Here is a 57,671-nt window from a genome sequence, read left to right as displayed (position 1 = left end):
ACTCATTATGACAGCCATGGGCGCGTTCGCGATTTCCAAAAAGGAGTTGCCGCATCACAAGCTGTTCACACTGCTCATTGTGTTTACGATGTTCTTCAGCGGTGGCATGATTCCTACCTTCCTGGTCGTCAAAAGCTACGGATTGGTAGATAGCCTATGGTCCATGGTGCTGCCTACAGCGGTAAGTACGTGGAATCTCATCGTGATGCGAACTTTTTTCTCCGCAATGCCCAAAGAGTTGGAAGAATCGGGTAAAATGGACGGATTAACCGATCTCGGTATTTTCTTTCGGCTCGTGCTGCCGCTTTCCAAAGCTGTGCTTGCCACCATCGGACTTTTCTATGCCGTTGGCATCTGGAATAACTTCTATTCCGCCTTACTCTACCTGCGCAATCAGGATATGTTCCCACTCCAAGTTGTTCTGCGCAATATCGTCTTGCAGGGGCAAATCAACTCAGCTAACGTATCCAGCGTAGGCGGCGATAATTTGGTCGTTGATGATGCCTTGAAATTTACAACGATCCTTGTTTCCACCGTACCGATCCTCCTTGTGTATCCGTTTCTGCAAAAATACTTCGTCAAGGGGGTGATGATCGGTTCGGTGAAAGGATAGTTCAAATTCAGTGATAAAAGGCAGTGGGTCTAAACAAATGAAAAGGGAGATGGGTTCTATGAATAAAACAATAAAAGGGATTTCAATTTGTTTAGCTTTGGGACTATCCATGACGGCAATCGCCGGTTGTTCGACGAGTACGAACGAGACTTCGACGGCAGCGCCTGCTGCCAGCGCGGGGTCAACGGCCGCAGCTCCTGCGCAAGTGGTTAAACAAACCTTTACCGCGCTCAATTATTCAAATCCAAGCTGGCCTTACAATAAAGATAATATTGCCTGGAAATTAATCGAAGAGAGAACTGGTGTTTCCCTGAATGTGCAGCTGCCGTCCGGGAAGCTGGATGACGCGCTTAGCGTTACAATTGCTTCGGGTAATTTGCCGGATTTGATGATGACGCAGGACAAAAAGTTGGCGGATAAGTACGGACAGCAAGGTGCATTGGTTAATATTTTGGATTATGTAAATGAGATGCCGAATTTAAAGAAATGGATGGAAAAGTACCCGGTTGATACGCAAAATACGATTTCGTCGGATGGCAAAATGTATATGTTCCCGAATGCAGGAATCGGGGAAACGAATCGCATGATTTGGATGTATCGCGATGATATATTTAAGAAGCTGGGGCTCTCTGAGCCAAAAACATGGGACGAATTGTATACAGCGCTTAAAAAAATAAAAGAAGCGTATCCGAAGAGCTATCCACTTTCTTTCCGGAACGGCTTGCAGCGTCTCTTGAATTTTGCTCCAGCCTTTGGCACAGGTTCGGATGTGTACTATGATTTTGATAAAAAAGAATGGCGCTATGGTCCGTTAGAAGATAATTACAAGCAGATGATTGTGTATTTAAATAAATTTTATAAAGAAGGACTTATCCCTCCTGATTTCTTATCAGCAGATACGAAGCTTTGGCAGGACCTGATGTCGACAGAGCGAGGATTTGTCACAGTCGATTACATAGGACGGATTGATTTCTTCAATTCAGCTTTGCGCAAGGATAAAGCAGACTTTAATCTGGCTTTCATGGGAGCGCCAACCGGATTTGCAGGTGCCCCTGCCAAAAATGCGTACACGCAATATTTAGACGAAGGCTTCATGATCGCGACATCTTCCAAAAAAATCAAAGAGATTATGAAGTTCATGGATTTCTTCTATAGTGAGGAAGGCAAAACCTTGGCTAGCTGGGGGAAAGAAGGCGTCACATATAAAACGGAAAATGGCAAGAAGCAGTTCATTGAGAAATTCACAGATGTAGCGGATATGAGAAAGAAAACCGGTATTTCTACGGACGGTACTTATGCGTGGATCGATTATGATGCTCATCTGTCTCTCTCATCGCCTGAACTGCAGAAGGCATATCAGGAAGCACCAAAATATGATAGTCAGCAGCAGCCTCGTCCCGCGTTCACAAGCGCTGAGATGGAAACCCTCTCTCTAAGCGGGGATACGATTATGAAGAAGCGCGACGAGAATATTTCCAAATTTATTGTTGGCGAGCGTAGTCTCGATGATTGGTCGAAATATGTGAGTGACATGAAGGCGTTAGGCGTTGATAAAATTGTGGATATTTACAAAAAAGCGTATGATCGGGCTTTGAAAAAATAAAGTCGTTTTTTAAGAAGGCAGGATTAGGGAGTGTCCCTTATCCTGCCTTTTTGTGTGTATATGTTTCCTATTGCACTAATTGTTCCAAATCCGGCTGTAATTTGTTCCGCAGCACATACAGCATAATGGCGCCAACAAGGAACGCGACGGCATCCGCAATGACGAGTGACCAGACAACCCCGTGAAAACCGCCTACACGATTGGCGATATACAACACAGGAATCAGAGTAATGCCTTGAATCACTGACATAACAAGCGCGGCGGTTCCTTGTGCTGTAGCTTGGAAAATCCCCGTAAACAACGCGGTTATTCCTGTAATGAACAAGGATAAGAACGTCACATGAAGAATGTAGCTGCCCATTTCAATTAATTGCGGGTCGTTTGTAAATAAACCAATCAAGTGGTCAGAAATCAGATAAACGATAACGCCAAACACAGCGGCTAACGCCACAATGACTTTAATCGTGAATCCAATGGTTTGCTTCATGCGTAATTTATTCGCTGTAAAAGAGAAGGCAATCAGAGGCACGACGCCCTCGCATAAGCCCATCAGAATAAATTCAGGAAATTGCAATAATCGTGATGAAATGCCAAAAGCCGCTGTAGCTTGATCCCCATATTCGATCAGAAAATGGTTTAAAATGAGTGACATTGCACCCAAGAAGATGCTCATAATAAACACGGGAACCCCGATTTTGAAAACATTGCTCAGAATGTCTTTGGAAACCTTGAACCATTTTAGAGAGATGGATAAGAATTGGCTCTTATATCCCATATGAAGGGCGTAGAATATACTCGCGACCAAGTTAGCTATGACGGTAGCGGACGCAACGCCGATGATGCCCCAATGGAAGACAAAGATGACAAGTGCATCGAGAATAATATTCACGACAACACTGAGAATCATACCGATCATCGACGTAATTGCCGCACCCTCCGAGCGTACAATATTCTCCAGCGTGAAAAATAAGACGACGAATGGTGAACCGATAAGCATAATCGTGACATAGTCCTTGGTGAAGCCGAAGGAGTCAGGCGTTGCCCCTAGACCATGGACGATTGAATCAATGAAGGGGAGGCCGACGGCCATGACGATAAGTCCGAGTACGAGACTGCCGAAAAATGCGAATGAAGACACGTGCTTTACGTCATTATATTTTTTTTCTCCCAATAAACGAGAAATGAATGTACCGCTGCCTATGCCAATTAAGTTACCTAGCGCCATAATGACCGCGAACAACGGCAAGGTTAGTGCGAGTGCGGTAAGCATGGAAGTGTTGTCGAGTGAGCCAAGGAAGTAGGCATTCAAGATTGCATAGATGACGCTCATTGATGTGCCAAGCATCATGGGTACAGCGAAGTGAGCTACGGCTTTGGCGATCGGTGCTTTTTCAAAGTAATGGAGGTTTTCTGCATCCATGTAAGTCACCACTTTCTTCATATATTTTTTGCTCATCTAACAGTGTTAGGTTGAACCTTACAGTGTTAGATGATATCATGAACGTACGAACCTGTAAAGCATAAACTTACACTGTTAGATAAATGATAAAAGGATGGATACGGATGAAAAGGCAGCAACCGCAAATTTCGGAGGATAAGATTTTGGAAGCTTCGTGGGAGCTTCTAGGGGAGGAGGGCATCGAAAAATTCAGCATGAGACGATTAGCTGACCGGTTAGGAATTCAGGCTCCCTCGCTGTATTGGTACTTCAAGAGCAAGCAAGATCTTTACCAGCGTCTGGCGAACCACGTGTCGAAAATTATTCTGCAGGAGTTTCACTCCGAAGGGGACTGGAAGGAGCAGTTGGCAGGGCTCGCGGTAACGATTCGAGGTGTGCTTAGCCGATATCCTTGCTCCACGCAGCTCATGATGATGACGCTGCCCCACGAGCCAGACATCATTCGGTTCACCAACCGTATGCTGCTCTGCGTAGAATCGACGCCGCTTGAGCAAGAGCAGAAAATGCAAGTCGTTATCACGCTTGTTAACTACGTCTACTACTTCGTTCTGGATGCGTATCAGCATGAGCGGAATGTCTCTGCAATCATCAAAGACCAGGGAGCACCTCCGGGTGAGGAGATGATCCGTCTTTTGGATGCCATGAGCGAGAAGGAAGCGGGACTGTTCCGGAGAATGTTCACGAACGGGCTGTTTAACATAATGGGGACGGACGTCGCGTTTGAGTTCGGTTTGAAGCTGATTTTGTTGGGGATTGAACAGGTGATCAAGGAGCAGGAGAAGTAGATGTAGAAGTAGTAATTGCCGCTAACATAGCATGAGCCTTCTCGGGGTCACTCTCCAAAGTCGTCCTGTAATCTAGCATCAGGTTGAGAGTTTCTAGCATCCGATCGAATTCATCCTTCTTACGTTCAATCTCGTTAATTTTTAGTAAAATCCAATCGATCACTTGTTGATTAGTTCGCGTGTTTGTATCGTGATCCTGCAAAATATCCTTCAGTTCAATAAGCGAACAACCGATGCCCTGAAATTTTTTAATGAGCTTTATACGTTCGATAGCTTCGTCAGAGTAGTTGCGATAGTTGTTTTTCTCTCTCTGGACATGACGCTCGTCCAATAATCCTTCTTTTTCATAATAACGAATCGTGTGAACTGATAATCCTATTTTTTCAGCCAATTCCTGTATGTGCATGAGATTGCCTCCTCTATATCGCTTGCCTTAGAGTTCACTCTATAGTTTACATTAGAGTTGTCTTTATTCAAAGGAGGAAAATAATATGCGTATTTTCGTTACAGGAGCAACGGGATACATCGGTTCCGCTGTCGTTCATGAACTTGTGCAAGCTGGTCACCAGGTTGTCGGTTTAACTCGCTCGGGTGAAGGAGCAGCGAACTTAGAAAGAGCAGGGGCGCAAGTGCACATTGGTACTTTGGAAGACCTTGCGAGTCTCCACGAAGGAGCAGCTGCTGTAGATGGCGTCATTCACCTGGCGTTTAAGCATGACTTCGCGGATTTCGCAGGTGCGCTTAGAACCGATCTTCGTGCCATCGAAACGATGGGCGAGGCACTGAAAGGCTCGGGCAAGCCTTTCGTGATAACTGCTCACGTAAATGGTGAAGCGTCAGAGAATGCCGCGATTGCGTTCGCTGAGCAAGGGGTACGAACATCCATTGTTTCGCTTGCGCCAACCGTACATGGTGAGGGGGATAAAGGTTTTGTACCGAGATTGATTCAAATCGCACGCGAAAAGGGAGTGTCTGCCTATATCGGCGACGGGACCAATCGCTGGCCGGCTGTGCATCGTTTAGATGCAGCGTCTTTGTTCCGCTTGGCGCTGGAGGCTGCACCGGCAGCATCTCGTCTGGACGGTGTAGCCGACGAGGGCGTGCCGTTCTTCAGCATCGCAAATGTCATCGGCAAGCATCTCAACTTGCCGGTGATTAGCATTCCACGCGAAGAAGCCAATGATCACTTTGGCTTTCTTGGCACCCTTGCGGCGCTCGACATTCCGAGATCGAGCGCAAAGACGCAAGCTCTTCTCGGATGGCGACCGGCCAAAGCCGCGCTCATCCAAGATCTTGAGCAGGGACACTATTTCACAGTTTAATTAGCGTGGAATCCAAAAGAGCGGCCCCTCGCAGTGAGGGGCCGCATATTTATCCACGAAGCAACCCAACTTCACGGACAAACTTCTTTCGCAGCGACAAGTAGAACAGGATGTTGATAAGCACGAACAGACCATACAAAATGCCTACTTGCCACATGAGGTAACTAGCATGGCCAGTCAGCGTCAGAGGTAAGTACACGAAGTACAACCCTATAATACCGCCAATGACGAGTGGGGCAAAAAACAAAATCGCCAAATGTTTGTGCAAATAAGACTTGCATTCGTTGCTCAGCAGTCCGATTTTCAGCAGCTGGGCGACCTTCTCCTTCTCTTCATCGATACCCGTGACTATTTTGTAATAGAGTACGATAACCGACGACAGCAGGAACAGCAAACCTAGAAACGCAAGTGAGAACATCATAAACCCGCCGATGAGGAATGCCACTTCGTTGCGTTCTTTCTTATAGATTGGGCGCAAATATTCGGCTTGGTCCTTGCTGTCGGCATGCGAGTCCGCTTTTGCCCACAAGCTACTGTTAGCATGGTTCTGAGTACGAAGGGCGTCCAGAATGCCTGCAAATACTTGTTGTCCATTCCCGCTTTGCAGATTAAATAAATACGCGGTGTTATGCTCGGCTTGACGCAAGCCTTCATAGACCGAGTCATCAACGACGTTGGCCATTACGCCATCAAATTCGATGTTGCCGTAAGAGTTCATGAAAGCTGCGTACATGCTGCGCGTGCGGCTCTGCGTATAGGTTAGCCGCGGCGTGTCGCCCAGTGACTGCAAGAACGCTTCAACATTGCGCGCCGTATCGCTGTGGAATGCTTTGGCTCGCTCCATTCCGGCACGCCACGGTTCAATCGTTATAATGGAATCAAAATTAATCGGCTTAGTGACCGCTGCTTTATCGTTGTAGACGAGCAATAGCTCGTCAGGCGCTACCTCCACCGACAACCCCATATGCTTGTTGAAATTTGTTTCGCTAATAATCATGCTGTCTATGCCGAAGTGCACGAACGAATCCGGTGATTTGCGATAGTCTTCATTGCGAATAAATTCAAATGAGCTGAACGTACCCAGGGTGCCGCCATTTGTTTCTACCATCTGTCTGACCTCAGCCGGGCTTACGGCATTAATATTGCCACTCGTCTCGATCATGTAGTCGTAAGGGATAAATTCATCAATCGTCTTTTTCGTAAAGCTGTACATGGATAAGCCGAAGCCTGAGAAAAAGATAGAGAGCGCGATAAGTAGAGATACAATATATAGAGATACTTTATAAGTGAAGAAACGGTGCGCCAGGCTCGATAGAATGAGGATGTTTCTATTGTAGAGAGTTGGGAACCTCGCAAACACTACGCGTACGACATCCATACAAGAAGCAATCGTAAAGTAAAGAGACACTGTTAATGTTAAGATCGCTATCATCCACGAGAGTGAGCTATGCTTCTCAAGCAATCCCTGGAGCAAGTCATTGCCTGTAATACCAGCGTGAAAGAACCACAATGAAAAAGCAAATATGATGACCGAGATGCCTCCGACGACTGGACGTGATTTCGACACGCCTCTCGTCTGGCTTGCTTTGGCCATTTGAATAATGGAGAGCTTACGAACGAACAATGCTGTAAAGAGCAGATTAAATAAAAAGACGACAAGAAATACGCCAAGGCTGAGCAGAAAGGTTTTGTAGTCAATGAAATAAATGGATGCAGTCAGGCCTAATAGTTTACCCAAAATCATATAGAACAGCTTCGATAGCAGCAAGCCTAGAACGATGCCGCATGTGACAGACCCTATGACGATGGCGAGGCTCTCGATCATAATCATTCGAATCAGGTCGCGAGTCGTCATACCGAGTGTCAAATAGACGCTGAACTCCCGCCCCCTTGACGTTACGAAGTAGATACCTGTGTAGGCGACAAAGACTACGCTGAACACAATAATTGCAAAGGCTGCAACCTCAATAAAGGGTTGGATCATTTGCATCGCATCGTCCTTCGCCAGTATTTCATTAAGCAGCAGACTGCCGTACATGAACAAGACGGAGACGACGAAACTGTTGACGAACAGATAGGACAAAAACCGTTTGAAGTTATATCTTAAGTTTTGAAGAACGATATGCCGGAAGGTCACTTTGCATCGCCTCTCATTACACTCAAGATTTCCAATATTTTTCCGAAAAAGGCATTTCTGTCTTCTCCCGCGCGTTGAATTTGCAAATTAATTTGGCCGTCTACGATAAAAATAATTCGTTTGCAGTAAGAAGCAGCAAAAGGATCATGCGTCACCATCAGAATCGTTGCTCCGCGCTGTTCATTCATCTGCGTCAGCATGTCCATAATGTTGGCGGCTGACTTCGAGTCGAGATTGCCGGTGGGTTCGTCGGCGAAGCAGACAGCAGGATCGGAAGCGAGCGCTCGAGCCGCCGCGGCGCGCTGTTTTTGCCCGCCAGACACATGGTACGGATATTTCGCCGCAATGTCGGCAATGCCGAAGAAGCGAAGGAGCTCGTCTACACGAGCATCGATAGCTTGCGGCTGCATTCCGTCCAAAATGAGCGGAAGTGCAATGTTTTCCCGCAGCGTTAGGCTATCCAATAGATGAAAATCTTGAAAAATATAGCCGATATTACGGCGTCGGAACAGTGCCAAATCGTCCTTTTTCAGTTTAGCGATCGGTTTGCCTTCAATGATAACCTCGCCTGAAGTGGCATTGTCTACGCCGGACAGTATGTTAAGCAACGTTGTTTTGCCGCTGCCGCTCGGCCCCATAACGCCGATAAACTCACCTTTCCCTACTGTAAAGCTAAGGCCGTCAAGCGCTTTGACTTCTTTGGCGCCCTTGAATGATCTATAAATTTTCGTTAATTGTTCAACCTCGATAATCTCGTTTACCATTGAGCACATCCTCCATTCTGTTCCATCATAGGAAAAAAACCAAATCATAGAAATGGATTTGGCTTACGTTAATCTTGCATTTTTGTAAGAAAAGTAAAAGTGACCGTTGTGCCTGCGCCGACTTGCGACGTCAAGCTGACTTCATGACCGAGCCTTCGCGCAATATGCTTCACCATGGCGAGACCAATTCCGGTGGCGTTAGGCCTTGTCCTTCCGTTGCGTCCGGTGAAGAATAGTTCAAACACCCTTGGCACATCATCCGCTTCAATTCCTTCGCCTTCATCGCGTATTCGAATTGCTGCTGTGCGATTAGCATCCTTATCAGGCTCAATTTCGAAGTATACACGATTTCCTTGTTTACTATACTTGATGGCATTCGTTATGATCTGCTCCAGCATATAAGCGCACCACTTACGATCTGTATACACATAAGTGGAACTGCCTGTAAGCTTCGGGAATACACCAGCATAAATAAACTCGCGTCGCTTTTCGTTAATGACGAACTGCACAAGCTCCAGCAGATCGACGCGTTCTGGCACATAATCGTTCGAGAACTCGTCGAGTCGAAGCAGGTTCAATAGCTGCTCCATGTTCGTTTGCAGCTTCTCGTTCTCCAGCGCAATGTCCGAAATTGCATCGGGTGATGGTTTGGCGCAAGCAAGCTTAATAACGGCAACGGACGACTTCATATTATGGATGAACCGTGAGAACAAGGCGTTGCGGCCGTCCAGCTTCTCGTTCAACTCGGCAAGCTTGTCATGATAGGCGGCATGGATGTCCACAATGGTATCTAACATCCGCATCTCTTTGCCGCTTTCCGCTTCATATTCAAAATCGGCGCCGACCTTGGCAGAATCAAGGGTTGAGTAAAAGTTGTGAAGGGCGTTCGCTTTGTAGGCCAGGTAAACAACGAGAATTGCGATGCTGACGCAAAGGGGATAGGCAATGCTAACTGCCGAATTGAGCATCAGATTATAAATAAGCATGAGAAAAGCGGTATTGGCTAGGTAGAATAGGATCGTCTTTCGCTCATTATCAATCGTTTGCGTTATAAGCCGCATCAAAGACATAGCCTACGCCTCTTTTCGTATGGATCGCGTTCTCAAACCCGAGCTCGGCCAGCTTCTTCTTCACACGAGTCATATTGACCGTGAGCGTATTATCATCCACGAAACTCGTATCGTCCCAAAGCTCCTCTAGCAGCTGCTCACGGCTTACAATTTGCCCTGCGTTACGCATAATGAGCCGCAGAACACGAAATTCATTTTTGGTTAACTCTGCGGACTGATTGCCAACCTTCACTCTCATCGTATCGTTACAGAGTGTTAATTGTCCTGAGCTGATTTCATTACTCATGGGTGCTTCTGTTCGTCTAAGCACAGCATTGATCTTTGCTAACAAGATGCCGATGGCAAAGGGCTTCGTCACATAATCATCTGCACCAGATTCGATGCCCCGTATTTGCTCACTCTCATCGCTGCGTGCCGAAATGATAATGATCGGAACTGTATATTTTTTGCGAATTAGCTTGAGAAAGTAGAAGCCATCGAACTTGGGCAGTGTAATATCGAGTAAAATCAATCTAGGCTGAGCCTGTTCAATCGTCTCCAGTACAGCATCGTAATTATCCAGCACCTGTACTTCAAATCCGTATGCGCTAACATATTCACTTATATATTTCTGCAGCTGCTCATTATCTTCGATGAGGAGAATTTTGCTCATGGTCAGTGTCCTTCCTGCCTCTCTGTATACGTGCTGCGGTAGTGATTCTGATTATAACATAGAGGCCTGAACGCCAACTAGCGGGCGCGAGACCGCTAAGATGTCTGCGAACCGTGTCATAGCTATGGATCTCACCTGTGATTTTAAATACCAAATCAGAAAATTATGGTAAAATAGCAAAAGAAGTACCATTCCTATTTTAAATAATGGAGGCGCTTACTTATGGACCAACAATTGCAGCAAGAAGGATACTTTGGAGAGTTTGGCGGTAGCTTTGTCCCACCGGAATTGCAGGAAGTGTTGCGTTATTTGAGTGAGCAATTTGACAAGTTTAAAGATGACCCGGAGTTTAAGGAAGAGCTCAGCTATTATTTGCGCGAATATGTCGGTCGCGAGAATCCGCTGACGTATGCCGAGCGTCTAACCAAAGCTTGGGGAGGACCGAAGATATACTTAAAGCGTGAGGATCTGAATCATACTGGAGCGCATAAGATCAACAACGCAATCGGCCAAATTCTGCTCGCTAAGCGAATGGGCGCCAAGCGGATCATCGCGGAGACCGGAGCTGGACAGCATGGTGTTGCTACGGCAACGGCCTGCGCTATGTTTAATATGGACTGCGTCATCTACATGGGAGCTGAAGATACGCGTCGACAGTCGCTGAATGTGTTCCGAATGGAGCTGCTGGGCGCGACGGTTGTGCCGGTTCATAAAGGACAAGGACGATTGAAGGACGCAGTAGATGAGGCACTTGACGATTTAGTTCGCAATTATAAACATACATTTTATTTGCTCGGTTCCGCAGTGGGTCCGCATCCTTTTCCGACCATGGTTAAGCATTTTCAGGCCATTATTAGCGAAGAATCGAAGCGACAGATTGTGGAAAAAGAAGGGCGCTTGCCAGATGCGGTAGTGGCTTGCACAGGTGGCGGCAGTAATGCGATTGGTGCATTCGCTCACTATATCGATGAGCCGACTGTTCGCTTGATTGGCGTCGAACCCGATCAAGCGCCGTCCTTAACGCAGGGGGTTCCAAGCATCATTCACGGTTTTAAGTGCTTAGTTCTGCTGGATGAGGAAGGGCAGCCGAAGAAGACCTATTCCATCGCAGCGGGACTTGATTATCCAGGCATTGGGCCGGAGCATAGCCATTTGAAAGTGACGGGCCGGGCAGAATACGCAACCGTCACCAATGAGGAAGTGCTGGAATCCTTCCAAGAACTATCTCGCACGGAAGGCATTATTCCTGCGTTAGAAAGCGCGCATGCACTTGCATACGCGAAGAAACTGGCGCCAACAATGGGGCAGGATCAAATTATTATTGTTAATTTGTCTGGTCGTGGGGATAAAGATGTCGAACAAGTGTATCAGATGCTCAAATAGCGTAAAGGGCTGCGATTTTCGAATCGCGGCCCTTTTTCTGCGACGACACGCGTCTATATCGTTATTTAAAATAGGGCTCCAAAGCCTCCAGCCTTGGGAGGGATACGCCGAGTTTACGGGCGTCAGTCAGTACATCGACTGGAAAGTGGGCAAAGGATTCCCGCGAAATGTAGGCTGTGCGTTCCATTCTCTCCATGATAGCAGCAGGCACAGAGTTACCCCTCAAAACTTTGAACGCTGCATAGCCTAGCAGTCCAGCTGGTATTCGCATTGCGAGTGAAGTGCCAAAGCTGATCTTGCCTCCCTTGGCGGCGATTAATGGAAGCATTTCGCGCATGAGTACAATCGCTTTGGCTACCTTTTGTGGAGATTGATACAGATTGCGATAACCGCCTTCTTTCAAGGCTTGCGCGGCCATGCCAGCATTCATTATGAAGTGGAACCAGTACCAGACACGAATATCTTTTTGCCAGGAAAAAGAAAATCCCGCTTGTCGAAAAAGCTCAGCGATGCGTTGATGTCTCATTTTAGAACCTGCAGACGTTTCGGTTTGCAAATAGATGGATCGAATAAATCCGCCTTCCAGCTTATTCGTACTACTGTACCCACCACCGCCACCAGGAAAGCCCCAAATGATCTGATCCATAGGCAATCCCCTTGCGAAGAGGTGTAGATCCTGCCAGACATTATTGAATATAAGGATGGTTGCCTTCCCTACATTCGGACCAATGACCCTCACCACATCCTCAAACTGATTATGATTAACGCTCAGGACGATCAGATCATAGTTATGTTCTGGTGTAAGCTCCTCACGCATCTTGATCGGCCATCGCTCCTTCACGGAAACACCTTTCAAACTTGTGCGTCCATCTAAGATATCCAGATCAATATAGGGACCAAACTGCTCCTTGCGTCCTGGTCGCACATAAAATTCCACGTCATGTCCTGCTTTTTCTAACGCCCATCCATATTGTGCAGAAATAACACCTCGACCGAACATTAATATTTTCATAGTGATGCTCCTCTAAAAGTTTTTAAATTACAACTAGTATATTTAAAAATTAATATATCGAAGGCTCCTAGACATGTCAATATGTTTTTAAATAATCCTTATCAAGTTTAAAAACTTATTGAGATATGAGATAATAGCCGTATGAATGTTGAAGGGGTAGGCGAGTGATAGTGAATAAATACGAACTTAGAACGCAAAAGAAGAAAGAAGCGATTATTCAATCGGCACTGGTACTATTTCGGGAAAAGGGTTATACGAATGTCAGTATCAATGAACTGGGCGCCGCTTCAGGTATTTCTACGGTTTCGATTTACAATTATTTTGGAAGCAAGGAAGGGTTAGTTAAGGCATGCATACGAATTATGATGCGTGAAGCGACGCAATCGTTAGAACTCTTACTAATTAGCGAGGGGGGCGGCTTCAAAGATAAACTGATACAGGCTGTGGAGCTTTGCGCACAAATGCCCCATACAGTATTGAGTCACTACTTCTCTAAGGAAGCGATAGACGATAAGGCGTTTGTAGAGTTATTTACCGAAAGCGCGAGCGAAATTCGAATGGATATGCTGGGTGCATTCATCGAGAGCGGCAGAGAAGAAGGAGCTATTGATGCTTCCATTTCTACGGAGACGGTGTTGGCTTTTTTACAGGCTATTGCCAGTATGCAAAATCAATGGAATACGGCATCCGAATATCAGACGAAAGCACATGAGCTGTACAAGCTTATGTTATACGGGCTTATTGGTCGTTAATTTGTTAAAGAAGAAGGAAACGGGTCGAAAAATAGCGAAAGTTAATATTTGGTAGGTTTAGGAATTGCTGAAGTTTACAACGTTATGACAATCACACAGGGGGAACAAGTCAATGGTAATCGGAAAAAGGTTTTTAAAAGTGCTGCTTGGTCTTTTTATAGCAGTTTCAGGGCTCTTGATAGCTCAGCCACAAGCTGAGGCGGCATCCTATTCTTCTTATTGGTATCCACAAGGAAAAGTTGGATTAATGAAACCAACGATTGTGCTTGAAATTATGAAAACCGATATCACACCTGAATTCAAAAGTTTTACAATGAAAATTGATCAAGTAAAAGTGGATGCGCACTGGGACATGGGCAGAATGATGATGTCGTATACGCCATCCACTGACTTAAAAGTGGGAGAGCATACGGTTAATATTGTCATGGAGCTCAAAGATGATAGCTATTTACCACTTGAGAGAAGTTGGACATTTATTGTTGACGAAAAAGCAATTTCAGATCTGCCTTCCACGCCTACGGCTCAGCAATTAGAAGGCATTAAGGCGATAAACGATTATCGAGTTATTCATGGTTTGAATCCACTTACCTTCAATAAGAATTTGACCTATGCGGCAAAGCTACATGCGCAATATTTGGAAACGAACAAGGTCGTCGAAACAAAGGTATCGATGCACGAAGAAAATAGTAAACTCCCCGGCTACATCGGAAGTAAACTATACGAGCGCGGTCTATACACAGGTTACGCGGGTAATTTTTCAGAAGACGTATCGTATAATGGAAGCTCGAAAGTAGCGATCACACAAGCGATAGATGGTCTTTTTGATGCTCCTTATCACCGAACTCCGTTCTTAACGCTGGATGCCGTAGAGATTGGTCTCGACAAACAAGGTGATTATACCGTTATTGAATTTGGACTTACGAATGAATGGAATTCACGATTAGTCGTTTCTCCGGCTCCAGGCGATCCTTATGTTCCCATTAATTTTGATGGTCATGAGACGCCTGACCCGATACGCAACCATTCAGGTTCGAAGTACCCTGTCGGTTATCCAATCATGGCTCAACTATCTGGAAGATTTGTTAGAGATGTCAAATTAGTAGAATCTAAACTGACCGACAGCACAGGCAAGAGCGTGGAGTTATTGCTGAATACGCCGGTTGATGATGATCATTTGCAGACGGAGGTTATGTTGATTCCGACCAAGCCGCTCTCACCGGATACCGTTTATACGGCATACGTTAAATTATCCGTTATTGAAGATAATAAACCCAAAATCTATGAAAAGAAGTGGGAATTTCGTACGGAGCCTATTGCGTATTTAGGGAAAAATAAATTACATAGTGATTCTTTACAGTATTTTAAGAAAATGAGCGAACCTAGTAAGTTACAGCATGTGGTTTCTTTTGGACTAACCGATAATAAATTCATCTTGGATGATGTTAAAGTGCCAATGAAGCAAAAGCCTATCATTAAAGAGGGAAGTTCTTACCTTTGGATTAGAGATTTAGCAGGGGCACTCGGGGCATCGGTAGAATGGGACGATACTCAGAAAGCAGCCATCTACACAAAACAGGGCAGAACCATCACACTTTTTACAGCTAAAAGTGCCTATATGCTAAATGGTGTAGAAGTGACAACGGACTCTCCGGCTATTTTGGACAACGATTCTACGATTATTCCAGTGAGACTGCTATCTGAGGTGCTTGGCGCTAAGGTAGAATTTGATGAAAATACACGGACAGTAAAAATTAGCTACTAACTCAACTTGTGGTATCACAAATAAAGCAAGTCATTTTATGATCGTCATATTTTGGTATACTAGTAGTAGATAAGAAATATGGTGAGAAAACGAGGGATGGAAATGTCGTATATCGTTGATTTTAAAAATGTGTCCACGGTTGGTCTCGAATCTTCGCCTGTAGCGGAAGCACTTGCTGGTTTACGAGCGAATGAAGCCCGTTACTTCATGAACAAGTATAAGCATGAATTTACAGTTGTACCTGCTAGTGAGAGTCAGGAGAGCCTTGACTATGCCAACCAAATTTTGAAAGAACGTGATATTCAGTTTGCAGCCAAACCGTTAGAAACGTCTCGTTTTCAAGTGGAAAATATCCAATTTACCTACGTTTTTTACGAGGATGGTCTTTCAATTAATGTGATGTACACAGTGGATGACCCGAAGAAGCGGGCTGTTGGTTTTAAGCTCTCTGAGGGGATGGAGATACCGAAAGAGTTAGAAACGAAGTTTAAGTTCGCTAGGCAGAAGTCTAAACTCGCTGGCACCATTCGGGGCTCATTTTTCGTCATTAAGGGTCAATATGAGTAAGCTTTCGTAGAATATTAGCGCACAAGATACAAGCCTCTATTCCGAGTTACGGAATGGAGGCTTTATTTCATTTGTGGTGAGCAATAATCTATTTAAGATTCACTAAAGGTTTGGAACCTAAGATAGTGACAGGATCCTTACACAGCTGATTCTGAACCCAAATCATAAATGAGAGGCGATGAGCATGATGTTTAAGAAAACACATTTTGCAATCATACTATTGTTAATTGTAGCGATGACTTCCATGTTGACCGGTTGTACGACGACTTTACCATCTGCGACGCAATCTACACAATCTGAGAATACACCGACTACGCAGAGCGGAGACACACAGGCTACAACGCTTAAATATGTAGGTGAGATGGATAAAACCAAAATCACGACCTTTGATATAAAAGTAGGCGAAGCCGAATGGCAGGCCATGTTGGACAACGCGGCAGCGGAAGAATATATTTCAGCGGACATTACTATCAATGGTACGACAATTACAAATGTGGGCATTCGACCAAAAGGTAATTCCAGTCTTTCTTCCATTGTGCGTGATGAGGATACTGACCGATACAGTTTCAAAGTCAAATTTGATGCGTATGTGGAGGGGCAAACGTGGCTTGGCCTAGACAAAATCGTGCTTAACAGCAATTTTTCCGATGCAACTAGCCTGAAGGAGTATTTATCCTATGACATTATGTCTTATATTGGCGTGGATGCACCGCTATTTACGTTTGCAGACATCTCACTCAACGGGGTGACATGGGGCTTTTATCTAGCCGTCGAGGATATCGATAGTAGTTATCTTGAACGTGTGTATGATGGCGAGGGTGAGCTATATAAACCCGAAACAGACATGGGCGCAGCGGGTAAGGACAGAGGGCAGTTGCCGGATGGTGCGAAAGGAGATCAAGGAGAGCAGGGTTTCCAACCTCCTGAAAAGAATGAAGGCGGTATGAGAGGCATGGCGAATAACGGCGTTTCCCTGCAATATACGGATGAGGAGAGCAGCAGTTATTCGGCGATCTTTGACAACGCGGAAACGAAGACGGATGAAGCGGACGAACAGCGCGTTATTGAAGCTTTGAAAAACCTCAGCGAAGGCAAAGATCTTGAAGCAAATGTAGATGTTGACGCTGTGCTTAAGTATTTCGCCGCGCACACGGTGGTTGTCAATCTGGATAGCTATGTTTCTAATATGGGGCACAACTACTACCTTTATGAAAATGACGGGCAACTGAGCATCCTTCCTTGGGATTACAATCTTGCGTTCGGTGGCTTCCAGTCGGGTGATGCGTCAAATATCGTGAACTTTCCAATCGACACCCCGGTATCCGGTGTTAGCATGGAAGAACGCCCTTTGATTGCCAAACTGCTAGAAGTACCCGAGTATGCTGAGAAATACCATCAATATGTACAAGAGATCGTTAACGGTTACTTTAGTGAGGGTAAGTTCGAACAAACGGTTGATAAGTTAAATTCAATGATTTCTGATTATGTAAAAAATGATACATCTGCTTTTTATAGCTACGAGGAGTATGAAGCGGTGATTGCTGAACTAAAAACACTGGGGGCACTGCGCGCAGAGAGCATCCAAGGTCAGCTGAATGGGACAATACCAGCAACGACAGAAGGTCAGAAAGAGGACTCAAGTGCGCTCATTGATGCAACATCTATAACGCTGAAAGCACTAGGCTCACAGGGTGGTGGAGGTGAAGGCGGCCCAGGCGGTGAGGGTGGTTTCCCTGGTATGGGCGGACTAGATCGCGAAAATGGTCAAGGTCCGAATGGCAGGAAGTGAGTACAAGCAACGATACATGAATATCCTTTATTTGTAAATTCGTGCTATACTAAGAGATATTTCAAATAAGGAGCTCACAATGACCATAAGAACAATCATTCAGGCATTCCTATTCTCTCTATTGTTGCATCTCTGCTATATGGCTTTTCAAATTATCAGCGGTATCCTAATAACGACTCGTTATAAGCCTAACCTTACAGCCCATTTAACTTCTACGTACCCGGAAAGTACGATAGCCTTTGGAGTCAAGAACACGACCAGCCCCTTAACGATCGTAGGAACAATGGTGTTAGGTATGGTTCTATTCGCTGCTGCAAAGTATGTCCTAGTAAAGGTTAGGAAGGCCTAAATTTTAAAATAAACGCATACGAGAGAGACCGTTGATTGTGGACGGTCTCTTTTCTATTAGTAGCTTCATACGACAAAAAAGGCAGATAAAATCAACTCTTTGACCATCGCATGAGGGACCACAGACATAGAAAAAGCTTGGCTAATGGAAGTGGTTAATTAGAAATGGTAGGATAACGGGCTCAACATACGGAGCGCCAATAGATGATATCGGCCTATTTTATAAGAGAGAAAATACCGAAATATACAGTAGTTTTTAATGAAAAAATAGAAAAATATGGGTCAAGCGTCATGTTTTTTAGTAATTATGTCGGTTTTATACGACATGCAGTGGCAGCAAATACCCCATAGGTCTTTTGAAACTGGTTAAATGCTTACGAACTGGCTAAGATTGGAAACTATAATCCTATTACAGAATGCGAGGAAAATCGACATGGTCATTACGCAACAATCCGCATGGGGAAAGCTGGGGTTAAGCTCCCGCTCATTTAAGCTTGCACTTCTACTTGGGTTCATGCTAGTAGCGCTGGCTTGCACATTTGCCTTCTCGAGTAAAGCTTCTGCTCATGGCTACATCGAATCGCCAGCTAGTCGTACGCTGCTATGCCAGCAAGGGACGAATAAGTCTTGTGGTGCTATTCAGTACGAACCGCAAAGTGCGGAAGGCAAAGGAGGATTTCCAGCATCGGGGCCGGCAGACGGTCAGATTGCGGGAGCGGGCAAATATACAGAGTTAGATGCACAGACAGCTGATCGTTGGAAGAAAGTCGAAATGAAAGGTGGCGAAAATTCGTTTACCTGGAAATTCACAGCGAATCACGTGACGAAGGAATGGAAATATTACATAACGAAAATTGGCTGGGACCCGAATAAGCCGCTTACACGCGACCAATTGGAATCAAAGCCTTTCTGCACGGTGGATGGCCATAATATGAAGCCTGACATGACAGTAACGCATAAATGTAATGTGCCGACAGACCGAACTGGTTATTATATCATTCTAGGCGTGTGGGAGATTGGTGATACGGGCAATGCCTTCTATCAAGCCGTTGACGTCAATTTGACACAAGGCGGCAACACGACGCCACCAGATCCAGAGCCGCCATTTGTGCTGCCGAACTTCCCAGCGAGTGCTTGGTGTTCTACACATACGGAGAGCACCATAACGATGGAGTGGACAGCTTCAACGGCTTCAGCAGGGATTAAGCAATATGAAATTAGTCGGAATGGCAGCGTGGTAGGTACAACGACGAAAACCGCATATACCGATACCGGGCTGCCAGCAAATACGACATTTGCTTATACGTTGGTAGCGGTGGATAACGCGGGTAACCGTTCGGCATCTAGCCCAGCTGTAACGGCAAGCACGCTGCCTGCGGTGGTAATCCCGACGCCAGATAAGGAGGCACCATCGCGGCCTACGGGTGTAGCCGCCAGTAACGTGACAGAATCGGCAGCTACACTAAGTTGGTCAGCTGCTGTGGACAATGTCGGCGTAACGAAGTACGAGGTGTATCGTGACGGCAAGTTAATCAGCACAACGGCTTCCAGGTCGTATGCAGACAGCGGCCTAAGCGCATCAACCGCATACGCGTATACGGTAATTGCTTTGGATGCGGCTAACAATCGCTCCACGGCAAGCGCTGCGCTGACCGTTACAACGAAGTCAGCAACAGTTACGCCACCGAATCAGGGAACGACATGGGACAGCGCCAAGATTTATTTGGCGGGTGACAAAGTCACTTTCAACGGCATTGAATATGCAGCTGGATGGTGGACCAAAGGCGAACAACCAGATACATCGGATGTTTGGAAGGCTGTTGCCAAAGACGCCGTTCTGACTTGGAACAATGTGAAAGCCTACAATGGCGGCGATAAAGTCGTGTATGCAGGCCATACGTATCAAGCGAAATGGTGGACCAAAGGTGAGATCCCAGGTAAAGCCGGGGTGTGGACACTGATCACCGAATAGAAGCCAAACCTCTATCCACATGTGGATAGAGGTTTTTTGCTAGTTATACACAGGTTGAGCATAAGTACGCCTTCGACTTTGCCATAACTCACAGAGATGACAGGCATCAGTAGGTTAAAAACGACATATAGCAACTAGTAAAGCTAACGCGAAAAAGACAACATTCACGCCAATGTCTCGATACTCTTTACGAGCAATATGGAAGAGAGCGCCGAGCAGAACGACAGAGGCAAGTGCAGTTGCAGCAATCGGTGTCCAAACGGGTGCGATATTCGTCGCTTGCGGCAGAATGAGTCCAACTGCCCCGATCAACTCGGCTAGCCCGATAAAGACGACGAATGCTTTTGGAACGTCTTTTACCCACCCCCAAGATGCGCTGGCTTTGCCATACTGAAACGCCTTCAACCAACCAGAATAAACAAACCCTAATGCTGCTAGTCCTTGAATGATCCATATGGTGATATTCATGCTAGGTTTCAACCTCCTGACTATGTATGGGCTATCTACTAATGGTATAGTAGACCCTAGGAATCCATTCAAGCAAGTAGGCACTTTATCTAGACTGAGTAACGAAAAAGTTACCTAACCATGCAACAGGAAGTGGGAGGAGTTCAATGAAAGAGTATTGTAAATTTGAATCAGCGCTAAGTATCCTGGTAGGAAAATGGAAGCCTGTCATCTTACTTCAGCTTATTTCAAACGGCACAATGAGATTCAGCGAGCTTCAAAAGTCGATACCAGACATCAACAAGAAGATGCTTACGCAACAACTAAGAGAGCTGGAATATAACGATATCGTGCATCGCGAGGTTTACAACCAAGTTCCTCCCAAAGTAGAGTACTCAATTTCGGAATATGGCAAAGGTTTAAGCGCGGTGTTACAGCCATTGAACGATTGGGGCGCTACCCATATTGCGCATATGAATGCGTTATATGGAGAAGATCGTGCAGGGAATGAATCGAAGTAAATGAAGCGCTAAGGACGGATAATCATGACATTGCAGCAGTTAAAATATATACTAACCATTGTAAATTGTGGTTCCATAAGTGAGGCTGCCAAGCAGCTTTTCATCTCGCAGCCAAGTCTGTCTAGTGCGGTAAAAGAAATCGAGCAGGAAATCGGCGTTGATATTTTTCTGCGTTCATCGAAGGGTATTGCCCTGTCAAATGAAGGGGCAGAATTTCTATCCTATGCTCGGCAGGTCGTAGAGCAAGCGGAGCTCCTTGAGCAAAGGTATATGAATAAAAAACCTTCCAAAAAACTGTGCTCAATCTCTACACAGCATTATGCTTTCTCGGTTCAAGCGTTCGTCAGTCTACTGAAAGACTTGAACACAAATGAATATGAATGTACGTTGCGCGAAACAAGAACGCATGAAATTATTGAAGATGTGCGCAATATGCGCAGCGAGCTTGGCATTCTCTATCTCAATGATTTTAACCAGAAGGTTATTCAGAAGATGTTGAAAGAAAATGGCTTGCAATTCCACCCGCTTTTCGTGGCGGAGCCTCATGTGTTCATAAGCTCGGAGCATCCGCTTGCGGCGAAATCGATACTGGAAATCGAAGATTTGGATGAGTTTCCGTGTTTAGCTTTTGAACAAGGGGAATTTAATTCCTTCTACTTCTCAGAGGAAATCTTAAGCACCAGGACGCATAAGAAGAAAATCTTAGTTAGTGATCGTGCGACGTTATTCAATCTCCTCATTGGGTTAAATGGCTATACAATCAGCTCTGGCGTACTGAATTCAGACTTGAATGGCGAGCAGATAAAATCGGTGCGCTTGCGTACGGATGAGCATATGCAGATTGGATACATCACGAATAAAAAGGTCACGCTGAGCCTGCTAGCGGATGACTATGTTCGGAAGCTGAAAAGTGTGATTTCAGATTTCGGCTATACGATTATAAGCCAAGAGGATGAACTCGGCTGAGTTCATCCTCTCGGGTGATGTTGTTATAGCGTCGCTCTTACTTCCTTCGCTGCCTGAACTAATTGTTTCAAGCTAGCCCAAGTCTCTTTGTCGCCGCGTGTTTTAAGTCCGCAATCGGGATTGACCCACAACTTCGCGATATCAATTTTCTCCAACATGCGATTCAGTCCAAGCTTGATCTCTTCTACACTTGGAATACGCGGAGAATGAATATCGTACACCCCTGGACCGACCTCTGTTTGGAACCCGCATTCATTGATTACGTCGATAATCGCAAGGTCTGATCTAGAAGCTTCGAAGGTAATGACATCCGCATCCATGGCATCAATATCCCGAATAATATCGCTGAATTGGCTATAGCACATGTGGGTATGAATTTGCGTTTCGGCTTGAACGCCGCTGTGCACCAATCGGAATGCAGGAATTGCCCAGCTTAGATACTCACTTTGCCAATCAGACTTTCTTAATGGCAGTTTTTCTCGTAAAGCAGCCTCATCAATCTGGATAATTTCAATTTGGTTTGCTTCTAGGTCTAGTACCTCATCACGAATCGCCAGCGCAATCTGGAAGGCACTATCCTTGAGGCTGATATCCTCACGAGGGAAGGACCAGTTTAGAATCGTTACAGGGCCTGTTAACATCCCTTTAAGCGGCTTATTAGTCAAGCTTTTGGCATAAGCTGAATATTCCACGGTCATTGGTTTAGAACGAGAAATATCTCCCCATACAATCGGCGGTTTCACACATCTTGTGCCATAGGATTGCACCCATGCCTTCTCAGTGAACATGAATCCATCCAAGCTCTCGCCAAAATATTCAACCATATCATTGCGTTCAAATTCACCATGAACGAGAACATCAAGCCCAATTTCCTCTTGGCGTGCAATACACGCTGCAATTTTCTCAAAATTAAACTGCTTATACTGCTCCTCGCTAATTTCGCCTTTCTTAAAAGCAAAGCGATTCGCTCGAACTTCGGCCGTCTGCGGGAAGGAACCGATCGTTGTAGTCGGCAGCTGCGGCAAATTGAATTTCACCTTCTGAATCGCTTCTCGCTTACTGAAGGCCGGCAGTCTAGTAAAGTCGGCTTCCGTTAAAGCCGCTGCTTTCGCCTGTACAGCTTCATTATTCGTAAATCGTGCGCTGCTGAATAGCTCCTCATTTTGCAAATAGCGTACAGCGGCATAGGGATCTGCTTGAGCGCCAATCACTTTGAGATGTGCGAATTCTTGCAGTTTTTCCTCTGCGAATGCTAGGTAACGTTTGGACGCATCCGACAATTTCGTTTCATGCTGCAAGGTGTAAGGTACATGCAGAAGCGAGCAGGAGGAGCTAAGCACGATGTGCTTTACATGTGCGCTTAATTCATGAAGAACCCCAAGCGTTCGTTTGTATTGATTTTTCCAAATATTTTTACCGTTCACGAGGCCAGCAAACAGTACCTTATCGTCTGAAAACCCATATTGCTTCACAAGTTCTAGCGATTGTTTACCTTCAATAAAATCGATGCCGATCCCGTCGAACGGAAGTGCTTGAAGCGTTGGATAGCAGTCGCGAATATCGCCAAAGTAGGTTTGAACGAGAACCTTAACGTTCCCTTTGGCAGATAGAATGCGATCATATAACTGCGTAAATAGCGCGATATCCTCTTTGGATAAATCGGTTACGAGTCCGGGCTCGTCAAGTTGAACCCACGCTGCGCCAAGCTCATTCAACTGCTCCATTATAGCGGTATACGCTGCTGCGGCGTCATGGACAAAGTCATTGGCTTGTTTGACACCTGTGTATTTGGCTAGCTTAAGTAGAGTGAAGGGACCGATCACAACAGGTTTCGTTACAACATCTTGCTGTTTTGCCTCTAAGAACTCATCGAACAGTTTCGTTCCCGCTAAGCGAATGCTAGTAGCATCCGTTATTTCAGGAACCATATAGTGATAGTTGGTATTAAACCATTTTTTCATCGCTAATGCTTTCACATCGCCTTGCGCACCTTGATAACCTCTAGCCATGGCAAAATACGTTTCTAACGAGCTGAGACCAAGCGCTTGATAGCGCTCTGGAATGATATTTAGTAAGCAAGCGGTATCGAGTAAACCGTCATAGAAGGAGAAATCATTGGATGGAATGTAATCAATGCCGTTCTCTTGTTGGATTTTCCAATGTGCTGCTCGCAGGTTGGCGCCTGTCTGGTGGAGTTCATCAATCGAAATCTCCCCTTTAAAGTAGTTCTCGGATGCGAATTTAAGCTCCCGCAATGCCCCGACTCTCGGATAGCCAATAATGGATGTTTGCAATGGTAACAGCTCCCTACGCTTCATTTTGATCTAAGTATAGGGTGAAAAGTTAGCTATAGAGAAATACATAAATACTATGCTAAGGTATAGTTTTTTTATATGGGAAGCTATTAACCTATCAATAATTGTAGAACCGAAAAAAAATGAATGTAATATTTTAACTCTATGCTAACATGGAAATAATAGGTTTATAAGAATAGAGAGGACGTACATATGCAAATTAAACAATTAATTTCAAACAATATTCATCTATTAGATGCAGCCCTGCCGGTTGATAAATCTTTAGGAATTGCGGGGTTATCCGGATCCGGTAAAACAACTTTTTGTCAGACGATAGGCGAGGAATCGAAGAAACGTCTCGTTTCGATATTGCCTAAGGCGGAGTATCAGTATTTATTTCCCGATATTATGGAGACCAATTTCAGTGCCATCAAGATGGAAGACATGCCATTAGTCCTTTTTCTCGGAAAATCATCGATTTCATCCAACCCGCGTTCAACCATCGGTACGCATACCGGCGTGTTTAAAGAAATTCGCGAGCGTATCGCTGAACAATTTGATCTTTCTCCAGAAGTGTTTTCCTTTAATAATCCCCTAGGCTGGTGTCCAGATTGTAAAGGGCGCAGCACGACCCAGAATGTCGAATGTCCCAAGTGTCAAGGGAATCGCTACAACCCAGAAGTTGAACAATATAAGCTGGAATTATTGAATAAACCGCATAGCATTTCTGATATCAATCGTCTAAGTATTGAAACCATTCTTTCCTTAGCGGAGGAATTACGTATTAGTGAAGGCAAGCAGCATATTCTCCAAAATATCATCAATATGAATATTGGATATTTATCCTTGAATCGTATCATGGGTACATTGTCAGGTGGGGAGATCACACGGCTTTATTTGGCAGAATTCATGGCAACAAGCGAGAATACGGTGATTATCATTGATGAAATCTCTGTCGGTCTCGATCACGAAACGCTATTGAAAATCTTAGAACAGATTAAACAACTAGGGATGAAGAATCAGATTTGGCTAATTGATCATTCAGATACGGTGCTAGACACGACAGATGATCAATTGTTCTTCGGTCCTGGCAGCGGCAAATACGGTGGGAAAATCGTGGAGGAATCACCTCGTCCGGCACCAATCATTTCAGAGCGAAATGAAGCTGTACCAACAGAATATTACCAATTCCAAGATCTGTACTGTCGTAATATTCAAATGGCGAACATTGAGATTCCTAAGAATAGACTTGTAACCTTTACAGGTGAGTCGGGATGTGGGAAATCTACGCTTGTTAATGAGTGTATCGTGAAAGATTTTCAGAAGCGTTATCCCAAAGATAAGCTCGTCGTGGTGGGGCAGGATCGCAACCAATCGATTTCTAGTCGTTCAACCGTTGCAACCTTTCTGGATATTAAAAAGAAACTGACGAAATATAGCGAGGATATTGATGATATTTTCCAACGCTCCATCGAAGATATTATTGAAGAATTGCCGAACGAAGACATCGCGCATAAACGGTTAAGCCTATTGATTAAGCTTGGACTTGGTTATCTGACACTAGAAAGAAAAACACAGTCCCTATCGACGGGTGAATTTCAATGTGTCCATTTAGTTTCGGAGCTGTTTGCCAATACAAGAAACCCGCATATGCTGTTTATTTTCGACGAGCCTTCCAAAGGGTTATCCCAAAATATTCTCAACCAGTTTATTGATAGTGTTAGGGACATTCTGGAGGATGAATCGGTCTCGATCCTAATGATTGAACATAATGCTTATATGCTAGAAAGCTCTGATTTTATTGTTGATTTTGGAAAAAGACAGCTTGAACCCGTACAACATTTGGATGTTGTCCCTCATGAGGACTATTATCGTCGTAAAAGCACGGAAGTGCATACGACTCCGGCGCCTATTTCTTCCACACTTCAGCCACAAGCAGGTATACAATATGTGCAGGAAAATCAGATCGCGTATTTCAAAAAGTCGGAAAATATCTATAAAGGTGGCATTTTAAAAAGCTTATCGCCAATCGCCCGAGTGATCTATGGGGAATATGAATCCGAGAAAATTGCCCCTGTTATCGCGATTGATCTTGAACGACATCTCTATAGTCAGTACAGTTTTCTCTATGAAATCGGTGGACTGATCAACCATATTGTGGCTGCTCACCCGACGAATAAAGATACAAGCAGCTTTGATTTCTATTATCAAGATAATCATTGTCCGAGCTGTTCGGGGCGTCGTGTGATTGAACGATTCGATATGGGTGTACTTATACAAGACACAACAGTCCCATTCTGGGATGGGATGCTGCTTCCGGAAGTGATGGATGTCTTAAAATACTACCAGCATGCCAAATTGCACTTCCTTTTCGAAGAAATTAAGAATGAGCTTGGCCACGATATGAGTAAAAGCTATAACGAGATGTCAGAAGCTGAAAAGCATACGTTCCTATATGGATATTGGGAAAAGTCATTCTATGATAAAGCGGGGAAAGCTTCGAGATCATGGGAAGGGTTTAATCTTATCCTTGGACGGTACATGGTGATTTCGAAGAATCTGGCGTTGAAAGAAGCTATGAAAGCTTCCAAAGAAATGATTAGCTGCCCGGTTTGCCATGGAACTGTGCTAAAACATCATAAGAAGCTTAAGTTTGGTGGTACGGATATTCGCGAGATTATTCAAATGCCGATTGATCAGGCTATACAAACCGTAGGGAAGCTGCCAGTGTTAGAAAAGTTAAAGTCGATTGTTGGCGGCGAGCTTGCACTTTCAGAAGAAGTCTCCTTACTACCAAGGGAAACACAGGTTGCCTTGAAAATGCTTGAACTAGAGCTGGCAAGCTTCGTGGGCTATGAAGTGGTATTACAAAATGCCGTACCTTTTTGGGAGAAGATTAAAGGTAATCTCGAGGCGATCAGCAGGAAAAATGTGATCAGCATCTGTGATTTTACCAATATCGATGAAACGAGAGAGACCATTATTGAAAAGTATTTCACCAATGGGAAATATAAAAAGCTAACTTATGTCTATGAAGCGTTTGGTTACAATAAAATAGTTACCCAAATTAATAAGATCAAGGCAAGCCATCCATGCCCATTCTGTGGCGGTAAGCGAGTCATTTCGGAAGATGGACTCCATGATGGCGTTCAGAAACTGTCGGTGCCTTGCGTAAGTTGTTATGTAAGTGGCATCAATGATGAGGGTCGTAAGGAAATTGTCGAGGGTATCGATGTACAAACTTGGCTAACAGGTAAAGTCAGAGATGTTGTCGCTGCGAGCACACGGACAGAAGAAGTGGCGGATATTCCGATTTTCAATCGTATCCGGGAGTTGAATAAACAAGATATGATGGCTGTTTATCATAGTTTGAAGTGATGTAAGCGAAATGTAATCATAGAGCACTGACCTTAGGGTTAGTGCTTTTTGCTGCATCTAAAGTTTAAAGTTCAAGCGTTAACTCACTAAACTTTACCTTTTAAACTCTAAACTTTAAACGTTAAACTTCACTTCCTTCTCCAAATCAGATATGTTAAAAATTCCTAATAACCCTCTTAAAACCCTGCCACAGTGCGAATCTATTATACTATCTCAATAAGGTTGGGAGAGGAAATAGACATGGCTAAACACGATATTCTTACTACAACCATTCACTTATCCATCGATAACGGCAGCAGTCATATCAAAGGTATATTTGACGATTTGAGCAACAGCTTTATTTTCCCTAATGTGGTCGCACAACCGTTTGGGGAGCGATTTTTATTGATGGAACAAGGAGATCCTTTGGATTTCTTAGATGTGCAGATTACATCGCCGGCGATCGATACCGAGCAATACCGTCATGTCTATGTTGGGAATTTGGCCATTGGCGACGAAGGGATTGTTCATGAGATTGTAGGTGATAAAGCCGTACAGAAGAAGGCACAGCGACCAGAAACAATGGTTACACTCCTAACGGCTGCGGCCTATGCCATCGCTACGAAACATGAAGATGCTATTAAACGCGGTAAGAATCGCATTAAAGCGGCGGTACGACTAGGAACGGGGTTACCCATCCGAGAGATTACGAAATTCAGTGAAGAGTTTGCACATAAAATAACAGGAGGCATCCATTCCATCACATTTGTTACGACCCCTGTTTTTAAAGGAGTAACGGTGGAAATGGAGTTCACACTCCCCTCGGATATTAGTATTGATGATGTGTCAGGTGTTTATGACATGGAGGCAACCTCCAAATCGCAGTTGTCACACAAAGGTTTTGGTATAGCGGATGTTGGCGGTGTTGATATGGACATCGCGTTTTTCAGACCGGGGTTAGATCTGGATCAACGGCATTCCACGGGGGCCAAAATCTACTTAAACGATGCTTTGGAAAGCATACGTAATGAAATCAATTCCGAAGGTGAGGAGTTAATCTCCAGTACAGCGGAACTGACAATCATGCTCATTAACAAGGAATACGAAATTTATGCTGAGGGTAAAGTTGCTTTCGACATGACCAACCTGGTAAATCGCCATATGCGTATTCTAGCTGAAAAGGTGCTAAAATACGCCCGTAACGCATGGAAACATGCTCGGTATGCCAATGAATTCTGGTTTATCGGTGGCGGAGCGATTGTGCTTCAACCATGGATTGAGAGATTAAATGCCGAGTTAGGCTTGCCGCTCCGTTTCGACCCTTCCGAGTTTAGTCAATTCCGCAATGCTCGCGGGACCTTCTTCCTGCTAGAACATGCCTTGAAGCACAGCGCTGACGCTGAAGCAGCGGCAAGCCTGGAAGCGAAGGAAGGATCTGATGGTGGGAGCGGGAGCGGATCGGCTTGAAGAAACGGAGATCGACTGTACTGGTCTGCCCTGGCAAGGATGTGACGCTCTATATCCCATCGGATACACCGCCAGAGGTTATTACTTATTTGAACCAGTTGAAAGCGGAAGGTATGTTTAGTCATGGCATTATGGAAATTCTGACCAAGCATATTCTACAAGAGCGATCGACGAAGATGTGGGAGATTGAAGATGATCCTAATCACCTCAGAGCTACATTTGAAGATGAGGAGCATGTACCAGTGCTGGAAGACCAGGAACCAAGTGAGCTCCCCGATTTTAACAGCAAGAAGAATTTCAGTTTGGAAGATATATTTCGGCAGGCTAGCCGCAATGCGGGTAAGCTAATGTAAGTTTATAACTAGGTGGGGTGAACTCCGATCATAATGTGAAAAGGAGGACATCGAAATGTCTAACGGAGAAATAAACGAAGGTACACGGAGTTTTGCGCTGTCGGATGATATTTTTCGTCAACCAGGGTTAGATCTGTACTCTCAAATGGTCTATATTATTTTGAAAAGTTGCGGCTCAGAGTCCAATTTTCCTGAGTTGTCCGTGATTTCGAAGCTTGCCCGAATGACGGACAAGCAGACGATGAAGGCGTTGCAAGATCTTGTTGAACTGAAAATCCTACCACATAAATTATATCGCCGCATGGTTGGTGATTTCCAAGATGACCGCCTCTCCTGGGCGGCGAAGGGCTTGCTCCTATTCTGCAAAGAGAACCCGCATATTCACTTAGATGACTTGTTGGAGTTAACGAGCCAATCGGGTGAGGACGAGCTTAGTATTCGTAATTCGTTGCGCCTTTTAAGTCAACATGGCTATTTGGATGAATACCCGGAGTGGCAGCAAATCGCGAATTGAGTTGAGTGGAATTGGTTTAGTGGAAGGTAGTAAAAAGGAAAGAGCGCTCACCTCGGGAGCGCTCTTTCTTATTTACTTAACCCTTCGTCATGCGACTAAGATCGGAAGTGAGCTTATCGAGCTGAAGGAAGCTCTCTTGGATGTCGCTGATGCGGCTGTCCTGTGTTGTCATACTTGCAGACATTTCTTGGATGGATGCCATGTTTTCCTCGGTGATACCAGCAATTGTGACGATCTGATCCGTAATGCGAGTGTACTGTTGGTGAAGACTCTCGGCAGATTGTTCCACGTGAGCGGACTGGCTCTCCAAGTGACCTGCATCGGTTGCCAGCGCATGCATGACCTGTACGACTTTCTGCGCCGCATCACTGCCATTTGCTACAGATTGCTGCCCCTGTAACACTTGCGCCGCGGCTTGTGTTGTCTTCAAGCGGATTTCTTCGAGAATACCCTCGATCTGCTCGGTAGATTGCTGCGAAGTTTCAGCCAATTTGCGAATCTCATGCGAAACCACGCCGAATCCTCTGCCGTGCTCACCCGCACGTGCAGCTTCAATGGCGGCATTCAACGCGAGTAAATTCGTTTGCGTCGAAATATGCTTAATCGTTGCGACGATATCGCTAATATGCGAATTCTGGCTGTCGAGTTCGTTCATTAACTGAACCGATGAATCCATTGTTTCGTGGGCACTCTTCATTTGAACCTCGAGGGACACGGCTTCTTCACTACCCACTTGGGTTAGTTGTGCAGAGCGGACAGAAAGATCTCTCATTTCCGTTGAGCGGTCCGCCAGCGAAGTGACCGATTGCTCGATATGGCGAATAGATTCGCTGATATCACTGATGCTGGATGTCTGCGTCTCAGTGCTTGCCGTAATTTCCCCGAAGGCTAAGGTAACTTCTCTAGAAATAGAGCCCGTAGCTGTCGCATTTTGCTTCAGATTTGAGCTGAATTGTGTAAGTGAAACTAGAGATGCAGAGACGAGATTAACTAAATCGACGGATTTGTTCTTCTCTAGAACAGCTTGTTCCTGCTCAGAGAAAATTGCCTTTTGCAACTTCTCACTGAATTTCGTCGATACGAATAAAGGTACAGCGATTAATGCAAGGTACATGAACATATTAACGATATCGTTATCGCCGAAAATTTCTGTTTTATAAGGGCTAATGAAAAAGTAGGCGGTTAATACAACACCCAAGAAGCTGGAGAAAGCAATCGCGCGTGAGCTGCCATATAACGTCATAATGGCTATATTCACGTAGACAAGAAGATAGGTTGTGAAGATGGGACCCGTCAGAATCAACAGCCAAGTCAGTAGTGTGATGATGGCGGATATGATATACATGATGTAGGTGGTTAGCCAACGTTTGTAGGTAAGAATAGTTGCCAATCCGCTAGTCAATGTGCCGACGACGAGAAGAACGATGATCGAATCCATGCCTGCAGCAGTCAGGAAATCGACAGCTATGCCTAGGGCGAGCATTCCCCAAATAATAGTGACAAGCAATTTGTTACGGCGGTGCAATGTTTCCATATAATTCATCATCCGTCCACCTTTTCCATATATTGTTACGTTAAGATGATAACATAAAACGACAAAATTTTACATGGAAACTGTATCACAAGTCTCAACCAATAAGGAGAATTCAACCCATCATGTCTAGCAGGAAACCTTTGGATTACATGAAACAAATTGAACAGATTGAAACGGAGCTCACTCAACTTAATGCAAGCAGATCATTGACCGCGGTGCCAAGAAATCTCGAAGTCACGCAACGAGGTAATTGTACGCTGCTAAAGGATATATCAGGCCAATCAACCGCTTACTATAACCGGATCAAGGGTTTCGGTCCCGAGGATGTGCCTTATTTGCATAGCCTTATCAGCCAGTATAAGCCTGTTGTACCCTCATTTGATATGACACCGAATCACATGACCGAAGAGGTGACAAGTGCGTTAATCGCCCAAGGAATGTTCCCCGTGGAACAACTGGTCTTTATGGTAATTCATCCTGTTAAAGCCAACTTAGCGGAAAATAGGACTTCTCACCTCATTGAGCGGGTTACGGAGGCGAATGCTGAGCAGCTGATCGAGTGGATTCAGTTATCTCACGAGAATATGATCGTGACGGAAGAGATGATTGCACGCGCGAAGCCGTATTTCTACAGCCCTAATTTCATCAACTACCTGATGACCATGGAAGGGAAGCCTGCGGCAATGGGATCTCTCTTTCGGAGTGGGGGGGCGGGATATATCGCGAACGATTTCACATTCCCCGCTTTCCGAGGCAGAGGCTGCCAATCAGCGCTGCTGAAGCAAAGGTTAGCAGATGCTGAGCAATTAGGCTTGAAAACGGTGTTCACAGACGTCGAATTTGGCTCCATTAGCCATGCGAACATGGAAAAGGTAGGGTTCAAGACGGTATACATGAATACATTGTGGGTCAAAAAATAAGAGGCGGAATGCTCCTCTGTAAAGCCGGCTGAGGTCGAGGCGGGTAGAGGCAGGAATAGCGCCCCAAAAGGGCGCTATTGCAGTGCTTGGGGCTAAATAGCCGAAGGATAAGGCCCTTTTTGGGTCTTAAAGCCGCGCGTGCCGGTGAATTCTCACGTGGCTCTCAAATAATCTATCAAGGGAGCTGCACATAAAACGACGTCAGCTCGTGCTGCACACTTTTAGCATATATTTTCCCCTTATGCTGCTCAACGATAGACTTCGCTATGGCCAATCCAAGCCCGTAGCCGCCGTGCTTGCGTGAACGCGAGGGATCCGCGCGATAGAAGCGATCGAAAATCCGCTCCACATGCTCGGGCGGGATACCCTCCCCTGTATTCGTTACGGTGAGCAGCGCATCGCTATGATGTTTTTTGAAGGTGAGCGTAATAGCGCCTTTCGGTGGCGTGTACTTGATCGCATTATCCAGAAGTATCATGACAACCTGTTTGATTTGCTCACTATTGCCGTGCGAGATCAGGTCAGGCTCAATCTCATAGTCTAGCGAGAGATCTTTCTCGAACACGACGGCTTCCATGGTCAGAAGGACACTTTCAACCGATTCGCTCACATTGAAATTACTGTACAGCATATCTGCCCTAGCATCATCCATTTCAGTGAGGTAGAGGAGATCATTCGTGAGCGTCTTCATCCGTTCCGTCTCCGATTTGATGCGATGCAGCCATTTGGATTGGCTTTCGATGGTATCTTCGTTATTCGCTAAGAGAACATCTGCATTGGTATTGATGACGGCTAACGGTGTTTTCAACTCGTGGGAAGCATCCGCGATGAATTGTTTCTGCTTCTGGAAGGCTTCACGGACTGGCGCGATGGAGCGGTTAGCGAAATATCGGCTTGTAAAGAAGATAACAATCAACATCACCAAGCCGACGATTGTGAATGTATAGACGAGATTCGTAAGAATGTTCTGCTGAGCTGTAACGTCGAGATAGGCGATGCCATAACCTGCGTTATTTTTCTGAACCATATAGGCCCAGCGATTGCCATCGAGTGTGAACTGGCCGATATCCGATCTGCTGGTGGAGGCTTCCTTAATGGCTGTTTCATAGAATTCCGTGTCCATGTCAAAACGGGAGTTGGTTCCCATGAGCTCCCACTGCGCATTTGTCTGTAGCTGAAAAGAAACGGACCGCTCTGGCGGCGGGTTCGTATACCCCTGAGATTCCTTCGGGGGATGGCCTCCTCCAGGTCCAAGCTGTGGGTTCCCCTTTTTCCCATCAGGTTTCAAAAAAAATTCAGAAACGCGATGCAGTTCCATATCGATGTCGGTTCGCACGTTCTGATAAGTAATAAAATAAATCGTAGCGAAGGATAAGAGCATGATACAAGAAATAATAACGAGATTCACAATCAGGAATCGGTTGCGAAGCTTACTGAACATTAGGATGTCACCTCCTCCAGCACATATCCGACGCCTCTAAGCGTGGTGATGCGGACCGCCGCGTGTAAGAAGGTTAGTTTTTTGCGTAAAAAAGAAATATAAACCTCCACATTGTTATGCTCCACCTCAGAATCGAAGCCCCATAGCTTCTCAATGATCTGTTCCTTAGAAGTTACGGCCTGCTTTCTCGTCATGAGCAGCTCCAGAAGCTCGCTTTCCTTCAAAATCAGCTTTAATTCCTTCCCTTTACACGTCAACTTCAGATTTCCCGTATGCAATTCGATGTCCCCGAACTTCAAAGCATCTTCCGGCACGACTTCGCCTTTCCGTCGTAACGCCGCGCGTATCCGAGCTAATAGCTCCTCCGTTGAAAAAGGTTTGGCGACATAATCGTCGGCACCGTAATCCAACCCCGCGATTTTATCCGAAATTTCTCCTTTAGCCGTAAGCAAAATGACAGGTGTTGAAATTCCTTTGGCACGCAGTGTCTTGAGAATCGTGATCCCGTCCATCTCAGGCAGCATGATATCGAGCAAAAGTAGATCATATATACCGCTTAACGCGTTATCCAGCCCTGATTGGCCGTCATGAACGGCATCAACGGAATAATGGTGTTTTTTTAAAATCTGAGTTAAAGCTTCTGCTAAATGTACTTCATCTTCCACGATTAGAATTCTCATGGTCGTTTCCCCCTCAGTGCCTCAAGGTGCTTGCAAATGGCATGGCTTCATTATAGGCGTGTGAACCTTTAATCAACCTTAATAGTAGCACTACCGATGTGGATTTACGAAAAAAACATAAACCCTCTCCCATTTAAGTTTCACTAAAGGTTCGGGGGCTAAGATACAGACATGAACAAGAAGGAGGCGCATCACAATGGCGATTGAAGTATTTAATCGGTATGAAAACAAGTATCTGATGGATACGAAAGCCTTTTACACAATTTATAATCGACTGCTCGAATATATGGAAATGGACGCGTACAACAAGAATGAACAATTCTATTCGATCAGTAATATCTATTTTGACACGGAACATGATTCATTAATTCGAAATTCGCTGGCGAAGCCGAAGTACCGTGAAAAGCTGCGAATAAGGGCGTATGGCGTTCCGGCTGGGGATGCAAAAGTATATCTGGAGCTAAAGAAGAAAGTGTTCGGTCTTGTGAATAAAAGAAGAACAGCGCTGAAGCTGAATGAGTCGTATGATTTTGTACGAACGAAGCTAGAGCCTGACTTCAAGGACTATATGAACAAGCAGGTTATTCAGGAAATTAAGTATTTCTTACAGCGGTATGATCTGGAGCCGAAGGTATATCTGGCGTATGACAGGATTGCGATGTTTTGCAAAAATAATCGAGATTTGCGGATCACATTCGACACGAATATCCGTTCCAGACGGTATGATCTCAAGCTGGAAAACGGCGATCATGGGGAGCAGTTGATGGGTCGCGGGCAATGGCTCATGGAAGTGAAGGCGGAGAAAACGATTCCGCTCTGGCTGTCGAGGATGCTGTCTGAGCACCAGATGTTTCGAACGAGCTTTTCGAAGTACGGCAACGAATACAAAAAAATGCGAAATGAACAATTAACGGGGGAGAGGATTCCATTATGATCGATTCGATTTTTGCACAAGTGACCGCAGGCACAGAATTAACCCTAATGAATGCTGTATTAACCATCATTACGGCGATTGTATTAGGCGCGATAATCAGCGTTACGTATATGAAAACACAAACGAATTACACACAAAGCTTCACGTTAACCATGATTGTTCTGCCCGTCATCGTAGCCATTATTATTCTATTAATCGGCAGCAACATCGCCAGAGCGTTCAGCCTTGCAGGAGCATTCTCGATCATCCGATTCCGAAGCGCTCCGGGGGATCCGAAGGACATTGCGTTCGTCTTGTTCACGATGGCGGCAGGTCTTGCCTGCGGTGTGGGATCGTTTGGTTATGCAGTGCTTTTCACAATTATCCTATGCGTATTGATGTTTGTTCTGAAAGCGACGAATTTCGGAGCTAAGAAGGCTGCACAGAAGCTATTGAAAGTAACGATTCCTGAGAGTCTGGGATATGAAGAAGCGTTTGATGAAGTTTTCAAAATGTTCGACATTGCCTATGAATTGAAAAAGGTAAGAACGACCGAATTAGGTAGCTTGTATGAGTTAGTTTACGTTGTGACGATTGATCATTTAACGAGTCAAAAAGAGTTCTTAGACGCTATTAGATGCAGAAATGGCAACTTAGATATCACCTTAACGATGAGCCCTACAGCGGCTGAATTTTAAAATCAGGCAAGTGAGGAAGGAAGAGATTTCTATGAAAAAACCATTGAAAATGAAGGGTGCAGGTGCCCTATTATTATGTGCTATTGTGTTAGCGGCATGCAATGAAACGACTGAGATAGCTTCGAATACGACCGAGTCTGCAGCAACCTCAACGGTGACGGGAGCGACGGCTTCAGCTGGAAAAGAAACGACTACGGATATCATCCAGAATGTTAAGTATGCGGCTGATGATGCGTATACAGACTGGGCCTCCGCGAACCCGACGAAGATCTCGTTGACGGGGAGCAGCGCAACGATCGAGGGCTCTGGCGCAGCGGCGAAAGACGGTAAAATTACGATTACGGCGGCTGGCACATATGTCCTGAGTGGTAAATTGACAGACGGTCAAATAACGGTGAATGTGAAGGATAAAGGCGTCGTTCGCATCGTACTAAATGGAGCGGAGATCTCGAATAGTACGTCTTCTGCGATCTATGTCGAAGAAGCGGGCAAAGTGATTATCAGCTTACAAGAGGGGACAGAGAACCTTGTTTCTGATGGAACGAAGTATGTGTATCCGGATGCGGAGACCGACGAGCCTAATTCAGCGATCTTCAGTAAAGACGATCTGACGATTAACGGATCTGGGAAGTTGGTCGTGAAAGGGAACTACAACAACGGGATTACCAGCAAGGATAAGCTGAAAATCACAGGAGGCATCCTAGACGTTCACGCAGTGGATGACGGTGTGATGGGCCGCGATTTGGTTGCTGTCCAAGCGGGGACCTTGACCATAGATGCGGGCGGACACGGCATCAAAACCTCGAACGATACTGCGGGAGAGGAAGGTTATATCAGCCTTGCAGGCGGCACCTTCAACATCAAATCCGGCGAGGATGCGCTGCATAGCAGCGGCGGGCTTGATGTGAGCGGTGGAGATGTTCACATTAACGCTGGCGATGATGGTATTCACGCCGAGGTATCCCTTGCTATCGCAGGTGGTACAATCGATATCACGCAAAGCAATGAAGGGATCGAGGCGCCAGCGGTTCTGATCTCGGGTGGTACCACTAATGTCGTCTCTACGGACGACGGTGTGAACATCTCCAGCGGCGACGCTGAGTCCGCTGAGGGTGGCGGTGCCCCAGGTGCATCCGGTGCAAATTCGACCAATATGCTGACGATTACTGGGGGCTTCCTATCCGTCGACTCGAAGGGCGACGGGTTGGACTCCAACGGTTCCATCACGATGAGTGGTGGGACGGTCATCGTCAACGGGCCGACGGAGAACAACAACGGCGCCCTCGACTATGACGGCACGTTCGTCATGACCGGCGGCTTCCTCGTCGCGGCGGGAAGCTCCGGCATGGTGCAAGCGACGTCCGACAAGTCGACGCAAGCCGGCGTCCTAATGACGTACACCAAGACCCAGCAAGCGGGGGCGCTGGTTCACCTTGAAGACAGCGCAGGCAACGCTATTATCACCTTTGCGCCAGCGAAGAACTATCAGTCCGTGTTCGTCAGCTCTCCGAACCTGAAGCAGGATGCTTCGTATACGCTCAGCACGGGCGGAACATCGACAGGCACCGCTGCGAAAGGTCTTTATAACGGTGGCACGTACCAAGGCGGGACGAAGGTCGTTGATTTCAAGACATCAACCATAATTACATGGTTGAACGAAACAGGCGTAACCACCGCTAGAAGCGGGATGATGGGTGGTCCCGGTGGCGGAGGCCCTGGCGGACAAGGCGGAGGTGGAGGCGGGATGCCGCCTCAAGGTGGTGGACAACGTCCGCAACGAACCGCACAGTAAGTCGGATGTGTGTTAAGAAGCTGTCCTCATCTAAGTGGGGACAGTTTTTTCACTTATACACACACGCTAAGAGGATTGAGCAGCCACATATTGTACAGTTAAATCGGGTTTTCGAAGAAACATCTCGGAAATAACTACATATTTGAGACTGTCGATTAACTGTTTATCCTGAATATCCTATAAACATTTGAAATTTAGAAAACAACCGGGAACTTCTGCAACTCGAGATAACTTATCGCTTCCATGACATAGAGATGAACCTCGTTTGCAAAATAGCGTTATGAAAACATCTTATTTATTAGTTTAGTAGAGAATACGGGAGAATAACGTTATAGAATAGCGTTATTTCACTCTAAATGGATAAATTCCACTCCATTTGGTCGAAATAGCGTTATTTCGTAATGCTATATTTTCACAGAACATATATATGAAAATAACGTTATGCCACACCTTTATTTGAAATCGCATGTAACTTTACCTTTGTAAGGAGAGACAACCTCCTCAGAAACTAACAATTTTTATAAAAATTCACTAAGTTGCATGTTTATTAAGCCTGATTCATTAATCGACAGTCTCAATTTTCCAGTTAATACAACCGTGTAAGGCACGTTTCCCTCATTTCCCCCAAAGGCCACCGCCACCGGCACTCCAATCCACCTCTATCCCCGTGATTTTTCATGTTTTTCGTGTTTTTCTTACTAAATAGGACACTCACGTTCCTTTAGTTGGCAATTTTCATCTTTTTCGACTAAATAAGTCACCCACGTTCCCATGAAAATCGTTTCCCCTATATCACGGCCAATAGCGCGTCCCCTAGTACCCTTCCCCCGAGTAGGCTTACCCCCACTGGCATGTCTCCCCCCCAAAAAAAGCCATTGACAATTCATAAGGATGCAAATATTCTTATAGTGCACTAGTTCAATAGTGCACTGGTTTGCGGTGTAGAGGAGGGTAGGACGGTGCAACTTAATTTTAATAGCCCGAAACCGATTTATTTGCAGATGGTCGATGAGGTGAAGAAGGCATTGGCGAGGGGCGAGTTGTCGCCTGGTGATAAGATTCCGTCGCATAAGGAACGAGCGCAAATATCACAAGTGAATCCCAATACGGTGATGAGAGCTTACCAAGAGATGGAGCGGGTGGGTTTGACGGAGACGTTACGAGGGCAGGGTACTTTTATCAAGAATGATTCGCAGATGCTCCTCTCGATTCGTTCAGAAATGGCGCAAGCCGCCGTCGATCAATTCATTGAAGAAATGCGTGGTTTGGGCATTAAACCGGACGAAATGGCGCAAATGCTGCGCAATACCATACATAATGATCGCAAGGAGGAGGGATAGACCGTGTCGAGTGAAGAGAATCCGTATATGATCGAGCTCCAGAGCATTCATAAGAAGTATTTGTTAAAGAAAGCGATAAGCGGCATCGATCTTCGGGTCAAGAAAGGTACGATTGTTGGCTTACTGGGGCCTAATGGGAGTGGGAAATCGACACTGCTCAAGATGATGGCCGGTCTGATTTATCCTACCTCGGGCACAATTCTTGTCGGCGGCAGGAAGCCGGATGTGCATAATAAGCAGCATGTCGCATACTTGCCTGAGATTGACAATCTGTACGGGTGGATGACGGTGAAGGAGTCGCTGCAATTTATATCGAGTTTCTACAAGGATTGGCAGGCAGAGAGAGCGGCAGATATGCTTGTCAAAATGGAGCTGAATGAGAACCAGAAGGTTCGGAATCTGTCCAAAGGGATGCGAGCGCGCTTGAAATTGATTGCAGCTTTATCTCGGAAAGTGCCGTTGATCTTACTGGACGAGCCGTTCTCAGGTATTGACCCCTCGTCTCGAGCGAAGATTATCCGCTCCATTATCAGCGAGTTCCAATCGGATGAACAGACGATTGTGCTTTCAACCCACTCGGTGAATGAATCGGAGCCAATGTTCGATGATGTCATTTTTCTGCAGAATGGGCAGGTTACGATATTCGACTCCACGGAAAATTTGCGTGACACGTACGGCTGCTCGTTAGAGAACATTTGGGAGAAGGTGTACGGGTAGATGGCACTCTGGAACCTATTCAGGAAAGAAATGAAAAGTATTTTCCCTTTATTCGGGTTTTTCGCAGTGGGGGTAGTTGCGCTGCACGTCATCGTTTTGTACAAAAGCGCTGATTTCCAAATGGACGCAACGATGGTGTTGGCGCTCATTATCCCTTACTTATTCTTAGTCGCCTTAGCGATAGGAACGGGTTACTATCAGCTCCATGTGGAGTGGAGAACGAACTCGATTTACCTTCTGCTGTCCTTGCCCATTCGAGGGTGGAAAGTACTAGCAGCCAAATTAGCGGCAGTGCTTTCCTTATTGATTGCAACGTCCATCGTGATTGCAGTAAGCTTTGCGAGCTTGTTACTCCGTGTGATGTGGGCGGAAGTAAGCACAAGCGAGGATTGGTCGGAACTAGGGCCCAGCCTAGTGAGTCTAGTACTCAATCTCTACTGGATCTGCCTTTTCGTTATGTTGTTCTTATTAATTGTCGTGCAGTTCACGTTCCTATGTGGGCAGCTCGTAGCTAAATTCAAATGGTTTGTGATGGTCAGTGCGTTTTTTGGCATCATTTGGCTAGTCCTTCGAATCACCCCGTTGTTATCCGACTTACTGGCATGGACACCAGATATCGTGATTGGACATAAAGATTCTGATATGGCTTTCTTGCATTCAGGACCCTTTATTGTGCTCGGGTTACTCTGTATAGGGTTAATTGCGCTAAATGGTTTCATTTTCGAGAAAGAAGTGGAGGTGTGAGGATGTTTTTCCAGCAAAAAAGAAGTATTCTTCTCATCTCCGTAGTGATGCTATTCCTGCTCTCGATTCTGGATATTTCCATTCGTAAGGAAGATACCCTTCAAGCTTTCAGTGAGCAATTCGTGAATACCGAGAAGACAGATGCCTATATCGGCGAGAGACGAGCTGTAACGGCAACCGCACAGCATCTAACAGAGATCAACAAGCCAGAGATAACAGAAGTGCTGCTAACAAGCCAGCGAGGAAAAATATCCGTGCAACGTTCAGAGACTTCCACGATTCAGCTAAAGTATACGGTAACTGTTTCAGCCGCGAATACAGAGATAGCTGATCGCAGGAGAGACGCTGTTAAAGTCGAACAAGAACTCCAGAATGGACAACTCACGTTTGTTACGACAGCGAACGGAAAGGCCATTGATCCCGACCATGTATCTATCGATTATGTACTTGCTATCCCCGATACGATGAAGTCGACGATTGAGAATGAAGATGGCGCTGTGCGAATCAACGGGATTAACGGGAATGTTACGGCCACATCAACCAGTGGGCTCATGGAAATTGTTAATGTAAAGGGAGACCTCAAAGTGAAATCCTCCTATGGAAGTCTTTACATGGCCGACATTAAGGGGAATGTTGATCTAGTCAATCGATCGAGTACAACGAATATTGATCATACCCAAGGTAATTTAATCCTTGATCATCAATCAGGTCATACCGATCTAACAGACATTACTGGAGAAGTGACAGGGAATGCGAACCACGGTTCTGTATTTTTTCGCGAATTGAAGGGTTCTGTGTCCGTTGTAGGACAGGGTGCCGATATGAAATTCGACCATATCCAGGGAGACACGCAAGTGGTGTCGGACAAAGGTGGTAACCTGACGTTCATTTTGTCCAAAGACGAGGGGTACACGTTGGATGCTGCGGTGAGCAAAGGACGCATTCAGTCCTTACTTCCTTTACCTATTCAGAAGGTGACCGATAACGAATATGGAACACGCATGAACGGCGTACTGGGACAAGGGACACGAAAAATAGGGGCTAAGATGAAGTCTGGCGACATCATTTTCCAAGTTAACTAAATTGAGAAGGAGGTTCCATGCATGAGCAGTGAACCTATCGTAAGTTTGCGCGGGGTTACGAAGCGAATCGGGCGAACAACCATTATTGATAATCTAACGTTTGATGTGCCGCAAGGGGAGATCTTCGGATTCCTCGGGCCAAATGGTGCAGGAAAGACGACAACGATCCGTATGATGGTCGGATTAATGTCCATCACGCAGGGCGAAATTGTGATTAAAGGGAAGAACATTAAGCATGACTTTGAGCAAGCGATCCGCCATGTGGGAGCGATCGTTGAGAATCCGGAAATGTATAAGTATTTAAGTGGCTATCATAACCTTATTCATTATGCGCGCATGGTACCTGGGGTTACGAAGGAACGAATTGACGAAGTGGTCAAGCTGGTGAAGTTAGAGACACGGATTCATGACAAGGTGAAGAAGTACTCGCTGGGTATGCGCCAGCGATTGGGTGTTGCTCAGGCGCTGCTGCACAGGCCGTCACTTCTCATTCTGGACGAGCCAACGAATGGTCTAGACCCTGCAGGGATCCGGGAGCTGCGTGATTACCTGCGTCATCTGACGCGATCCGAAGGAATCACAGTGATTGTATCCAGCCACTTGCTAAGTGAGATGGAGCTGATGTGTGATCGTGTTGCTATTCTTCAGCAGGGCAAGTTAGTTGATGTGAAAACGATTCAAGATTTCATGGCAGATTCGCAGGATGGGACGCAAACGTATTTAATTGAAGCTACACCTGCGGAGCTGGTGCACGCTGCGATTGTTGGCATGACAGGTGTAAAAGATGTGAAGATAGTTCCTCAAGGCGTAGAAGTTGTGACAGAGAGAGACTGTATTCCTGACATTTTGGCAGATTTGATGCGTAGAGATGTCCGCATCTATGGTGTTCAAGTGCTGCGATTATCGTTAGAAGATCGGTTCTTGGAAATGACAGGAGGTGAACAAGTTGGTTAATTTGATTCTGAACGAAAATATGAAGCTCTACCGTCGAGTACGTACATGGCTCATGGTCGCTATCATGATTGGCGCCGTTTTCTTAGGCAGTTTCATGGATTGGTACTACGATGACAAATCGGGAGAGGTCGATGCGTGGCGAAATCACGTGATTGAGCAGAAGCAGGAGCTCGCAGATGCGCTGAAGGAGCCCAAACGGAGTGCAGAGAGCAAGGCAAGTATCGAAAGGCAGATCGCTAGGTACGATTACCATCTCGAGCATAATATTCACCCGGAAGGGGGGACGATGTGGAGCGGAATAAATGATTCGGCGCATTTGATTATCTTGATCACCTTGTTCACGGTTATTGTTGCGGGGGACAGCTTGGCGGGTGAATTCACGACAGGGACCATTAAGCTGCTCCTGATTCGACCTGCGAATCGAACGAAAATTCTAGTGTCTAAATATTTATCGATGATTGCTTTTGGTTTGTTCTTGTTAATTATTCTGTTCGTTGTGTCTATTCTAGTAAACGGAATTCTATATAAGTTTGGGTTAATCGACCTGCCCCTAGTAACCATCGATGCGGCGGGTCAGGTTGTAGAGAAAAGCATGATTGCTAATCTGTGGAAAACCTATCTGCTCAATGGCGTATCTACGATTATCTTCGTCACCATGGCCTTCATGATTTCCTCTGCCTTCCGCAGCAGTATCATGGCGATTGGATTTTCCATCTTTGCTTTATTTGCGGGAACGATCTTCTTGGAACTCTTGCAGCGTTACGAATGGAGTAAGTACTTGCTGTTCTCTAATATTGATCTGTCCCAGTATTTGAGTGGCCGCCCGTACCAACCAGGAATGACACTTGAATTTTCAATTATCGTGTTGAGTGCGTATTTCCTTATTTTCAATATAGTAGCGTGGCTTGTATTTACGAAGAGAGATGTGGCTGCGTAAAAAGTGGATAATAGCTACAATAAAGAGGCACCCGCTGGGTGCCTCTTTGCATTTCGTCATCAGCTATCTAATAACAGTCTTTTATAACGGTTACAAGCTTCCCGATTAATTGTCCTTTGAAAGCTTCTGGAATAGATTGACCAGCTGGGTTTGAATAATGATAATTTTGCATCTCTAGATGATAAGAAAATCCTAGTGTGAGTAAGAAGTCATGAAGTTCGGTGGGGAATTGATCGAACCCTATTGTATTCTTATAATAATCTGTAGCGCTGATGGTTACATCAATATCGCCTTTTCCAGTACTGAGACTTATAAGATCCGCAGGGTCTTGTACAATCCATTGACCTTTCGAAAAGATGGATAACCTAGCGTTATCCAAAGTAGCAATTCCTGTTAGATTGACACCGAAAATGTCATTGACGAGACTTCGAATCTCTTCACCTATGATCGTAGGTCCATAGGATAACAGATATCTATCCATAGCTTCTACCTTGGTCATAGACATGATTTCAGCATCGTGATCCGTAGAGGCAGGGTCTATGCCAAGTGATTCCCTAATAGGTTTCATGATTTCGAGTGGGTATAAGGCTAATATACTGCCTTCACCGTTAGCGGAGATGTCATCTAAGCTAATATGATAAACAATTTCGATAATTTCTCTAATCTTAGGGCCTGTTAGAATTTCGAGATGGGAGGCCAAGTGGCTGTCCATGACCGCTATCTTCGACATCGTACGATCCTCTTTTCATTGTTGGTGGTAAGTTTAATCTAAACTAAGCAATCTAGTAAGAATCGGAGGAATTTCTAGCGGATCAACCATTACCTCGATGACCGTAGCTGTATTGGACTGCAAAGCTAACTGAACCGCGTTCGTAATGTCTGTTTCATTTTCACAGCGATACGCCAGTGCTCCCATAGATTGTGCAAATAAGCTAACATCCAGCGGTCGCTCAAAGATAGCTCCAACGGACCGTCCCGTGTTATAAGACATACCCTTTTCTACCATATCTAACCGACCGTTATTCAAAACGAAGAAAATAACCGGAATCCCATGGTTAACGGCTGTCGATATTTCTGTGCCGTGCATCATCATGCAGCCGTCGCCGGTCACACAGACGACAGGGCGTTCGGGCATGCCAATTTTCGCACCGATCGAAAAGCCGATCGCTGCCCCCATCGTTATGAACATTTCAGCTAAAAAGAATGTCCCAGGCTCGATGATTTCGAAATTCTGTACAGCATAAAAAGAGTGGCTCCCTGCATCCCCGAAGATAACCGCCTCTTTCGGAAGCACAGACCGCAAACTTCTGAACGCCGCCCCCGCTGACAATGCGGTTTCCATTGGAGCGGTCGTTGCTGCTGCTTCTGCACGAGCTGCTAGCACTTCATGCTCTTTGAGGGATGCTCCGCTTTGCATAATGAGTTGATTCAGGTTGTATGCGATATCGCCTAGGATGACTTGCGTTGGCGCTTGAAGGGTCTTACCTGCGAACGTAAGGTCATATTCGAATTGCAATACCTTCTCTGGCTCCATGTCAGCCGTAAATCCGGACAAAGACATGTCGCACAATTTGCTGCCAACAACGATCATCAAGTCAATGCCGGATTTCATATATTCTGTTGCATATATGGAACCGCCGAGGCCATATCCGCCCAAGTATAAGGGATGGTTAGTGGAAAATGCCCCTTTCCCACCAGTTGAAGTTACGACAGGAATTCCCCAATGTTCAGCAATAATCCGCACTTGGTCGTATGTTTCCGCCGCGACGGCGCCTTTGCCCAGAAAGAGGACAGGTTTCTTAGCTTCATTGATTAAGGATACGGCTTTATCAATATCAGGGGATACAAGTGGTGAAATATGGTCCGGTAAAGGCAAATAAAAGGAATCCACTTCTTCCATCAGCACATCAAATGGGATACAAAGATGAACGGGACCTTTTTCACCTGTGTAGGCTTTTTCCAAGGCATGTTTAAGGTATAGGTGAAGAAGATCGCCTCGCTCGACGCGAGCACTAAAGAGGGTCACGGGTTCGAACATTTTAACCAAATCTACTGAAAATTGGCTTGAATCCTGACTTAAAGCACGTCCAGTCTCTTGCATCGAAGGCTGTCCGGTAATAAATAATACAGGTAACTGGAACTCTTTGGCATGCCCCGCGCCTGGAATTAGATTCGTTCCTCCAGGTCCGGAAGTGCCAATCGCAATTCCCATCGTTTTTTTCGCCAGTGCATAACCTGATGCTTCAAACCCGCAGCCGGCTTCGTGGCGACCTAGCACATATTCGATTCCGTAATTTTCAAGTTCCAGCATCAGCGGGGAAATAGACTTCCCCGGAATGCCGAATACGTGAGAAATACCCCAATTTTTAAAATGCTCGACTAATAATGTATACACTCTCTTTTTCATCATATCACCTTTACAATTTGGTATCGATTTCCACTGTTTTCATCAACAACTGCTCAATTTGTTCTGCAGGTAATGGCCGATGATAATAAAAACCTTGTACTTCATGGCAGTTCTGACTACGCAGAAAATCCAATTGTTCCTTAGTTTCTACACCTTCTGCGATTACATCAATTCCAAGGTTATGGGCCATAGCAATTATTGTAGCTACAATATCTGCGTCATTCGAATCCGTCATAATATCCCTGACAAAGGATTGATCAATTTTTAACCGATCAATGGAGAACAATTTTAAATAGTAGAGATTGCTGTAGCCTGTCCCAAAGTCGTCGATGCAAATTTGTATACCTAATTCCTTCAGTCTTCCGAGTACCTCAATCGCGACTTCAACATTCATAGTCATCGACTCCGTAATTTCGAGCTCAAGGTATTGGGGATCTATGTGAGTTTCGTGTAAAATCTCTGTAATCGTCTTTACCAGATTCTGCTTTGAGAATTGGCGAGAAGAAAGATTGACCGATACGCTCATAGGAGGGTATCCTTTTTCTTTCCATATTTGATTTTGAATGCAAGCGGTTCTAAGTACCCATTCCCCAAGGGGGACAATGAGTCCTGTTTCTTCCGCAATCGGGATGAACTTAGCTGGAGGGACCAAGCCGAGTGTGGGGTGATTCCAGCGAACGAGCGCCTCGGTACCAATAATGTTCCCTGTCAGTGTATCGATTTGGGGCTGGTAATATAACACAAATTCCTCTTCGCGCAACGCTTTACGGATCGAATTCTCCAATGTAAGCTGTTCAATACCGCTGCTGTTTGGGCTAGGTTTGAAAATGTTATAGTTGTTCTTTCCGTCTTCTTTCATACGGTAAAGAGCAATGTCAGCGTTCTTCATCAGCATCTCGCCATTCATGCCATCTTGCGGATAGAACGCAATACCGATACTAGCTGTTATATAGAACTCATAGCCTTCCACTGCAAACGGTTTCTCAAATGCTTTTATAATTACTTCCGCAACATGAATGGCTTCTGTATGATCCGTCATCTCTTGCACGAGGATCGTGAATTCGTCCCCACCCATTCTTGAAACCAATTGATTAGGCGCATGGCAGCAAGTTTTTAGACGCTCGGCAACTAGCTTCAAAAGTGTGTCACCATTGTTATGACCTAGCGTGTCATTAATCTTCTTGAAGCTGTCCAGATCAAGAAACATGACGGCAAAGATACTTTTTTCTTGTATCCCGTGTCTCAGCAATTCATCAATATGCCGGGTAAAAAATCTTCGATTCGGTAAACCAGTTAAATCGTCATGATAGGCCAAATAATTGATCTGTTTTTGCGTATGATAACGCTCCGTGATATCGCGAAACTGCGCAAATGCACCCATGATCTGCATATTCTCATCGCGAATAGGGAAGGCGTCGAACAGGCAAACCAGCTCGTCTTGCCCCTTCTGAGGGGGAAGCATCAATTCCATATCTTCGTATTCTTTTCCCGTTTGAAGAACCTCTTGAATGAAATCATTTGTTTTGGCATCCGGGATAGGTTTATTGATGACATCCTGTTTTTTGGAACCTGTTAAAATTTCAGCAAACTTGTTAAACTCGGTAATGATCCCATCCCGATCAGTAATAATAATGCCGTTTCTTGTTGTTTCGATGACCACCTGATTCAAAATGTGCAATCGCCTATTTTGCTTTTTCAGCATGAGTTCTCTTTCGATCGAATCTACGACTGTGCAGAGCATCGCCAATAAAAATGGATTATGCTGATCAATCGCTGTCATGATCGATATCGTTCCGAGCAATTTGTTGCCATCTGAATGCTTGAAGGGTACGGTATAGCAGGCAGAATACCCCAAAAATTCGTAATAATGATCGTTCCCAATAAGTTGAAACGGCTGACAATGTTCCAAAACTAAATTAACGCTGTTGGTTCCTGCTTCATGTTCGTTGAATACGAGACCAACCGTAATGCCCGATTGCTCGATCACGCTCTTAATCGCTTCATCTCCGGCCATTTCCAGCACGCAGCCATTCTCATCCGTGATTAAGATCAGTACAGGTATCCCTTTCATGAGCTCTAGCATTTTATGAACAAAAAAAGTAATAACAGATAATATTTCTTCGTATTCAGCTCGTTTGAGAGTCAAATCGTCTTCTGATAAAATGTTAGAAAAGGTGGGAATCCCCCGTGGATTAATACCTAGCTTTTCACATCTCTTTTTTGACTCCAAGATTAAAGATACATTGCTCAAAGCAATCCCCCTTCGCTACCATGAAATTGCAAAAAATTATATTTGAAAAATCTAGAGTAACCCCAGTATTTATCGTTTCACTTTCATTATGTCTATTTATCTCGTTTTTTGTCAATTTATTTATATTTAGTTATGTAAAAAAAAGTAAACACAAAAGTGGTTTGACAATTTTTCCTTGATTCCCGTTAGATGATGAGTATCGCCAATAGTGATTTGTCATAAACGAAAGACTTATAGTAGAAAAAGCTCATCTTCACAGATGAGCTTTTTCGTCGTTTTATTTTGTAAAACAAATCGCGTCTTCTTTAGGCTGCTTTATCAACATTAGGTTCTTCGGCTGGCGTAGTCTTTCTAATAAAGAAGGCTAGCACCAGTGCGGCGAGCGTCATCCATGTTGCGATTTCAAAGGAGAAATTGATCCCATATACCGTGGCATGATGCGTAACGTCAGCCATAGCTGCCGCGTCTTTTGGGTCGATTTTACCTGCTACAACAAGATCTTTCGCTCGGGAAGTTGCCGTATTCGTCATAATTGTAACCAGAATTGCGGTACCGAGTGCACCAGCGACATTTCGAAGTGTCTGGGACATGGCCGAACCATGCGCGTTCAAGCGTCTTGGCAGTTGATTCAAGCCTGCTGTTTGAATCGGCATCATCAGCATGGACATACCAAACATCCGAAGCGTGTAAATCAGCATGAGATGGGAATACGTAGAATCCACAGTAAGGTGACTGAATTCAAAAGTTGTAATCGTTGTAATCGTCAAACCGATAACCGCGAGCCAACGTCCACCAATTTTATCGAAAATAATACCCGTCACTGGGGACATAATGCCCATCAGGATGGCACCAGGCAGAAGCAATAGTCCAGAATCTAATGGTGAGAATCCACGGATATTTTGTAAGAAGATCGGTAGCAAGACCATAGCAGAAAACATCGCCATCGTAATGATGACATTAATGACAGTAGTTAAGGAGAACATGCTGTATTTGAACACGCGAAGCTCGAGAAGTGGTTTCTCTATTTTAAGTGCGCGCCATACGAATAGAAGCAAGGCTAGTGCGCCAATAATTAAGCAACTCACAACCGTAGTGCTGCCCCAACCATCAGATCCAGCATCACTAAATCCGTACAACAAACCACCGAAACCAAGCGTAGAGAAAATGACGCCAAGAATATCGAATTTAGGTGTAGACGTTTTGATCACATTTTTCATGGAAAAAGCGCCGAAAACCAATGCAAATAAAGATAATGGCAAAATAATATAGAACAGCATACGCCAAGAATGATGCTCAACAACCCACCCAGACAAAGTCGGTCCAATGGCAGGCGCACAAATCATAGCAAGACCCATAAGGCCCATGGCTTTACCGCGTTCAGCTACAGGGAAAATCGTTAGGAACACAATCGTCATCAGCGGCATGAGAATACCAGCACCGATCGCTTGAACGAGACGCCCGGTTAATAAAAGGCTAAAGCCTGGGGAGAAGGCACAAATGATGGTGCCTAGCGCGAAAAATCCAGATGCGACTAAGAATAACCTTCGCGTCGTAAAGCGAGAAATCAAAAAGGCACTGATCGGGACGAGAACACCGTTCGCGAGCATATAACCATTGATTAACCATTGAATGGTATTTTCATTGACATCCAAATCCTTCATCATGCTCGGCAAAGCAACATTTAGCAAGGTCTGAGCTAATAGGGCAACAAAAGCCGCGATCAGCAGGGATGCGACGATCGGGCCTCTTCGTAGGGTGTTCGTAACTGCATTACTCATACGTAGAATCTTCCTCCAGTTCTTGGTGCAGAATGCGCACAATTTTTTGGTGAATACGAAGCAAACTGTCGATTTCTTCATCCGACATTTGCAAGAGCGGAGACATGCGCTCCACTTGGTTTTCACGCACGCGTTGAAGCAACTGCTCGCCTTTGTCTAGCAGCTTAAGGGTGACCGACCTGCGGTCTGTGCTGGATTGTTCGCGGGATACCAGTTGATCTCTAACCATGCGATCGATAATGCCGCTCGTCGTGCTTTTGCCCAATTGAATGTATTCGGCTAGCTCTGATAGCGTGATGCCAGGCTTCTCACTTAGCTTTCGAAGGACGAATGATTGAATCGGTGTGACGTTCAAATGTTGGTAAGCTTTACTCATCACCTGATGAAAAGCTTGTTTGACCTCTCGTGCGGACTGAATGATTTCGAGTGTACGCTGTTGTTGCTGATCGTCCATGTTCATTCCTTCCTCCAATTAAATTTCGCACGCGAATAATTCGTATGCGAACTATTATAGAAGCTTATGCAAAGTACTGTCAAACGAATAAATTTGGTTGTTTATCCTATTTTGTGTATATAGATGAATAGAGCCAATCTATAATTGGCTCCTTCGTACGCCTGCGTAGGCGGTAAGAACTCCGAGTGCAAAGCACAATAAGGCTGCCATCACGAAGTTTCCATAGCCATCTTCAACTGAGAGGTTATTGACAATAACCATGGCGGCATTCGATAGGAGAAAGGAACTTATGATTAAGGCAGGCATTGTTTTGCGGATCATACCAAAATAAAGGGGAATCAACGCTACACTTGCGCAAGCGAAAGCGAAAATCAGCATGCGAATCGCTTCTTGCTGAAGCCGCTCGGTAGTGAGCGGTTCGGTAATGTACTGGTAATGTGAATTGGCAATCAGAAGTGAGATCACCACGAAAATATTGTTGAGTAACTCCGTGACGAATGTCCAAGCCCCGATAATGATCAATTTAGCCAAGAAGATCATCTTCCGAGGTACAGGGTAAGCGAAGAGTAGGGTAATCGTTTTGTTGCGATACTCATCAATGATCATTCGTGACATCAATACGGAAGCGAAAATGATGAAAGTAACTCCGGAATAGTTCATAATACTCTGGAAAACGCGGTCATAGCTTCTGACCCCATTGTTCGGTACGTCGCTGCTCACAACCCATAGCGCTACCATGAGATTGGTAATCACGGCGCTAAGCAGTAGTCCGCGCCACTTCGTTTTCTTCAGTTCCAGCTTAATGAGCTTCCAAAGCATCACGGTTTCCTCCTTCAATGACCCCGAGGAAATAATCTTCGAGCGAGCGGGTCTTCTTGTTCAGCGCTTCAACGCCAATCTCATGATGGACGAGTAAGCGATTCAGCTCTACAGGTGCAACGCGGGGATCATAGATACGTATGGCGCTGTGGTCCATGATTTTATAATTAACGATAGCCAGCTTATCCTCTAGAACAAGTACAGCCCGCGGCACATCGGTCACGACAATCTCTGTATATTCGTTATGCCGTCCTCGAACCTGTTCCATGGAGACCTCTTCGAGCAGTCTGCCGTGGTTGATGACGCCGATCGTATCAGCCAATTGCTCAATTTCCTGTAAAATATGGCTAGAAATAAGCAGGGTCATGCCAAACTCTTTGCTCAACATGCGAAATAGATCGCGGATTTCGCGAATCCCCGATGGATCCATGCCATTCACAGGCTCATCGAGGACGAGCAGTTCGGGCTTTGTGCAGATGGCCCGGCCAATGCCAAGACGCTGCTTCATACCTAGTGAGAAATCCTTCACGGGCTTATTGCCAATGTCGGATAGTCCAACCAGATCCAGTGTTTCGCGAATCGCATTTTTATCGTAATAGCCCATATATTCGCAGTGCAGCTCCAAATTCGCGCGTGCAGTCAGATGGTCATAGAAGATCGGATACTCAATAATGCTGCCCATCCGTTTCATCGTTTCGTAAGAGTGGGGGGTTAGTGGAGCCCCGAATAATTCGATTTCTCCACTAGTAGGCGGGATGAGATTCGTAACCATACGCATGACCGTTGTTTTGCCCGCACCATTAGGACCGAGGAAACCGTAGATCTCGCCACGGCGAACATGCATGTTGACACCGGAGACCACTTCGGCTTTTTTGTACCGTTTAGATAATTGTTTTGTTTGCAGAATAAAGCTCATCACTTCGGGCTCCTTTCAAAAGCGGATCAGTGGAAAACGTACCTTAAATACGGTTTTCACATGGGGTATGCTGTGCAGGGAAATACTCCCCTCCATGAGTTCAACTAACCGCTTCGTAATCGTGAGACCTAGGCCGCTGCCTTGATAGGTCTGGTTTCTTGAATCCTCCAGCGTATAAAGCCGCTCGAAGACGTTCAAACGATCGCGCTCATGAATGCCCTTGCCTTGATCCCACACCTCGATATAGACACTAGTTTCATCCTGTCGTAAGGCAATGCCAATCAGACCTCCATCGTTTCCATAACGAATGGCGTTGGAGAGCAGGTTTTGCAGCACCCGTCCGAGTGCTTCCGCATTGCCATAGGCATAGATCGGCGTTTCAGGTATCGCGACATCGACTTCTAGTCCATGTGACTCAATTAATTCGTAGTAGAAAAGAATGCTGTTCCGGCAAGCTTCGCTCAGATCAATTTTGGATAAAGGGAGGGGGCGATCACCAGATTCCAAACGTGCCAGATCGAAAAACTGGTTCGTCAGATGTAAGATGTCGAGCGTTCTCTCATGAACCTTGAGGGAGAGTCGCTTCCGCTCCTCCTCGCTGGCTGTTAGATCATGTGCAAGGGTCTCTGTCAGACCCAACACAACCGTAAGCGGCGTTTTCAGGTCATGTGACATGTTCGCAACCATCTTCTTAATCGCATTTTCCATGCGGGTATAGTCGGCTTCCACTTTGCGATTCGCATCGAGGAGTCGGTTTATGACAATGAGTAAGTGCTGGAGCTGCGTGGAATTGGTATGGAGATGAACTTTTTCGGAAGATTCCTGTTCGAGAATATCGGTTAGTTTCGTCTGCAAATAGCGGAGATGACGCGATTGGTCAATTCGAGTCTTCAATTGAATGAAGATAACGATCCCAAGAAGGATACACAGGCAGGGCCACACAACATGCATATCAGAAATCCCCCATTTTGTAACCAATCCCCCATACGGTCTTGATGTACCGCGGGTGCGCAGGATCGTCCTCAATTTTCTCCCGTAAGCGTGATATATGGACCTGAATCGCATTCACATCGTCATAGTAAGCGTCATTCCAAACGGAGCGATAGATTTGCTCTTTGGAGAAGGCCCGTTTGGGATGAGACATCAACAGCTTTAAGATCAGTAGCTCCTTTGCCGTGAGGTTGAGGGGCGTGTCGTTTTTGGTCACGAGATGCTCATCGGGATGAAGTGTTAGTTCATGGATGTGCAAGAGGGCCTGATCAGCCTGTGCAACTGAAGGATTGGCATATTGGGACGCACGCCGCAGAATCGCTTTGACACGTGCGGACAATTCAATCAGGGAGAATGGCTTCGCCAAATAGTCATCAGCTCCAAAGCCGAGACCCAGTGCTTTCTCAACATCACTATCCTTCGCGGACAAAATGAGAACAGGCACCGTACTTCCGCTCCGCACCCTCCGCAGCACCTCCATGCCATCAACCCCTGGCAGCATCAGATCCAGCAGTATCATATCAAAAGCATCCTCGGCAAAGAGCCGCAGCGCCGCCTCCCCATCAGGGGCATGTCGAACGGTGAGACTCTCTTTGGCTAAATGGCCCAGGACCATTTCAGCAATAGCCGGGTCATCTTCTACAAGCAAAATGTGATTAGGCATGTGAGTTCCACCTTTATGTCATATGCTTCCAGTATACTGCTTTGTCCGCTTATATTGAAATGGATGTGGTTTAGATAGAAACATCACGTTTAGCGAACACATACCAAGCTAGCGTGAGGAATAGGAGTTGATAGCAGGCTAGCATTATCAAGGAAAAAGATAACGACATACTGCTTATTAGCGGCCTACCGTCCACATAACTCAATAAGTTGGTATTGGCGAAAATCAGAAATTTGGACCATTCAAATTGTTTAAGAACATAAGCTAACTGACCGCTGGTTAATAAGAAGAACAAGGAAATTCCTATGGCTATGGAGCTTGCACGAAACACAGAAGAGAACATGAAGGCAAGTGTGACCATGACGATCATTTCGATGCCGCTGTAACCAATTGCTTTCCAGGCGTAAGCGGCATTCGAGAACGCAGCTCCGGTATGAAGCTCGGAAGCACCGTCCCATCCGAAAAACAGGCCACCTGCAAGAATCGTGGTCAATACAAGCAATAGCATAAGACCCAGCCCGAAGAATAGGACAGTCACAAATTTGGAGAGTAAGATTGTAGAGCGGCTGAAGGGACGGATGAGCAGTAATTTAATCGTACCGCCGGAGAACTCGGAGGCCACAATGCCCGCGGCGACGATAATCGTAAATAAGGTGACAATATCCATGAGATTGGGAATGGCGGATAGACACAAATCTAAGAACTCCCACACATTGTTCGCGGCAAGCTCATCTTCGTTCGCATATTTACAAAGCAGGGCTACCGCGATAACCAGTATCGGAATGAAGGCAATCATCACCCAAGTTCCGAATTTGGTGAAGATTTTAATACCTTCATTTTGTACGAGTTTAGTGAAATTACGCATAGTTGGTGACCTCCGTCAAGTGGATATATTTCTCTTCAAGTGTCAGTGAGTCAGTCTGGGATTGTAGATCAGCAAGCGAGAAAGTGGTACGTAAACGACCATCGATGACGACGCCAAACCGGTCGCACATTTGCTCCATCTCAGCAAGTAAATGGGAGGACACCATCACAGCGATGCCTTCTTCAGCGGCCATCTTGCGGACGAGCTGGCGCATTTCACGAATGCCCGCGGGGTCAAGACCGTTGGTCGGCTCATCGAGGATGAGCACGGCGGGCTTATGGAGCAGGGCCTGGGCAATCCCTAGCCGCTGGCGCATGCCGAGCGAGTAGGTCTTCACTTTGTCGTGAATGCGGGCTGTCAGCCCGACGAGCTGCACGATCTGATCGATGCGGCTCTGCGGAATGCCCTCTACCATGCGAGCGAATTGCTTTAGATTTTGCATCCCGGTGAGATGCTTGTAGAGCTCGGGATTCTCGATAATCGCTCCAACGTGCTGAATTGCCTCACGGAAGCTTGTGCGAATGCTGTAGCCGTTAATAGTCACATCACCATCGCTCATGCCGATGAGGCCGACCATCATGCGGATGGTTGTTGTTTTGCCGGCGCCATTAGGCCCGAGGAAGCCGAAGACCTCGCCAGGGAAAAGATCAAATGTAATCTGATCCACAATGTTCCTAGTTCGAATCCGTTTAGTTAAATGGCGTACTTCGACAACGGGTTGTATGTTAGCTAACTTGTTCAACTTGTTCATATGTGTACCTCCCATAAGTTTCATACGCTTATCTTACTAGAGACATCATGCAGGACTCTTTCCAAAACCTTACGAAAGTCTTTCGATGTACGAGGAACATCGTAGCTCGTTTCCATTTCTTGATTGAACAGGCATCTACAGGTAAGATGAAAGTAAGCAATTTGAGATAGAACAATGATAGAGGAGGCATCGTATGATAGCTGATCTGCAACCCGTGCAAGGTGGATATGTGGCTCGATATGAGCGTCATTGGCCGCATGATGTGAAGGCAGTCTGGTCATGGTTGACGGAAAACGATAAGCTTACACAATGGTTCCCCGAGCTTGAAGTGGAGGAGCTCCGAGTTGGCAGCGTGATTCATTTTCACATGCCAGACGAGACGTCCATTCCTATGGAGATTCTTGAGCTGACGACACATCGTGTACTCGCATTCACCTGGGACGAGGATCGCGTTCGTTTCGAACTTCAAGCGGAGCCAGACGGCGGATGTCTCTTCTTGTTTAGTGAATTTTTACATAGAATTACCGAGCACACCCCAAGAGATTTGGCTGGTTGGCATGTCTGTTTGGATGTGATTGAGACGTTGTTGGAGGGAAGAACCGTTACTTCGCGCAAAGAGATGTGGAATGCGTGGTACGAGGAGTACAAACAACTGACAGATGCAGTCTTGATGAAAAAGGCGTAGTACATTTAGTAATGGAGGGGACATAATGAAAGCACTATTTATTGGCGGAACGGGGACGATCAGCTCGGCAATTACGAGGCAATTACTTGCTACAGGCTGTGAGCTATATCTATTGAATCGAGGCACACGCAATGCAGACTTACCAGCAGGTGCGCGTATCCTGCAAGCGGATATTAACGATGAGGAGCGCGTTGCGCAGCTGATTGAGGACTTATCGTTTGATGTCGTAGCGGATTTCATTGCCTTTGAACCGTCTCAGTTGGAGCGGGACTATAGACTGTTTCAGGGGAAGACGAAGCAATTCATTTTCATAAGTTCAGCTTCTGCCTACCAGACACCGTTATCGGATTATCGCATCACGGAAGGCACGCCATTATCCAATCCTTTATGGGCATATTCCAGAAACAAAATCGCATGCGAAGAATATTTGACTAAACAATATAGAGAGCAAGGTTTCCCGATCACGATCATTCGTCCTAGTCATACTTATGATGAACGTTCGATCCCCCTCGGTGTGCACGGCACAAAAGGCAGCTGGCAAGTAGCGAAGCGGATGATGGAGAATAAGCCTGTCATCATTCATGGTGACGGTACATCCTTATGGACAATGACGCACAACAGTGATTTTGCTAAAGGTTTTATTGGTCTTATGGGCAATCTTCATGCCATTGGAGAGTCAGTTCATATTACATCGGATGAAACTTTAACTTGGAATCAGATTTATGAAGCTATCGCAGATGCGCTAGGTGTGAAGCTGCATGCCGTACACGTAGCGTCTGAGTTCCTGGATGCTTGCAGTGCGCAGGACTATCGGGGTGGGTTGCTTGGAGACAAGGCCAATTCCGTTGTTTTTGATAATTCGAAGCTAAAGAGGCTTGTACCTGAATTCGTAGCTACAACACGGTTCGATCAGGGGATGAAGCGAACGATTGCGAACATTTTGGCTAATCCAGAGCTGCAGCGTGAAGATCCCGAGTTCGATGTCTGGTGCGATAAAGTAGTAGGCGCGCTAGAGGCTGCTCGTCAGGCGATACTGGAGTAATGAGTAATGGATGATGATTGGCACCCGTAGGGTGCCTTTTCTACTTTTATGGCCCTAAGCAGCCACATCCAAGCAGAGCCCACCCGCCGCTGCAAAAAAATAGATGGATTTTCTGTAGCTAATTTTGCCCAAATGGCCACCTAGAAGAGAATAACTGGATTTACTACAGGTAATTCAAGGGGAATTCTATAGGATGACCAAAATGGGCTGAAATAGCTGGAGTTTTGAGACTGTCGATTAACTGTTTATCCTGAATATCCAATAAACATTTGAAATGTAGAGAAACAACCGGGAACTTCTGCAACTCGAGATAACTTATCGCTTCCATGACATAGAGATGAACCTCGTTTGCAAAATAGCGTTATGAAAACATCTTATTTATTAGTTT

At 45.5% G+C, this 57,671-nt stretch carries 51 protein-coding genes and 1 pseudogene (1 of these 52 running past the window's edge); 29 read left to right on the top strand and 23 right to left on the bottom strand.

Going from position 1 to position 57,671, the window contains the following annotated elements; genetic code table 11:
- Both AC58QT_RS32995 and AC58QT_RS32990 read left to right on the top strand, forming a co-directional pair.
- A protein-coding gene (locus AC58QT_RS32995) for a carbohydrate ABC transporter permease (protein ID WP_310499920.1) crosses the window boundary here: on the top strand, positions 1 to 613 show its 3' portion. The gene continues 254 nt to the left of window position 1, outside the view; only the last 613 of its 867 coding nucleotides appear in the window; its start codon lies beyond the left edge, outside the window; it ends in the stop codon at positions 611 to 613.
- 58 nt (positions 614 to 671) lie between these two features.
- The gene (locus tag AC58QT_RS32990) at positions 672 to 2,216 is read left to right on the top strand and encodes an extracellular solute-binding protein (RefSeq protein WP_497412684.1); all 1,545 of its coding nucleotides are present in this window, start codon (positions 672 to 674) and stop codon (positions 2,214 to 2,216) included.
- A 67-nt stretch (positions 2,217 to 2,283) separates the two neighbouring features.
- Here AC58QT_RS32990 and AC58QT_RS32985 read toward each other — a convergent pair whose 3' ends face one another.
- Complete coding sequence (locus AC58QT_RS32985) at positions 2,284 to 3,636, bottom strand: MATE family efflux transporter (RefSeq protein WP_497412693.1); 1,353 nt, start codon at positions 3,634 to 3,636, stop codon at positions 2,284 to 2,286.
- Between the two features lie 143 nt (positions 3,637 to 3,779).
- On the opposite strand from AC58QT_RS32985, the gene AC58QT_RS32980 reads away from it, so the two are divergent.
- Complete coding sequence (locus tag AC58QT_RS32980; protein ID WP_497412683.1) at positions 3,780 to 4,460, top strand: TetR/AcrR family transcriptional regulator; 681 nt, start codon at positions 3,780 to 3,782, stop codon at positions 4,458 to 4,460.
- On the opposite strand, the gene AC58QT_RS32975 is transcribed toward AC58QT_RS32980, so the two are convergent.
- Entirely contained in the window at positions 4,441 to 4,866 is a 426-nt protein-coding gene (locus AC58QT_RS32975) for a MerR family transcriptional regulator (protein WP_497412682.1), read from the bottom strand. The genes AC58QT_RS32980 and AC58QT_RS32975 overlap by 20 nt on opposite strands.
- 85 nt (positions 4,867 to 4,951) lie before the next feature.
- Here AC58QT_RS32975 and AC58QT_RS32970 point away from each other — a divergent pair, with 85 nt between their 5' ends.
- Positions 4,952 to 5,782: an SDR family oxidoreductase gene (locus AC58QT_RS32970; RefSeq protein WP_497412681.1), complete on the top strand. Its 831-nt coding sequence runs from the start codon at positions 4,952 to 4,954 to the stop codon at positions 5,780 to 5,782.
- Between the two features lie 49 nt (positions 5,783 to 5,831).
- Here the strand turns inward: AC58QT_RS32970 and AC58QT_RS32965 are convergent, their stop codons facing one another.
- The 4 genes from AC58QT_RS32965 to AC58QT_RS32950 all read right to left on the bottom strand — a co-directional run bounded on the left by AC58QT_RS32965 (position 5,832) and on the right by AC58QT_RS32950 (position 10,405).
- Complete coding sequence (locus AC58QT_RS32965; protein WP_497412680.1) at positions 5,832 to 7,919, bottom strand: FtsX-like permease family protein; 2,088 nt, start codon at positions 7,917 to 7,919, stop codon at positions 5,832 to 5,834.
- Positions 7,916 to 8,683 (bottom strand): ABC transporter ATP-binding protein, encoded by a 768-nt coding sequence (locus AC58QT_RS32960; RefSeq protein WP_497412679.1) that lies wholly within the window; start codon positions 8,681 to 8,683, stop codon positions 7,916 to 7,918. Before AC58QT_RS32960 ends, AC58QT_RS32965 begins: the two co-directional genes overlap by 4 nt.
- A gap of 68 nt (positions 8,684 to 8,751) precedes the next feature.
- A complete protein-coding gene (locus tag AC58QT_RS32955; protein WP_497412678.1) occupies positions 8,752 to 9,753 on the bottom strand; it encodes a sensor histidine kinase in 1,002 nt (333 codons plus the stop codon).
- Positions 9,719 to 10,405: a response regulator transcription factor gene (locus tag AC58QT_RS32950; protein WP_497412677.1), complete on the bottom strand. Its 687-nt coding sequence runs from the start codon at positions 10,403 to 10,405 to the stop codon at positions 9,719 to 9,721. The genes AC58QT_RS32955 and AC58QT_RS32950 overlap by 35 nt, the downstream gene beginning before the upstream one ends.
- Before the next feature lie 222 nt (positions 10,406 to 10,627).
- Here AC58QT_RS32950 and trpB point away from each other — a divergent pair, with 222 nt between their 5' ends.
- Positions 10,628 to 11,788, top strand: a complete 1,161-nt coding sequence (trpB, locus tag AC58QT_RS32945; protein ID WP_497412676.1) for a tryptophan synthase subunit beta — start codon at positions 10,628 to 10,630, stop codon at positions 11,786 to 11,788.
- 61 nt (positions 11,789 to 11,849) lie between these two features.
- Here trpB and AC58QT_RS32940 read toward each other — a convergent pair whose 3' ends face one another.
- Positions 11,850 to 12,800: a ketopantoate reductase family protein gene (locus AC58QT_RS32940; RefSeq protein ID WP_497412675.1), complete on the bottom strand. Its 951-nt coding sequence runs from the start codon at positions 12,798 to 12,800 to the stop codon at positions 11,850 to 11,852.
- Between the two features lie 164 nt (positions 12,801 to 12,964).
- On the opposite strand from AC58QT_RS32940, the gene AC58QT_RS32935 reads away from it, so the two are divergent.
- The 6 genes from AC58QT_RS32935 to AC58QT_RS32910 all read left to right on the top strand — a co-directional run bounded on the left by AC58QT_RS32935 (position 12,965) and on the right by AC58QT_RS32910 (position 19,990).
- On the top strand, positions 12,965 to 13,552 hold the full coding sequence (locus AC58QT_RS32935; protein ID WP_497412674.1) for a TetR/AcrR family transcriptional regulator: 588 nt from the start codon (positions 12,965 to 12,967) through the stop codon (positions 13,550 to 13,552).
- Between the two features lie 112 nt (positions 13,553 to 13,664).
- Positions 13,665 to 15,314 (top strand): stalk domain-containing protein, encoded by a 1,650-nt coding sequence (locus tag AC58QT_RS32930; protein WP_497412673.1) that lies wholly within the window; start codon positions 13,665 to 13,667, stop codon positions 15,312 to 15,314.
- Positions 15,315 to 15,416: 102 nt separating this feature from the next.
- Positions 15,417 to 15,881 (top strand): DUF8821 family protein, encoded by a 465-nt coding sequence (locus tag AC58QT_RS32925; protein WP_310500100.1) that lies wholly within the window; start codon positions 15,417 to 15,419, stop codon positions 15,879 to 15,881.
- A gap of 184 nt (positions 15,882 to 16,065) precedes the next feature.
- Positions 16,066 to 17,670: a CotH kinase family protein gene (locus tag AC58QT_RS32920; protein ID WP_497412672.1), complete on the top strand. Its 1,605-nt coding sequence runs from the start codon at positions 16,066 to 16,068 to the stop codon at positions 17,668 to 17,670.
- A gap of 79 nt (positions 17,671 to 17,749) precedes the next feature.
- Positions 17,750 to 18,019 carry a hypothetical protein gene (locus AC58QT_RS32915; RefSeq protein ID WP_497412671.1) on the top strand — a complete coding sequence of 90 codons (270 nt, stop codon included), beginning with the start codon at positions 17,750 to 17,752 and terminating at the stop codon, positions 18,017 to 18,019.
- Between the two features lie 432 nt (positions 18,020 to 18,451).
- Positions 18,452 to 19,990 (top strand): lytic polysaccharide monooxygenase, encoded by a 1,539-nt coding sequence (locus AC58QT_RS32910; protein ID WP_497412670.1) that lies wholly within the window; start codon positions 18,452 to 18,454, stop codon positions 19,988 to 19,990.
- Between the two features lie 114 nt (positions 19,991 to 20,104).
- On the opposite strand, the gene AC58QT_RS32905 is transcribed toward AC58QT_RS32910, so the two are convergent.
- Entirely contained in the window at positions 20,105 to 20,458 is a 354-nt protein-coding gene (locus AC58QT_RS32905) for a DoxX family protein (RefSeq protein WP_497412669.1), read from the bottom strand.
- 146 nt (positions 20,459 to 20,604) lie between these two features.
- Between AC58QT_RS32905 and AC58QT_RS32900 the strand changes: the two genes are divergently transcribed.
- Together AC58QT_RS32900 and AC58QT_RS32895 are read left to right on the top strand one after the other, a co-directional pair.
- Positions 20,605 to 20,958: a winged helix-turn-helix transcriptional regulator gene (locus tag AC58QT_RS32900; protein ID WP_310499933.1), complete on the top strand. Its 354-nt coding sequence runs from the start codon at positions 20,605 to 20,607 to the stop codon at positions 20,956 to 20,958.
- A 24-nt stretch (positions 20,959 to 20,982) separates the two neighbouring features.
- Positions 20,983 to 21,924 carry a LysR family transcriptional regulator gene (locus AC58QT_RS32895; RefSeq protein WP_497412668.1) on the top strand — a complete coding sequence of 314 codons (942 nt, stop codon included), beginning with the start codon at positions 20,983 to 20,985 and terminating at the stop codon, positions 21,922 to 21,924.
- Positions 21,925 to 21,947: 23 nt separating this feature from the next.
- On the opposite strand, the gene metE is transcribed toward AC58QT_RS32895, so the two are convergent.
- Positions 21,948 to 24,218 carry a 5-methyltetrahydropteroyltriglutamate--homocysteine S-methyltransferase gene (gene metE / locus AC58QT_RS32890; protein WP_497412667.1) on the bottom strand — a complete coding sequence of 757 codons (2,271 nt, stop codon included), beginning with the start codon at positions 24,216 to 24,218 and terminating at the stop codon, positions 21,948 to 21,950.
- Positions 24,219 to 24,431: 213 nt separating this feature from the next.
- Here metE and AC58QT_RS32885 point away from each other — a divergent pair, with 213 nt between their 5' ends.
- From AC58QT_RS32885 to AC58QT_RS32870, 4 genes are all read left to right on the top strand, one after another.
- Positions 24,432 to 27,596 carry an ATP-binding cassette domain-containing protein gene (locus AC58QT_RS32885; protein ID WP_497412666.1) on the top strand — a complete coding sequence of 1,055 codons (3,165 nt, stop codon included), beginning with the start codon at positions 24,432 to 24,434 and terminating at the stop codon, positions 27,594 to 27,596.
- Between the two features lie 240 nt (positions 27,597 to 27,836).
- Complete coding sequence (locus AC58QT_RS32880; RefSeq protein ID WP_497287369.1) at positions 27,837 to 29,042, top strand: Alp7A family actin-like protein; 1,206 nt, start codon at positions 27,837 to 27,839, stop codon at positions 29,040 to 29,042.
- Positions 29,039 to 29,395 carry a hypothetical protein gene (locus tag AC58QT_RS32875; protein ID WP_497412665.1) on the top strand — a complete coding sequence of 119 codons (357 nt, stop codon included), beginning with the start codon at positions 29,039 to 29,041 and terminating at the stop codon, positions 29,393 to 29,395. Before AC58QT_RS32880 ends, AC58QT_RS32875 begins: the two co-directional genes overlap by 4 nt.
- A 55-nt stretch (positions 29,396 to 29,450) precedes the next feature.
- On the top strand, positions 29,451 to 29,909 hold the full coding sequence (locus tag AC58QT_RS32870; protein ID WP_497412664.1) for a hypothetical protein: 459 nt from the start codon (positions 29,451 to 29,453) through the stop codon (positions 29,907 to 29,909).
- A gap of 76 nt (positions 29,910 to 29,985) precedes the next feature.
- On the opposite strand, the gene AC58QT_RS32865 is transcribed toward AC58QT_RS32870, so the two are convergent.
- Positions 29,986 to 31,455, bottom strand: coding sequence for a methyl-accepting chemotaxis protein (locus AC58QT_RS32865; RefSeq protein ID WP_497412663.1), 1,470 nt, complete (start codon positions 31,453 to 31,455; stop codon positions 29,986 to 29,988).
- A 110-nt stretch (positions 31,456 to 31,565) separates the two neighbouring features.
- Here AC58QT_RS32865 and AC58QT_RS32860 point away from each other — a divergent pair, with 110 nt between their 5' ends.
- Complete coding sequence (locus AC58QT_RS32860) at positions 31,566 to 32,363, top strand: GNAT family N-acetyltransferase (protein WP_497412662.1); 798 nt, start codon at positions 31,566 to 31,568, stop codon at positions 32,361 to 32,363.
- 175 nt (positions 32,364 to 32,538) lie between these two features.
- Here AC58QT_RS32860 and AC58QT_RS32855 read toward each other — a convergent pair whose 3' ends face one another.
- Both AC58QT_RS32855 and AC58QT_RS32850 read right to left on the bottom strand, forming a co-directional pair.
- A complete protein-coding gene (locus AC58QT_RS32855; RefSeq protein ID WP_497412661.1) occupies positions 32,539 to 33,804 on the bottom strand; it encodes a sensor histidine kinase in 1,266 nt (421 codons plus the stop codon).
- Positions 33,804 to 34,484, bottom strand: a complete 681-nt coding sequence (locus AC58QT_RS32850; protein ID WP_497287357.1) for a response regulator transcription factor — start codon at positions 34,482 to 34,484, stop codon at positions 33,804 to 33,806. Before AC58QT_RS32850 ends, AC58QT_RS32855 begins: the two co-directional genes overlap by 1 nt.
- A gap of 196 nt (positions 34,485 to 34,680) precedes the next feature.
- On the opposite strand from AC58QT_RS32850, the gene AC58QT_RS32845 reads away from it, so the two are divergent.
- The 9 genes from AC58QT_RS32845 to AC58QT_RS32805 all read left to right on the top strand — a co-directional run bounded on the left by AC58QT_RS32845 (position 34,681) and on the right by AC58QT_RS32805 (position 43,661).
- Positions 34,681 to 35,418, top strand: coding sequence for a polyphosphate polymerase domain-containing protein (locus tag AC58QT_RS32845; protein ID WP_497412660.1), 738 nt, complete (start codon positions 34,681 to 34,683; stop codon positions 35,416 to 35,418).
- On the top strand, positions 35,415 to 36,095 hold the full coding sequence (locus AC58QT_RS32840; protein ID WP_497412659.1) for a DUF4956 domain-containing protein: 681 nt from the start codon (positions 35,415 to 35,417) through the stop codon (positions 36,093 to 36,095). The genes AC58QT_RS32845 and AC58QT_RS32840 overlap by 4 nt, the downstream gene beginning before the upstream one ends.
- Positions 36,096 to 36,126: 31 nt before the next feature.
- Positions 36,127 to 37,887 (top strand): carbohydrate-binding domain-containing protein, encoded by a 1,761-nt coding sequence (locus AC58QT_RS32835; protein ID WP_497412658.1) that lies wholly within the window; start codon positions 36,127 to 36,129, stop codon positions 37,885 to 37,887.
- 959 nt (positions 37,888 to 38,846) lie between these two features.
- Positions 38,847 to 39,227, top strand: a complete 381-nt coding sequence (locus AC58QT_RS32830; RefSeq protein WP_310499961.1) for a GntR family transcriptional regulator — start codon at positions 38,847 to 38,849, stop codon at positions 39,225 to 39,227.
- A gap of 3 nt (positions 39,228 to 39,230) precedes the next feature.
- On the top strand, positions 39,231 to 39,944 hold the full coding sequence (locus tag AC58QT_RS32825) for an ABC transporter ATP-binding protein (RefSeq protein WP_497412657.1): 714 nt from the start codon (positions 39,231 to 39,233) through the stop codon (positions 39,942 to 39,944).
- Complete coding sequence (locus AC58QT_RS32820; protein WP_497412656.1) at positions 39,945 to 40,688, top strand: hypothetical protein; 744 nt, start codon at positions 39,945 to 39,947, stop codon at positions 40,686 to 40,688. It abuts the gene before it with no gap.
- Positions 40,689 to 40,690: 2 nt separating this feature from the next.
- Positions 40,691 to 41,770: a DUF4097 family beta strand repeat-containing protein gene (locus AC58QT_RS32815; protein ID WP_497412655.1), complete on the top strand. Its 1,080-nt coding sequence runs from the start codon at positions 40,691 to 40,693 to the stop codon at positions 41,768 to 41,770.
- A 21-nt stretch (positions 41,771 to 41,791) separates the two neighbouring features.
- Positions 41,792 to 42,724: an ABC transporter ATP-binding protein gene (locus AC58QT_RS32810; RefSeq protein WP_310499965.1), complete on the top strand. Its 933-nt coding sequence runs from the start codon at positions 41,792 to 41,794 to the stop codon at positions 42,722 to 42,724.
- Positions 42,717 to 43,661 (top strand): ABC transporter permease, encoded by a 945-nt coding sequence (locus AC58QT_RS32805; protein ID WP_497412654.1) that lies wholly within the window; start codon positions 42,717 to 42,719, stop codon positions 43,659 to 43,661. The genes AC58QT_RS32810 and AC58QT_RS32805 overlap by 8 nt, the downstream gene beginning before the upstream one ends.
- A 67-nt stretch (positions 43,662 to 43,728) precedes the next feature.
- On the opposite strand, the gene AC58QT_RS32800 is transcribed toward AC58QT_RS32805, so the two are convergent.
- From AC58QT_RS32800 to AC58QT_RS32750, 11 genes and pseudogenes are all read right to left on the bottom strand, one after another.
- Positions 43,729 to 44,391 carry a hypothetical protein gene (locus AC58QT_RS32800; protein ID WP_497412653.1) on the bottom strand — a complete coding sequence of 221 codons (663 nt, stop codon included), beginning with the start codon at positions 44,389 to 44,391 and terminating at the stop codon, positions 43,729 to 43,731.
- A 33-nt stretch (positions 44,392 to 44,424) separates the two neighbouring features.
- Entirely contained in the window at positions 44,425 to 46,071 is a 1,647-nt protein-coding gene (locus AC58QT_RS32795; RefSeq protein ID WP_497412652.1) for a thiamine pyrophosphate-binding protein, read from the bottom strand.
- Positions 46,072 to 46,078: 7 nt separating this feature from the next.
- Positions 46,079 to 48,319 (bottom strand): EAL domain-containing protein, encoded by a 2,241-nt coding sequence (locus AC58QT_RS32790; RefSeq protein WP_497412651.1) that lies wholly within the window; start codon positions 48,317 to 48,319, stop codon positions 46,079 to 46,081.
- A gap of 305 nt (positions 48,320 to 48,624) precedes the next feature.
- Positions 48,625 to 50,097, bottom strand: a complete 1,473-nt coding sequence (locus AC58QT_RS32785) for a DHA2 family efflux MFS transporter permease subunit (RefSeq protein ID WP_497412650.1) — start codon at positions 50,095 to 50,097, stop codon at positions 48,625 to 48,627.
- The gene (locus AC58QT_RS32780) at positions 50,090 to 50,551 is read right to left on the bottom strand and encodes a MarR family winged helix-turn-helix transcriptional regulator (protein WP_497412649.1); all 462 of its coding nucleotides are present in this window, start codon (positions 50,549 to 50,551) and stop codon (positions 50,090 to 50,092) included. The genes AC58QT_RS32785 and AC58QT_RS32780 overlap by 8 nt, the downstream gene beginning before the upstream one ends.
- Before the next feature lie 138 nt (positions 50,552 to 50,689).
- On the bottom strand, positions 50,690 to 51,370 hold the full coding sequence (locus AC58QT_RS32775) for an ABC transporter permease (protein WP_497412648.1): 681 nt from the start codon (positions 51,368 to 51,370) through the stop codon (positions 50,690 to 50,692).
- On the bottom strand, positions 51,351 to 52,286 hold the full coding sequence (locus AC58QT_RS32770) for an ABC transporter ATP-binding protein (RefSeq protein ID WP_497412647.1): 936 nt from the start codon (positions 52,284 to 52,286) through the stop codon (positions 51,351 to 51,353). Before AC58QT_RS32770 ends, AC58QT_RS32775 begins: the two co-directional genes overlap by 20 nt.
- A 15-nt stretch (positions 52,287 to 52,301) precedes the next feature.
- A complete protein-coding gene (locus tag AC58QT_RS32765) occupies positions 52,302 to 53,237 on the bottom strand; it encodes a sensor histidine kinase (RefSeq protein WP_497412646.1) in 936 nt (311 codons plus the stop codon).
- Between the two features lies 1 nt (position 53,238).
- Positions 53,239 to 53,940, bottom strand: a complete 702-nt coding sequence (locus tag AC58QT_RS32760; RefSeq protein WP_497412645.1) for a response regulator transcription factor — start codon at positions 53,938 to 53,940, stop codon at positions 53,239 to 53,241.
- A gap of 70 nt (positions 53,941 to 54,010) precedes the next feature.
- The gene (locus tag AC58QT_RS32755; protein ID WP_497412644.1) at positions 54,011 to 54,805 is read right to left on the bottom strand and encodes a DUF2705 family protein; all 795 of its coding nucleotides are present in this window, start codon (positions 54,803 to 54,805) and stop codon (positions 54,011 to 54,013) included.
- A 1-nt stretch (position 54,806) separates the two neighbouring features.
- Positions 54,807 to 55,529, bottom strand: a pseudogene (locus AC58QT_RS32750) (ABC transporter ATP-binding protein); the annotation flags it as partial.
- Between the two features lie 220 nt (positions 55,530 to 55,749).
- Here AC58QT_RS32750 and AC58QT_RS32745 point away from each other — a divergent pair.
- Together AC58QT_RS32745 and AC58QT_RS32740 are read left to right on the top strand one after the other, a co-directional pair.
- Positions 55,750 to 56,241, top strand: coding sequence for an SRPBCC family protein (locus tag AC58QT_RS32745; protein WP_497412643.1), 492 nt, complete (start codon positions 55,750 to 55,752; stop codon positions 56,239 to 56,241).
- A gap of 25 nt (positions 56,242 to 56,266) precedes the next feature.
- The gene (locus AC58QT_RS32740; RefSeq protein WP_497412642.1) at positions 56,267 to 57,283 is read left to right on the top strand and encodes an SDR family oxidoreductase; all 1,017 of its coding nucleotides are present in this window, start codon (positions 56,267 to 56,269) and stop codon (positions 57,281 to 57,283) included.
- Positions 57,284 to 57,671: the final 388 nt, after the last annotated feature.

This window comes from Paenibacillus sp. J31R109 (genome assembly GCF_059692055.1).
Note: the sequence above shows the minus strand (reverse complement) of the source record. Positions and strands in the feature narration are given on the sequence as shown.

What these genes read in the sequence shown, in the direction of transcription:
- AC58QT_RS32910 (WP_497412670.1), top strand. Translation starts at nt 18,452, where the DNA reads ATGGTCATTACGCAACAATCCGCATGGGGAAAGCTGGGGTTAAGCTCC.
- AC58QT_RS32940 (WP_497412675.1), bottom strand. Translation starts at nt 12,800, where the DNA reads ATGAAAATATTAATGTTCGGTCGAGGTGTTATTTCTGCACAATATGGA.
- AC58QT_RS32760 (WP_497412645.1), bottom strand. Translation starts at nt 53,940, where the DNA reads ATGCCTAATCACATTTTGCTTGTAGAAGATGACCCGGCTATTGCTGAA.
- AC58QT_RS32905 (WP_497412669.1), bottom strand. Translation starts at nt 20,458, where the DNA reads ATGAATATCACCATATGGATCATTCAAGGACTAGCAGCATTAGGGTTT.
- AC58QT_RS32795 (WP_497412652.1), bottom strand. Translation starts at nt 46,071, where the DNA reads ATGATGAAAAAGAGAGTGTATACATTATTAGTCGAGCATTTTAAAAAT.
- AC58QT_RS32930 (WP_497412673.1), top strand. Translation starts at nt 13,665, where the DNA reads ATGGTAATCGGAAAAAGGTTTTTAAAAGTGCTGCTTGGTCTTTTTATA.
- AC58QT_RS32980 (WP_497412683.1), top strand. Translation starts at nt 3,780, where the DNA reads ATGAAAAGGCAGCAACCGCAAATTTCGGAGGATAAGATTTTGGAAGCT.
- AC58QT_RS32880 (WP_497287369.1), top strand. Translation starts at nt 27,837, where the DNA reads ATGGCTAAACACGATATTCTTACTACAACCATTCACTTATCCATCGAT.
- AC58QT_RS32955 (WP_497412678.1), bottom strand. Translation starts at nt 9,753, where the DNA reads ATGTCTTTGATGCGGCTTATAACGCAAACGATTGATAATGAGCGAAAG.
- AC58QT_RS32860 (WP_497412662.1), top strand. Translation starts at nt 31,566, where the DNA reads ATGTCTAGCAGGAAACCTTTGGATTACATGAAACAAATTGAACAGATT.
- AC58QT_RS32765 (WP_497412646.1), bottom strand. Translation starts at nt 53,237, where the DNA reads ATGCATGTTGTGTGGCCCTGCCTGTGTATCCTTCTTGGGATCGTTATC.
- AC58QT_RS32970 (WP_497412681.1), top strand. Translation starts at nt 4,952, where the DNA reads ATGCGTATTTTCGTTACAGGAGCAACGGGATACATCGGTTCCGCTGTC.
- AC58QT_RS32770 (WP_497412647.1), bottom strand. Translation starts at nt 52,286, where the DNA reads ATGAGCTTTATTCTGCAAACAAAACAATTATCTAAACGGTACAAAAAA.
- AC58QT_RS32990 (WP_497412684.1), top strand. Translation starts at nt 672, where the DNA reads ATGAATAAAACAATAAAAGGGATTTCAATTTGTTTAGCTTTGGGACTA.
- AC58QT_RS32755 (WP_497412644.1), bottom strand. Translation starts at nt 54,805, where the DNA reads ATGCGTAATTTCACTAAACTCGTACAAAATGAAGGTATTAAAATCTTC.
- AC58QT_RS32885 (WP_497412666.1), top strand. Translation starts at nt 24,432, where the DNA reads ATGCAAATTAAACAATTAATTTCAAACAATATTCATCTATTAGATGCA.
- AC58QT_RS32840 (WP_497412659.1), top strand. Translation starts at nt 35,415, where the DNA reads ATGATCGATTCGATTTTTGCACAAGTGACCGCAGGCACAGAATTAACC.
- AC58QT_RS32810 (WP_310499965.1), top strand. Translation starts at nt 41,792, where the DNA reads ATGAGCAGTGAACCTATCGTAAGTTTGCGCGGGGTTACGAAGCGAATC.
- AC58QT_RS32855 (WP_497412661.1), bottom strand. Translation starts at nt 33,804, where the DNA reads ATGTTCAGTAAGCTTCGCAACCGATTCCTGATTGTGAATCTCGTTATT.
- AC58QT_RS32745 (WP_497412643.1), top strand. Translation starts at nt 55,750, where the DNA reads ATGATAGCTGATCTGCAACCCGTGCAAGGTGGATATGTGGCTCGATAT.
- AC58QT_RS32975 (WP_497412682.1), bottom strand. Translation starts at nt 4,866, where the DNA reads ATGCACATACAGGAATTGGCTGAAAAAATAGGATTATCAGTTCACACG.
- AC58QT_RS32920 (WP_497412672.1), top strand. Translation starts at nt 16,066, where the DNA reads ATGATGTTTAAGAAAACACATTTTGCAATCATACTATTGTTAATTGTA.
- AC58QT_RS32960 (WP_497412679.1), bottom strand. Translation starts at nt 8,683, where the DNA reads ATGGTAAACGAGATTATCGAGGTTGAACAATTAACGAAAATTTATAGA.
- AC58QT_RS32780 (WP_497412649.1), bottom strand. Translation starts at nt 50,551, where the DNA reads ATGGACGATCAGCAACAACAGCGTACACTCGAAATCATTCAGTCCGCA.
- AC58QT_RS32870 (WP_497412664.1), top strand. Translation starts at nt 29,451, where the DNA reads ATGTCTAACGGAGAAATAAACGAAGGTACACGGAGTTTTGCGCTGTCG.
- AC58QT_RS32985 (WP_497412693.1), bottom strand. Translation starts at nt 3,636, where the DNA reads ATGGATGCAGAAAACCTCCATTACTTTGAAAAAGCACCGATCGCCAAA.
- AC58QT_RS32925 (WP_310500100.1), top strand. Translation starts at nt 15,417, where the DNA reads ATGTCGTATATCGTTGATTTTAAAAATGTGTCCACGGTTGGTCTCGAA.
- AC58QT_RS32915 (WP_497412671.1), top strand. Translation starts at nt 17,750, where the DNA reads ATGACCATAAGAACAATCATTCAGGCATTCCTATTCTCTCTATTGTTG.
- AC58QT_RS32785 (WP_497412650.1), bottom strand. Translation starts at nt 50,097, where the DNA reads ATGAGTAATGCAGTTACGAACACCCTACGAAGAGGCCCGATCGTCGCA.
- AC58QT_RS32800 (WP_497412653.1), bottom strand. Translation starts at nt 44,391, where the DNA reads ATGTCGAAGATAGCGGTCATGGACAGCCACTTGGCCTCCCATCTCGAA.
- AC58QT_RS32775 (WP_497412648.1), bottom strand. Translation starts at nt 51,370, where the DNA reads ATGCTTTGGAAGCTCATTAAGCTGGAACTGAAGAAAACGAAGTGGCGC.
- AC58QT_RS32820 (WP_497412656.1), top strand. Translation starts at nt 39,945, where the DNA reads ATGGCACTCTGGAACCTATTCAGGAAAGAAATGAAAAGTATTTTCCCT.
- AC58QT_RS32835 (WP_497412658.1), top strand. Translation starts at nt 36,127, where the DNA reads ATGAAAAAACCATTGAAAATGAAGGGTGCAGGTGCCCTATTATTATGT.
- AC58QT_RS32850 (WP_497287357.1), bottom strand. Translation starts at nt 34,484, where the DNA reads ATGAGAATTCTAATCGTGGAAGATGAAGTACATTTAGCAGAAGCTTTA.
- AC58QT_RS32900 (WP_310499933.1), top strand. Translation starts at nt 20,605, where the DNA reads ATGAAAGAGTATTGTAAATTTGAATCAGCGCTAAGTATCCTGGTAGGA.
- AC58QT_RS32895 (WP_497412668.1), top strand. Translation starts at nt 20,983, where the DNA reads ATGACATTGCAGCAGTTAAAATATATACTAACCATTGTAAATTGTGGT.
- trpB (WP_497412676.1), top strand. Translation starts at nt 10,628, where the DNA reads ATGGACCAACAATTGCAGCAAGAAGGATACTTTGGAGAGTTTGGCGGT.
- AC58QT_RS32950 (WP_497412677.1), bottom strand. Translation starts at nt 10,405, where the DNA reads ATGAGCAAAATTCTCCTCATCGAAGATAATGAGCAGCTGCAGAAATAT.
- AC58QT_RS32740 (WP_497412642.1), top strand. Translation starts at nt 56,267, where the DNA reads ATGAAAGCACTATTTATTGGCGGAACGGGGACGATCAGCTCGGCAATT.
- AC58QT_RS32865 (WP_497412663.1), bottom strand. Translation starts at nt 31,455, where the DNA reads ATGATGAATTATATGGAAACATTGCACCGCCGTAACAAATTGCTTGTC.
- AC58QT_RS32845 (WP_497412660.1), top strand. Translation starts at nt 34,681, where the DNA reads ATGGCGATTGAAGTATTTAATCGGTATGAAAACAAGTATCTGATGGAT.
- AC58QT_RS32815 (WP_497412655.1), top strand. Translation starts at nt 40,691, where the DNA reads ATGTTTTTCCAGCAAAAAAGAAGTATTCTTCTCATCTCCGTAGTGATG.